This window comes from Gammaproteobacteria bacterium, from assembly GCA_035501935.1.
Lineage (GTDB): Bacteria > Pseudomonadota > Gammaproteobacteria > JAJPIJ01 > JAJPIJ01 > JAJPIJ01.
On sequence record DATJVC010000024.1, the window covers coordinates 55,928 to 113,598 of the forward strand.

Consider the following 57,671-nt stretch of genomic DNA (forward strand, 5'->3'; position numbering starts at 1 on the left):
GTCATAGATGCTCATCGGAAATGGGGTCGGTTTTTGAAACACCATGCCGACTTTGGATCGCAACATATTGAGATCGTAATCCTTGTTCAACACGTTCATTCCATCAATCAGCACTTCACCGATGGCGGTATGTTTGGGATACAACTCGTAGATACGGTTGAAGGTGCGCAGCAGCGTCGATTTGCCGCAACCCGACGGACCGATGAAGGCGGTCACCCGTTTTTCCGGGATCTCCAGGCTGATGGATTTCAGGGAGTGTTGTTTGCCGTAGTAAAAATTGAGATTGCGCACCACCACTTTGCTCGCCAGCGCGCTTTCGACGCCTCGCAATGGCCCAGCTTTACCCTCGCCGACGGGGGTGAGTAGGGGCGCAGCATGAGTCGGAACAGGGGGTTGTTCGTCGGCAACCATCGGTGGACGCAAGGCTGGGATTTCGGTTTCGCGCATAAGTTTAGAGTCCCGGTAGGCGTTCGCGCAAAGCGAAGCGCGCAAAGATGTTGAGTAACAATATACTGAACGTGATGAACAGAGCCCCCGCCCAGGCCAGGTGGTGCCAATCTTCGTAGGGGCTCATGGCAAACTGGAAGATGACCACCGGCAGATTGGCGATGGGTTTGCCAAGATTGGTGTTCCAGAACTGATTATTGAGCGCGGTGAACAAAAGCGGTGCGGTCTCGCCGCTGATGCGGGCGATGGCCAGCAGCACGCCCGTCATAATGCCGGCGCGTGCCGCCCGGTAAACGACACTCATCACCACCTTCCACTTCGGCGCCCCCAGCGCTGCTGCCGCCTCACGCATGGCATCCGGCACCAGACGCAGCATGTCCTCGGTGGTACGCACCACTACCGGAAGCACGATCAAGGCCAGAGCGAGAATGCCGGCCCAGCCGGAAAAGTGCCCGGTAGTCAGAACCACCAGTTCATAAACGAATACGCCCATGATGATAGACGGCGCACTCAGCAGAATGCTGTTGATGAAGCGTACTATGGCGGCGATAACCCGGCCGCGCCCAAACTCGGCCAGATAGGTGCCGGCCAGAATGCCGATCGGTGCGCCGATCGTGATACCTCCCAATGTCAGCATAATACTGCCGACGATGGCGTTCGACAGTCCCCCGGCGCTGCCGGGCGGCGGGGTGATCTGGGTAAAGATGGTGGGTGTGATCCAACCGATCCCCTGCCCGACCAAGGTGATGAGCAACCAAGCCAGCCAGAATAATCCGAAGACAGTGGCCAGCGTCGCCAAGCTGAGCAGTGTGGCGTTATACAGTCGTCTTCGCTGGTAAAGCGTCATCATGGATGCTGGTTCACGTCCGGTGTAGCCTTGGCTGAGCGGTGCGCAGTATCAGCAGCTGGGCCAGGGCCAATACAACAAAGGTGATGACGAAAAGGATGAGACCCAGGGCTATCAGCGAGGAGGTATAGATCGGCGTCACCGCCTCGGTAAATTCATTGGCCAGCGTGGCAGAGATGGTGGTGCCTGGCATGAATAGCGAAGAACTCAAATGGTATGCGTTGCCGATCACAAACGTCACCGCCATGGTCTCACCCAGTGCGCGACCCAAGCCCAGCATGAGCCCGCCGATCACACCGATCTTGGTGTAGGGCAGGACAACTTTAAGCACCACCTCGGTGGTGGTGGCGCCCAGACCGTAGGCCGACTCCTTGAGCACCGGCGGCACGAGTTCAAAGACATCGCGGGTGACCGCGGTGATGAAAGGCGTGATCATGATAGCGAGGATCAAGCCCGCCGTGAACATGCCGATGCCCATGGATGGACCGTCGAACAGGAAGCCGAGCAACGGAACGCCAGCCAAATGATCGGTCACCCAAGGCTGCACATGATCGGCAAACAGAGGGGCGAAGATGAATAAGCCCCACATACCATAGATGATGCTGGGTATGGCGGCCAGCAACTCAATGGCGGTGCCGACCGGGCGTTTCAGCCAGCGCGGCGCCAGCTCGGTGATGAAGAGAGCAATGCCGAAACTAAGCGGAACGGCAATCAACATGGCCACCAGGGTACTGACCAAGGTGCCATAAATAGCAACAAAGGCCCCGAATTCCGAGGTGACGGGATTCCAAGCGGTACTGCCAAGAAACCCGATTCCGAATTTGTGCAGGGCCGGCCAAGCCCCCATCCACAGCGCCACCAGGATGGCGATGACGGATCCAAACACGAGCAAAGCCGCAAAAGCGGTACAAGCCCGGAACAAGCGGTCCGGTAGTGGCGTTCTGGACGGCCGTATGTCTAGTAGCGGCGGTTTGATTGCTAGTGTCATAAAGTTATAAATGGAGCCACGCGGTCGGGCCGGGACAGGGGGAGGGGGGATTACCCCCCATCCCCAGCCTTTTACCACAAACAGCCCAATTATTGCACGCGGTCGGGGTGGTTCGTTTATTGATAACTACTTCGCTGCGGCCCAGACCGCACTATCATTACTACCCTTGATGGATTGCCAGTTCCCCTCGATTAATTTGACGACGTTGTCTGGGAGGGGCACGTAGTCGAGTTTGGCGGCCATGTCATCACCGTTCTGATAGGCCCAGGCAAAAAAGTCCAGCACGGCCTTGGCCACTTCTGGCTTGGCCTGCTGTTTATGCATCAGAATGAAGGTGGCCCCTGCAATTGGCCAACTGTCCTTGCCCGGTGCATCAGTCAGGATCAAATACATTGCCGGTGCGGTCTGCCAGTCGGCCCCAGCGGCCGCGGCTTGGAACGCTGCACTGCTCGGAGAAACAAAAACGCCCTCTCGGTTCTGAACCAAGGCGTAGGTCATCTTATTTTGCAAGACGTATGCGTACTCGACATAGCCTATCGTGCCGTTGATGTGCTGCACATAAGAAGCTACACCCTCATTGCCTTTCCCGCCGACTCCGGTAGGCCAAGCCACGGAAGTACCGTCTCCGACCGTCTGTTTCCATTCCGGACTAACCTTGGAGAGGTAATTGGTCCAGATGAATGTGGTGCCGGATCCATCCGAACGGTGCACTACAATGATGCCCGAATCTGGCAGTGAGGCTCCCGGATTCAGTGCCGCAATTTTGGGATCGTTCCATCTCTTGATTTTGCCGAGATAAATGTCCGCAAGCACCGCGCCAGAGAATTTCAACTGCCCGGGACTCACGCCTTTCAGATTCACCACTGGGACATCGCCGCCGACGACGGTGGGAAATTGCATCAGACCCGCTTTGTCCAGATCTTCGGGCTTCAGTGGCATATCGGAGGCACCGAAATCCACCGTCTTCTCAGTGATCTGCTTGATGCCGCCGCCGGAACCGATGGATTGATAATTCATCTTGACGCCGGTGCTTTGTGAGTAGGCTTCGGCCCACTTGGCATAGATCGGATATGGGAAAGTGGCGCCAGCGCCTGAGATTTCCGTCACGGCTGCGGCAGCCGTTATCGCCACGCCTGCGCCAAGTAATCCGGCCAGCCCAGTTATTACAATGCCTCGTATCTTGTGCAACATATCCCCCTCCTCATGGTTATAGTTCGGCAATTCATCAGGAATACCACGAGCGGGAAAGTATCTAGACCATAAATGATCTCTTGGTTACATATTTATGACGGTTTTATTACAACTCGTTATTGATAAAATATTTTTTAGATGACTATGGCCAAGAATCTGCTGATCTCTCTCCTCTCGACCTGCGGGCAAAATGAGGTGATCCTCTAGGATGCTGTTTTCGTACGCTATATGCAGAAGCTTAACAGCCATATTTATGGTCTGCGTGTTAACATTCGGATTGAGCCGCAGATAAGGCCCCCTATCATCCCATTGCGGCCAAGATTTATTTTGTTTCCATATAATCTCAGGATACATAGACGTGCCACTGACTCGATCTGAATTGTATATCAACCGTGAGTTGAGTCAGTTGGAGTTCAATCGCCGCGTTCTGGAACAGGCGAAGGACGATTCCGTGCCGTTGCTCGAACGCCTGCGCTTTCTATGCATCGCCAGCACCAACCTTGATGAATTTTTTGAAATCCGTGTCGCCGGACTCAAGCAGCAGGTGGTTCACGGCGCTGCCCAAAGCGGGCCGGATAATCTCTCTCCTCTTGAGCAGTTGAAGCGCATCAGTGAAACCGCACATGCCCTCGTCGGTGATCAATACCGCGTGCTCAACGAAATTCTTCTCCCCCGGCTGGCCGAGCAGCAGATACACCTGCGGCCACATGGGGAATGGGACGAAAAATTAAATGATTGGGTGGGCCGCTATTTCAACCGTGAGTTGTTACCGGTTTTAAGCCCGTTTTCGCTGGATCCAGCGCATCCATTCCCCAGAATCCTGAACAAGAGTCTCAACTTCATGGTGGCGCTGGAGGGCATGGATGCCTTCGGCCGCCACAGCGGGACTGCCATAGTGCAGGCGCCGCGGTCTCTGCCCCGTATCATCGAGGCCCCTCCGGCCGACGCGGGAACGGGGCAGGTGTTCGTCCTGTTGTCTTCCATCATCCAGGCGCGGGTGGGCGATTTGTTCCCCGGCATGAAGGTCATCGGTTGTTACGCCTTCCGCGTCACCCGCGACAGTGAATTGTTCGTCGACGAGGAAGAAGTGGATGATCTGCTGCGGGCGCTGGAGGGTGAATTGCCCGCGCGCCGTTTCGGCGACGCCGTGCGCATCGAGGTGGCCGACGATTGTCCTTCCGAAATGATCAGCTTTCTCTCCGCGCAATTCAACCTGAGCACTGATGACATTTATCAGGTTCACGGGCCGGTGAATCTTTCCCGTTTGCAGACATTGCACGAGCTCATCGAGCGACCCGACCTCAAGTACGCCGGTTTTACGCCCGCCCTGCCCCGCCACCTCAGCAGCGAGGCGGACGTTTTCGAGGCCATACGCAACGGCGACATTCTATTGCACCATCCATTTCAATCTTTCGCCCCGGTCGTGGATTTTATCCGGCAGGCCGCGCGTGACCCCCGCGTACTGGCCATCCGCCAGACGCTGTACCGCACCGGCGCCGACTCCACGATCGTGCAGTCGCTCGTTGACGCGGCGCGTCAGGGGAAGGAGGTCACCGTCGTCATCGAACTGCGCGCGCGTTTCGACGAGGAGGCCAATATCGAACTCGCCAGCCAGTTGCAGGAGGCGGGCGCACACGTGGTCTATGGTGTGGTGGGTTACAAGACGCATACCAAACTGGCGTTGGTCGTGCGCCGGGAGGATCGCGCCTTGCGGCGGTATGTGCATGTGGGCACAGGCAACTATCACCCGCGCACCGCCCGCATCTATACGGACTTCGGCTTGCTGTCGTGCAATCCGGTTTTGGCCGAGGATGTACAACGCGTGTTTCAACAACTCACCTCGCTGGGCCGCGCCAGCAAATTAAAGCTGCTGCTGCAATCACCTTTCACCCTGCACAAAACCATTCTGGAATTGATCCAGCAGGAAGCCGCACTGGCGCAACAGGGCAAACCCGCCCACATCATGGCCAAGATGAACGCGCTGACCGAACCCAATGTGATTCGCGCCCTCTACGAAGCATCACAGGCCGGCGTGAAAATCGATCTCATCGTGCGCGGCATCTGCATGTTGCGTCCGGGCATGGCCGGCGTATCGGAAAACATCCAGGTGCGTTCCGTGGTGGGGCGCTTTCTGGAACATGCGCGTATTTTCTATTTCCACAACAACGGCCAACCGCGCGTTTATCTGTCCAGCGCCGATTGGATGGAACGGAATTTCTTCCGCCGCGTGGAAGTGGCCCTTCCCGTTGAGGACGCCTCACTGCGCGACCGCGTTGTGAATGAAGGTTTGCGCAGTTATTTGAACGACAATACGCAAGCCTGGCTGCTGCAAAGCGATGGTAGTTACAAGCACCTCACTCCCGGGTCGCACAAACCCAAAAGTGCCCAGCAGCATCTCCTCGAAACCCTCAGTTCTTCATGATTTTTTTGCGTCAACATACTCGACCAATGCCGCGATAAGCCCGTCATCACTGGCGCCGGGGGCAACGTTTGCCGTGCCGGTGAATCCGCAACACTGACATTCGGCGGCAATGCGTTTGCTCATGACCACGAGTGGCACGGCCAACAGCCATTCCTGTCCTTGCGCGTGAATGAGGCGCGCAAGATTTTCCATGCCTTCGACACTGGTGACGACGGTCACATCGGGGCGCCCGCCTCCTGCGGTCTGGATGGCGTCGACGATATTGCTCTCCGCCGGATCGCGGCGATAGATCTCAAGTCGTTCCACCCGCGCGCCGCGCGCATGCAATTTTTCCGTTAGCAATGCGCGGCCGCCGACACCGCAGATCAGGAGTACGCGACGGCCCCGCACCTGTCCGGCCCGCAAGCAGGACATAGCAAGCAGACCCTCGCTGCTGGCCAGGTTTCCGGATGGCGTCTCCGCGCCACTGATGCCAGCATCACGCAATACCCGCGCCGTTGCCTGGCCAACGGCAAGTATCATTGCGTGATTCACCGTAATCTCGTGTGAGCGCAGAAATGGAAGGCCGTATTCGACCGCGTCTGGACTTAAAAAAATGTAAATGTCCGCGGCCGCCGGCACCGCCGGTGGCTGTAGTGGCGTGATGACAATGGTCGGCAGCACGATGGGTCGGCCTCCGGCTTCGCGAATTCGCTCGCATAACGGTGCGGCGCGCGAGGCTGGCCGGGTAACCAACACCGCTGTATCCTCCAGTGACAAACGGGCGCACGACATGACGCGAAAGTAACCGAGCGCACCGCCGCATTCAAGCCGGAGGGAGCAATCATGATACCAATCACGCCTGCGCTGGCCTTGCGCGATGAGGAGATCGAGCTGCACTTCATCCGCGCCGCCGGACCGGGTGGCCAGAACGTCAACAAGGTGGCGAGCGCGGTACTGCTGCGCTTCGATGTGCGGCATTCGTCCACGCTTACCGCAGACGTGAAGGCGCGATTAGTCGCGTTGGCGGGCCAACGAATGAACGCCGCGGGCATTTTGGTGATACGGGCGCAACGACATCGCACCCAAGATACCAATAAAAAAGACGCCGTTCGCCGCCTCGCGACACTCATCCGTGCAGCACTCATCCCGCCCAAGCAACGGCATAAAACCATTGTGCCGGCACGAGCACGGCGGCGGCGGCTGGAAAACAAGCGCCGACATGGCCAGCTTAAAACCAGCCGGCGAAGTGATTTATTCGATTAATCAACGCAAAATCATGAAAAATGTGAGGCTGCTCACAAACTTCGCCTTTATTTCTGCGATACGGCTCACAAAACGCCGTTTTGCCTCTGCATGAGGGGTTTGGAGCGTCTTTAATTAATCTTGCCCGGCGGGGGAGTGCCCCCGCGAGGGAGCTGTACATAAGCTGTACACAATTATAACTACACCACGAGAGTGAACACGATGACTATGGCGGCCTCTTTTCTCCCGCTGGAGCAGGCCATCGGAAATTTGGTGCCTTTGCGCAATATGCCCGCTACACAGCGGGCGCAGGTACTGAAATCCGCGCAGGTCGTAGAGTATCCCAAGGGCGTATTCATCTTCCGTCAGGGCGAGCGCGACGGTTATGCTTATTTCCTGCTCGCGGGTACTCTCGAGATGTATCGGGATAATCAATTGGTGCAGGAAGTAACGGGCGGCACGGCAGCGGCGGCTCATGCGTTGGCCCAGCTGCAACCGCGCCAGTTTTCCGCGCGCGCCACCACCCCAGTTTCCCTGCTGCGCGCCGACCGCGCCCTCATGGACCAGACCAGCCACTGCCTCACCGATCAAGGCGGTTTGCTTGAGGTCCGGGAAATCGACCAAGCCAGTCAGGACAGCGACTGGATGACCCGTCTGCTGCGTTCTGAGCTTTTTGCCCGCATCCCGGCAGCCAACATTCAGCGCATCTTCAGGCAACTTGAAGGCATCCCTGCGCACGCCGGAGACGTCATCCTTCGCCAGGGCGAGCCCGGAAATCACTATTACATCCTGCGCGAAGGCCGGTGCATGGTCAGCCGCACGCCCGGTCAGAAAGGTCCGGCGGTGCAACTGGCCGAACTGCATCCCGGCGATTCCTTTGGCGAAGAGGCGTTGGTCGCCAATGCCAAACGCAATGCGACCGTGACCATGCTTACGGACGGCGAATTGATGCGGTTGACCAAGGAAGACTTCATCGAACTGATCCGCACCCCATTGCTGCGCCAGATTGATTTCGCCGAGGCCCAGCGTAAGTCGGCCCAAGGTGCGCAATGGCTCGATGTCCGCAATGCTGCTGAATTTGCGAAGGCCTCGCTACCTCAAAGTTTCAATATCCCGTTGAGCATGCTTCGCCTCCAGCATCAGAAACTGGCACGTAATGCGACATACATTGTGGTCTGCGATGATGGTGCGCGTAGCGCGGCAGCCGCTTTTCTGCTGGCGGAGCGGGGCTACGATGTCATGCATTTGCGCGGCGGATTGAATGCGTCCGGGGCATTGAAATCAGCCCCCCAGACCGCCGAGACAGCCGCCGCCAACCAAGGTGCGAATGTCCTGTCGTTTCCACCGCCCATCAACAAACCACCGGTCCCGGCTTCTCAACGCACCGAGTCCGAACTCGACTCCATCATGCCAGCGGCCGCAAAAGAAACAGCCGCTGCGCAATTGGATGCGGATGTTCGTGTTTCGACGCTCCATGCCGAATTGATGGAGGTTAATCTGCGGCTGCAGGAGGCTCTGCGGTTGAAGGATGACGCGGAACTGGCGCGCCTAGAGTTTGAAAAACGCATCGCCATGGAATTGCAGGCCGAGCGCGATCGGTTGCACACCGAGGAAGAACGTGCCCGACAGGCGTTGGCCGAAACGGCGCGGCTGAAAGAGGAGCTCGAGGCCGCCAAACACAAGGCCGAGGCGGAAGCCCTGAGGCTGCGGCAGGAGGAGGACCAGCGGCTGGAGCAATTGCGCGCCGAGGCCGACCGCCGTTTGCAAGAGGAAAAACAGAAACTTGAAACGGCCTATGCCTGGAAGGAAGAGGAACTGACGCGGGTTCTGCGGGAAAAACAGGAAGCGGAAACCCAGCTGGCAGAGGAGCGCAGACAGTTGGCGGATGAAAAGTTGAAGGCCCGCCAGCGATTGCAGGAAGCGCGGCATTTGCAGGAACAGCTGGAAGAATTGCAAAAAATCAACGCCGAGGAAATCGCCACACGCCTCCAGCAGCAGGAAGAACTCGAATCAAAGCTGCGGGATGAAATAAAAATGAAGATCAACGCCGAGCGCCATCAGCTCGAAACAGAATTTGCGCGTAACGCCCGGCTGCTGGAACAGGCGCAACTCGAACGCGAGGCGGCGGAGGCCGCGCGTCAGGCTGCTGCCGAGGAAGCTGAACGCATAGTCGCCGAATACCGCGTTGCCCATGAACGCTGGAAAACAGAGGAGCAGGCGCGGTTGGCGGCAGAGCGTCAACACTTGGAAAGCGAAGCGCTGCAGCTCGAAGAAAACCTTGCCGCTGCAGTCAATGCGCGCGCCGAAGCGGAGGCCGCGCGTCTAGCCGCCGAGACTCATTTGCAGGCCCTCAGGGCGATTTCGCCCAATGGCGCGGATGTCACGGCTGCCACCTCCGCGCAATGGCAAAGCGAAGTCCGGAAGGCGGAGCACAGCATCAGCGAGGCCAGCAAACACGTTCAAGTCGCGCTGCAAGCGGAGGAAGCGGCGGCGGCGGCAATCGAAGAGAATCAGGTTGAATTGACGCGCCAGGAAGAGGCGGAAAGCGCATTGCATCTCGAAATCCAGCAGGACATTGACGGCTGGCTCAGGGAACAGGAGGATCTGGAAAACTCCGACATTCAGCGCATGATTCTGGCCAATCAGCGCGAAAATATGGAACGGATCAAACGCAGCGCCGAGGCAGCGCGCAAGGCTGTTCAAGAGCATGATCAGCAATTGCTTGACGATCTGGCCAAGCGTTTGTGCCCTGTCGGTCGTACTCCTTCCTAAGCTCGCGCGCTTCTTTCCATTTGCCCGTTTGGCCCCCGATCCGGGGGATTCCACGCTTGGTTGTTCTTTTGCCGATGCGATAGCGCTATAGTTAACGCATCGAACAGCGGGCGGGGGCTGCCGTTGATTAGTGTTTTCCTAGGCCTTTCTGTCCCGGCCCTAGGGCGCGACGTCGGCCGCCGGTGGGGGCGGCCATGGCCAATGAAGATATAAAATCGATACAAAAACAACTCATGGAACTGCAGATCGAACATCGCGACCTGGATGACGTGGTGCGCCGCCTGTCACAGGATCCCATGGTCGATCAACTCCACCTGACCCGCCTCAAAAAACGCAAGCTGTACCTCAAGGACATGATCCAGCGCCTCAAGAGCCGGCTCATTCCCGATCTGGACGCCTGAATCATTCAACCCGGAACACACTCTCGTGGCCGATCCCCAGCAAAATTTCATAGACTCTCTGCGGATGCTGGTGCCCATCAATGGACTGCCATCACAGTATCAGGATCAACTGTTCAAAGAAGCGCAGGTCATCAAGCTGAAAAAGAAGGAGATCGTTTTTGCACAAGGTAGCCGTGATGATTTTTCTTATTATTTGCTTGAGGGCACCATTGAGATGTACGCCAACGATCAGTTCATCAAACAAGTTGAGGGCGGTACCGGCGCGGCCTTTCATCCTCTGGCGCAATTGCAACCCCGGCAGATGACCGCCAAGGCCAAGACGCCAGTAACGGTATTGCGCGTCAATCGAATGCTGATGGATCGACTGCTCAGCCTGGGTCATGACACACCGGCCGCGTCAGGAGGGATCGAGGCCGCCGAGATCAGCGGGGAGAGCGGCAGCGACGATTGGATGACCATCCTCCTGCAGTCCGAACTGTTTATGCGCATTCCACCGTCCAATATCCAAAGGCTGCTTGCCACCATGCAGCCGGTTGAATTCAAGGCTGGCGATATCGTCGTCAAGCAGGACGACCCGGGCGATTATTACTACGTCATCAAGTCGGGACGCTGCGAGGTCTGCCGCAAAACCAGCAAGGGTACCTCTGAAATCCGTCTGGCCGAACTCGGCACGGGCGTTAGTTTTGGCGAGGAGGCCCTGGTCTCGGGCTCCAAACGCAATGCGACGGTGCGCATGCTGACGGACGGTGAACTGGGAAGGTTGACCAAGGACGACTTCATCGAACTCATCAAGAAGCCGCTGCTCAAAACGATGACCTTCGAGCAGGCCCGGGCCCAAGTCAAGGAAGGCGGCGGCATATGGCTGGACGTGCGCTTCCCCGAAGAATATCAGCAGGGTCATCTCGCCGACAGCATGAACATCCCGCTGAACGTCCTGCGCACTCAAGCCGACAAACTCGACAGCAGCAAATCCTACGTTGCCTATTGCGATACCGGCAGCCGCAGTTGTGTGGCGGCCTTTTTGCTCACGCAACGCGGCCTAGATGCCTCATATTTGGAAAGCGGCTGCCTGCGCCATATAAACCCCTTGCCGGTCAAACCTACGGCCGCCGCTTCAAACAAACCCGCGCCTGCAGCCGTGCCGGGAAAACCTGCGACAACCGCCTCAGTCAAATCCGCCACATCACCAGCCAAGGCCACACCGAAAGTAGAGCCGCCAGCAGTGCCCGTGACACCAGCAGTCGTGCGCCAAGCAGCGGCTTCCGTGGATGCCGAGGTACGCGCCTCCGCGCTGCGCACGGAGGTGGCCAAGGCCGATCTGCAGCTGGAAGAGGCGGAACGATTGAAAGCCGAGGCGAATCGCCAGGCGGCGGAACCCGCCGCGCAAGCGAAGCTCCGCGCCGAGCGGGATCGTATCGAAGCCGAGGCGAAGCGGGCGGCGGAAATCATGGCGGAGGCGAAGCGCCTCAAGGAGCAACTGGAAAATGAGAAGCGACAGGCCGAGGCCGAGGCCGAGCGGCTGCGCCAGGAGCATGAATCCAAGCTGCAGAAATTGAAGGCGGCCGCCGAAGATCGCCTCAAGGCCGAAGAGGCCAGGCTGCAGGAGATGTACCGGGCCAAGGCCGAGGAAATTGAGGCCCTGCAAAAACAAAAAAACCAGGCCGAGTCTCAGTTGGACGCCGACCGCAAAAAACTCGCGGAGGAAACCACCGAAGCACGCAAGACACTCGCGGCGGTAAAAAAGCAACTGGAGGCACAGCAAGAACAGGAGCGCAAGCTGCGCGAGACATCGCAGTCCCAACTGGCCGAGGAACGGCGCAAATTGGAGGCGGAATTTGCGCGCAATAATGCCATGCTGGAATTGATCAAGCAGGAAAAGAAGGCGGCCGAGGCGGCACGCCATGCGGCGTCCGAAGAGGCCGAGGCCATCATTGCCGAACACAAGTCAAAGTTCGAACAGATGCGTGCACAAGAGGAGGCCCGCATGGCTGCCGAACGCCGCGCCCTGGAAGCTGAGCGCGAACGGCTGCTGCGGGCCGCCGAGGCAACCGCCCAGGCGCGCACGGAGGCGGAAAAATCGCAGCACGAGGCCGAGAAACGCGTTGCGCAATTGAGAGAACAGCGCGCCCATACCGATGAGCCGATGACCGTCGCGGCGGCGAAACACTTGCGCGCGGAGATTGAGAAACATGAGGCCAGGGCAGCGGCGGCCGGCGAACGGCTGCGCGTGGCCATCATCAACGAAGAAACCCTGCAGGCCGAGAAGTTGGAAAATGAGAGAAATTTTTTGCTCCACTCGACAATGAACAAGGCGGTTCTCGAACAGCTCGAACGCGAACTTCAGGAGTGGTCCGACGAACAGGATCGACAGGAGTCCTCCACCGTCGGCCGCGACACGCTCGCCCGCATGCAACAGCAGGTCGCCCGCATCAATGAAAAGGCGCAGAAAGCCAAGAAAGAATCCGAGTCACATGACGAGAATTTGTTAAATGAGCTTGCTTCGGTCATTGGCGACAACGACGACTGAACCGTCTGGACGGCGGCACAAGCGGCTCAACTTTCGAACGGAATCCGTGCACTTTGCATGCCCGAGTTGCGAGAAGCCGCGCCTTTTGCTCGCGGCCCGCTCGGAACGTCAGGCGGAGGGCTGGCAGGGATAGGATTTGTTCAGGGCCTCGCTGGCCAATATATATGCCGCCTCGTGCAGGCGCGGCTGATTTCTTTTCAGCCACTGCACGATCTTGTCCCGCACGTCTTCAGGCGCCACGCGTTGCGGATCAATGCAAAACAGTTTCTCACCTGGATTCTGTTCCTGCATACCATCCACTGTCGCGACCAAACCGACGACAAAGGTCATGCAAAGTTGATTTTCATCGTGGGTATTTTCGCAGGCCTCTAGCAATTCCTGGCCGCTCAGCACGTCCTCCTCTTTCGGTGGCTCCTGGGCCAACACGGAAGACCACCCGCAGCTCCAGCCGAACAACATCAGCCACGATTTTATTGCGTTCACCTGAAAATTATGTTTCCCGCGAGACCAGTGTCTTTATATTATTTATATTATTTGCTCGTTCCAGCAGCGGTCGAATGATCGTGTGAAATAAAAATGCCTTGGCCGCCATGAATGTCGCCTGAATCACGTCATGGCTTGGAGCCGCCGGCCACATTCATGGTAAGGAGGTCGGCCTTGGCGTCCGCGTAGCCCTGCGCGGCGGCTTGCTGGTACCAGCGAATTGCCTCGGCGTCATCGCGCGGCACGCCCTTGCCGGTGCGGTAGAGATAGCCCAGATTATATTGTGCGGCGGCATGTCCCTGTTCGGCGGCTTTGCGATACCATTTTACCGCCTCGGCGTCATCACGCGGCACGCCCTTGCCGGTGCGGTAGAGATAGCCCATGTTGTACTGCGCGTCGGCGTACCCTCCTTCCGCCGCACGTCGGTACCATTCCGCCGATTTCTCGTCGTTCAATTCCACCCCTTCGCCGGTGGAATAGGACAACCCCAAACTGAACTGCGCCAGTGTATGTCCCTGCACGGCGGCGCGTTCGTACCACGCGGCGGCTTCCTTCTCATCCTGGGGCACACCCTCACCAAAGGCATATGCCACGGCCAGATCATACTGCGCATCGGCGTTACCCTGCGCTGCCGCTTTTTTGTACCACTCCACCGCCTCCACACGATCCTTGGTCACACCCTCGCCAGCGTAGTAGAGATAGCCCAAATGCGCTTGCGCCTCGGCGTTGCCCGCCTCCGCCAGCGGTTTGAGCATGCGAAATGCCGCACCGTAGTCATGGCCGGCGATGGCCGACTTGGCGGCCGCCAGGGGATCCGGTGCCACCGGGGCTGCCATTGCGACCGCATTTTCTGCAGGTGCAGAAGCGACTGATACCGATCCAGTAGCTATGGCGCCGGCAGTGGCGGTGGGGGAACTCTCAGCCGCAGTGGGCGCGGTGGTTGGTGATGGTTCATTGCCGGCGACGGCCGCCGGCGCGGCGTTGGCAGGCGATGTCCGGGAGACCGTTGATTCGGGATTTGTGTTCGCTGGTGTGGTGGGCGGGGACTCCGCCATGGCCGCATGGTCTTCTTTTTTGCCGAAGAGACGCTTGAAAAACCCGCCGATGCCGCTGTTTTCCTTGGCGGGCTGACCCGTTTCCGCCATAGCGGGCTTGGCAGCGTCCGCCGCCACACTTGAACTGCTGACGATCTCAGGCGATACGGTCGTCGAAGCCGCTCCACTACCCGTTGCCTCCGGACTTGCAGTGCTGACCGTCGGTGCGGCCGCGGTGCCGCTGGAATCAGTGGCTCCAGAATTTGCAACAGGCGACGCAGCATTCGCATTGCTGGCGGTATTCACCGCAACGACCGGTTCGGTCGGTGGCGGTGCGGCTTCAGCGGCCGCGGGCGGTCTGGACGCGTTCGAATCAGGCGTAGGGGTATTCGCAGCAGGTGCCGAGACATCGGCGCTGGCCGTGCTGGAATCGACGGGCGGAGCATTCGCCGCCATGATGGGACTGCTCGCGTTCGTTGAAGTATTCTGATCAGTGGTCGTCGTCGCTTGAGAGACGGCAGGATTGGCCATCTGCTCAGCCACCTGTGCCGCCGCACTGGCATTTTTATCGTCAGTTTTGGCGGCGGCTTGAACCTTGCCTTCCCCCCCGCCGTTACGTTTGAAAAGTTTGCCAAAAAAACTAAACAACCCTCCTTCGCTCTTGTCCGCTGGCGCGGCGGCCGCCGCTACATTACCGGGCGCTTCCGTGGCAGCAGCGACAGCCGGCGCAGCCGTTGACGCGGCGGTCGCAGTAGCGCCCGCCGCTGCCATGGTTTCCGCTGCCACTGCCGGGACATTCTCTGTCGCCGGGGATGATGTCGACGCAACGGGCTGGGGGGGGGGCTGTGATTGCGAATCTGTGCTCCCGACCGGCGAGGATCTCGTGTTGTTCTGATCGTTGCCTGCAACGGAACCCTGGCGCGGGACATATTCAATCTTGGGTGGTGGAACCTTCGATTCGGTTTCCGCCAGGTTGATTGATTTTTCCAGATTCTCGACATTGGCCCTGGCCCCGGCATGGCCCTGATCCGCGGCGCGCCGCAGCCACCTCAAAGCCTCGCGATCATCCTGCGAGACTCCCTCGCCGAGCAGGTACATGTTGCCCAAGTTGTACTCGGCCTCGGCGTTGCCCTGCTCCGCCGCGCGCCGGTACCACACCGCCGCACTGGCCGAATCCATCGGCATGCCCTGGCCGGTTTGCTGCATGATGCCCAATTGTAACTGGGCGTCGGAATTGCCTTGCGCGGCAAGTTGTTGAAAGACGTCAGCCGCAGCAGGGTAGTCACCTGTGGACAGCGCCTGTTTCGCCTGTTCCATACTTGGCGTTGCCTTTGCGGCTGCGGCGGCACTGTTATTCTGCGAGGCCGCTTCAGCAGTTTGCGCGGAGACGGAAGTCGTTGACGCCGCGGCGGCGGGCTCCGCGGCCGGCGCGGGCGGTGCGGACTTCGTTCCAGCCGCGGCTGTTGCAGAATCCTCCAGGCCGGGGGCGGATTCGGATTTTCCAAAAAGACGCTTGAAAAAACCACTGACGCCGCCCGAAGTCTGCGCAGTAGCGGCGGGTGTGGTGGGGTTCGCCGTCGCGGCGACAGACTGGCTGGCGTCTGTTGATGCCGCGGTGTGATCTGCCGGCGGGGAGGCCGGCGTTTCAACCGTGGGCGGTATGCTGCCGGGCTCTGGCGCGGCGTGCGCTACCGCTGCATCTTCCGCGGACTTATTTGAAACAGGAGGTGCCGTGTGGTCCTGGCGATCACCAGAAGCTTGCGTCGACGTTTCCTGCTTCGCCGTCTCCGGTATTACTGCCGATGAACCGCTGGTGGCATCCGTGGCTGGCTTGGAGTCCGCCGTTTTTAAGTCGGCCGCATGTTCGGGGACCGCATCGCGCGCCGCTGGAAGGACTGCGGAACCGGTAAGCGACTCCAGACGCGCGTTGGCCTGGGCGTGCCCCTGCTCGGCGGCACGGCGCAACCAAGTCAGGGCCCAAGTCGCGTCCTGCGGCACGCCTGTTCCGGTACGGTACATCTCGCCCAGATGATATTGGGCCTCGGCATTGCCTTGGGTGGCGGCCTGGCTGTACCACGCGAAAGCCTGCTGCGGGTCGGGATTGACGCCCCGGCCTTCTTCGTACATCGCTGCCAGTTTCAGCTGGGCCTCAACGTTCCCGCTGTTGGCGAGGATCTGATACTCGTGCAAGGCGGTGGCGTAGTCTTCGTGCCGGTAGGCCACCTCGGCCGCGGTCATGTCCGCCAGCACCATCGCCGGCCATAACGTCAACATGCACCACAATACCCGCCCGCCTTGTCCGCGTGTCATGTCAGGTCCACACCCCGCCGATAAACAGCCCAGAGCGACATTCGCCCGCGTCCTGATAGCACTAAACAACCGATCAGGTCAAGCGGAAGACTTGGTCGTTCGGGGTGATTGATATTCTAACCTGCCGCTTCGCATTGCCGTCCGCACGCGTCTACAATGGAGACACTGATTACAAGCTGCCCGACCGTTCGAGGAATTATGCATGATCGAATCCACCACTCCGGCCGCTTCAACGGCGGTTGATCAAACCACCGTCCGCAAACTGGTCACCGCCGTGCAACGGCGCGCGCCCCTGGATGCCGTTGATCTGCTAGCCCGCGAAAGCGATGAAATGATTGCCGAGGTGTTGGGATATCTGCACCCGCCCCTGGCGCTGAAGATTCTAATGCGTTTCCCGGATGTGCGCCGCGCAGCCATTGTTCCGGAGGTTAATACTCAATTCGGGACTCAGCTGTCGCTGAATCAGAAATATCCCGAGGAAAGCGTGGGCCGGCTGATGGAACCGGCAGGAGCGGTTTTCGGCATGGGCGTGAGCGTGCGCAAGGCCATCGAGAAGATCCGCGAAGTGGCCAAGGAATCACTGCTGACCTATGCCTATGTCATTGATGATGAGCGACGGTTGCAAGGCGTCATTGTCATGCGCGACCTGCTGCTGGCTGAGGAAGATACGTTGCTCATTGACATCATGGTGGAAAATCCATTTTTCTTTCATCCGGAGACCACGATTAGCGAGGCCATGCGCGCGGTGGTGCACCGGCATTACCCGGTCTATCCGGTGTGTGATGCCAACAGGTGTTTGCTGGGCCTGGTGCAGGGCTACATGCTGTTCGAGGAGCAGGCCTTCGAGATGAGTGCCCAGGCCGGTCGTATGGTCGGCGTCGATAAAGAAGAACATCTCTCCACCGCCTGGCCTATATCGCTCAAGTTCCGCCAGCCGTGGTTGCAAATTAATTTGTTAACCGCGTTCATCGCCGCGGCGGTCGTTGGCCAGTTCGAAGACACTATTTCGCAGGTGGTGGTCCTGGCGGTATTTCTGCCGGTGCTCGCGGGGCAGTCCGGCAACACCGGCTGCCAGGCTCTGGCGATCACCTTGCGTGGCCTGACATTGGGTGAGTTCGAGAACATCCTGCAACGTCAAATTATAGTGAAAGAGGCGCTGCTTGGATTATTGAACGGTCTGTTGGTCGGCGTGGTGGCCGCGGCGGCAATGTATTTCTACGCCAACCACAGCCACGCACAAAGCCCGCTTATGCTGGCGCTGGTGGTGCTGCTGGCAATGATCGGCGCCTGCGTCGCCGCCTGCGTCACCGGGGTGCTGATTCCGTTGACGTTGAAACGTCTCGGTGCCGATCCGGTGACCTCCTCCAGTATTTTTCTTACCACTGCGACTGACGTCACCAGCATGGGCCTGTTTCTGTGGCTGGCCAAGTCATTGGTTCTCTAAATTCCCAAAACGCACCATGTCTGGATCGCCGCTGTTTCGCATCGGTTTCTGGCGGGAGGTGCTCGTCGATTTTTTGCATCACAAGGGTCTGTTGCTCGCCGGCGCCATCGCCTATAACACCCTGCTGTCTCTGGTGCCGCTGGTGGCCGTGCTGCTTGTGGTGGCCTCGCGTTTTTTCGATCGCGGACTGTTGACGTCAATCATCACCACCGAACTTGAATTCATCCTGCCCGGACAGTCTGGAACCTTCGCCAGCGATTTCAACCGCGTGATCGAAGATCGTTATCTGGTTGGCGGGATCGGTACCGTGGCGGTGATTTTCTTCAGTTCGATGACTTTCCGCACGCTTGAGGATGCGCTCGCCATCATCTTTGCGCGCACTCCGGGGCACCGGCGCGCGTGGGTTTCGGCATTCCTGCCTTTTGTCTTCATCTTCATCCTGACCGCCGGTCTGCTAGCGATTACCGGCCTGTCTGTCACGCTAATGTCTTACTCAGCACACAGCACATCGGCCCTGGCCGAGCATCTCGCCTCGGCCCAGGCCAATGCCCTGCTACTCTACTTGGGTGGATTATTGGGACTGGCGACCACCATGGCGGCTATCTACTGGCTCATGCCGGCCGTGCCGGTGCGGGCGCACCGGGCCCTGGTTGGTGGAATAATCGCCACTGCATTGTGGGAGGCCACGCGCCGCATGCTGGTGTACTATTTCAGCAATATTTCCATGGTGAATTCGCTGTACGGTTCGGCTGCGGCCATCATCATCATTCTGTTGTGCATGGAGATCGGCGCCATCATTCTGCTGTTGGGCGCCCAGACCATCGCCAACCTTGAACGCCATGATCGCGGTTCAATAGTGTTTTCAGGGAGCGGATGATGCTTAATCTGCTGCTGTTGTGTGTCCCAATCGCATTTTATCTCCAGCACACTCATGCCGATCCGGCCTGGATATTCGCCACCTCGGCCGCAGCCATCCTGCCACTGGCCGGATGGCTGGGCAGGGCCACTGAACATCTCGCCGAGGATCTGGGCGAGGGGCTGGGCGGCCTCCTGAACGCCACCTTCGGCAACGCCGCCGAACTCATCATCGCTGTCATCGCGCTCAAGGCCGGCCTGCACGATGTGGTCAAGGCCTCCATTACCGGCTCCATCATCGGAAATATTCTTCTGGTATTGGGCCTGAGCATGCTATGTGGGGGAATGCGCCACACACGTCAAGTGTTCAATCGTGGCGCCGCAGCCATGGGGGCTTCTTTGCTTACACTGAGTGCCATCGGTCTCATCGTTCCGGCGCTGTTCCACTACTTGGCTGCCGGGAGCGCGGCGGCACATGAGGCGGGATTAAGCCTTGAAATAGCCCTGATATTGTTCGTCACCTATCTGCTGAGCCTTCTCTTCACGCTGAAAACCCACCGTCATCTGTATGTCGGGGAGGCCAGCCTCGAACACGATCAGGCCCTGGGCGTGGCGGGCTGGAGCCGCGGACAATCCTTGGCCGTTTTGATCGTGGCCACCGTTTTTGTCGCCCTGATGGCGGAATTGCTGGTGGGGGCCGTGGAACCGGCGGCCAAGACGTTGGGCATGACCGAGGTTTTTGTCGGCGTCATTCTGGTCGCCATCATCGGCAACGCCGCCGAACACAGTACGGCGGTGCTAATGGCGCTGAAAAACAAGATGGACCTCGCCTTTGGTATCGCCATCGGTTCCAGCCTTCAGATCGCCTTGTTCGTCGCCCCCTTGCTGGTATTCATTAGTTATACCCTCGGGCCCTCTCCGCTAAGCCTCGTGTTCACACCCTTTGAGGTCTTCGCCGCCGTGCTCGCAGTGGTGGCAGTCAACGTCATCATCCTCGACGGAGAAAGCAACTGGATGGAAGGCGTACAATTACTGGCTGTTTACCTCATCGTCGCACTGGCATTTTATTTTCTGCCCTGACTTCCCGGTCGACATTTCATCGCCATACGGGATTTGAACAAATTCACATTTTTCTCCGAACTGCGCAATTTTTCCGCGGGCATTTTTACCAAGCCGGTCACAAAATGGACAATCCTTTCTAACTTTTGCCGTATTGTCTGCCATAGTTTTCATTGGCGGGTTTTTGACAGCGTTGCAGTATGCTGAGCATGGCCCGCTGCCCGTTGTTTCGACGGGCACCAAAACCAGATTAAGGCGGTACCAACGAGAGTTGTCATATGAACGTGATCAACACGGGCAACCGTGAGGGTGCGCGTCGTGAATCCCATCGGGATTCCCCCGTTGGTCAAACGCCTGCCCAAACGTCAGCACAGAAACATCATGGGTTGCTTGAAGCCGTTCGCGCGCAGTGTGCCAATCATGTGCAGTCGTCGCTCAGAACCCTGTTCGACAAGGCTGATGACCTGCTTTTTGATCTGGCGCGGAGATCAGAAGATTATCATGTAAAACGCGAGTATTTCGAGGCGATGCAGGCGATTCACCGGCAGCGCGGGCAAATGGAGGACCACTGCAAAAGTGAATTTCTCTCCGCCTTTGATCAATGCCGCCTGCACCCGTCGCCGGCAGCCGTTTCACCCACCCAGGTGAAGTCTGATTCGATCGATGACGACATCACCAGAGGGCAATTGGCCATCGCCTTTCTGATTGAAAACGCGGAGCGGGGCGCCCGGGAAGAACTTCATGCCCTGAATCAGCGGGTGGGCATATTGCTTGGAAGGCCCGGACTTCCAGCCAGGGACAATCCTGCCGGACCCGCAACTGTTGGCGTTACCGTCAAAACCGTAATGTCCCAAGTTTGTGCGAGCGGCTTTATCCGTCTGCTGTTATTCGCCCTCTTTGATCGCCACGTGATGGGGCGCCTGCAGACGCTCTACCGTATCTTGAATGAATTTCTCATTGACCATCAGATCCTGCCGGAAATCCCGATGCCGGTTCAAAAGCCGGAGGCCGCTGCAAACGCTGCGGCGGGTGATTTACCCTCAGCCGTTTTCGATCTCTCTGTGATTGCGGCTGGAAGTTCTCGTATCGAATCGTCCTGGCTGTTGACGGGAGCAAGCACGCCACTTCCACCCGCCGCCGTCAACACGAAGTTGGTGGAAGCGCTGACATCACTTCAGCGCGGCGTGTACCCGACTCCTGAGGCGAAGGTAGGACGCGTTGCCTTCAACGTGGTGCGCGATATAAAAATCCGGGGCTTCCTGCCCCGAATGGATCAGGCCGATGACGCAAAGTTCGATCTGGTGGCCATGTTGTTTGATTATTTCTTGAACGATGAACAATTGCCGGTCGCCCTGCGCGAACGTATCGCTTGTTTGCAAATTCCTTTTTTGAAAACTGCCTTCATCGACAGCAATTTTTTCATCCTCAAAACCCATCCGGCGCGCCAGTTGCTTAATACGATCACCCGGGCAGGCCTAGAAAGCATGGGGACTCCCGCGTTGCTGGAGGCCCTGTTGGGTTTGATCGATCGCACCGTGCAGCGGGTTCGGGATGAGTTCGCGGAAGACATCGCCCTCTTTGCCACTTTACGGATGCAGTTGGAGCAAGACATTGCCGCGGTCCGGCGTGAAAGCTCTGCGGCCGGCCCATGCACAATCCATGCGCCACCGGACCAGCCCCGGCATGAGGACGCCAAGCGAAAAATTCGCGCTTTGATAGACAGCCGCCTGGATCACCCATCACAGTCCACACCGGCCATTCATGAGTCCGTACGCAGCTTTATCCTGACCCACTGGCAACACCTGCTGATCCAGCATTTTCTCCTGGGGGGGGAAAATGGCGCTTTGTTGAACGATGCCATTCATACAATGGATGATCTGATCTGGAGTACGGCACTCAAACACGATGCCACTGAACGCGCGCGGCTGCGACAGTTGCAGCCCGATTTGATCCGGCGCTTGGAAACAGGCATGGGGGAGATCGCCCTGCCGCCCTTCGCGCGCAGTAGATTTCTGGAAAAGCTGGCCAAGTGCCATGCCAAGGCCGTGGGTCTCGAGGCCGGTGAAAATAGGAGTTCAGGAACGATCAGCGAAGACGTCTCATTGGCGATTGCCGCGGCCATGCTTGAAGATTCCCCCCAGTCAGCCGGTAAAAAACCAGACCCGGAGGAGATCACCACCCCTAGGGAGGTTTATCTCAAAACTGTAAGGGCTGTCGTGTCCGCCGATGCCGCCGTTTTCGGCGCGGTGGAATCCGATCCTAAAGACAGACGCGTATAATAGGGTGGCTGCTGTAACCGGCGGTCCGTGTCCGGCATCTAGGTGGTGGGTGGGTTATTCACAACCCCGAATTAAGTTCTCTTTGGATGAACTCGCCGGGCGGTCACCGGGTCACATTACGGTCACTTCCGGATGATATTTGTTTAAAGAGGGTTAGGCTCTGAGTTGTTGGCGGTGGTATAAGCCAGCCGCCCGCAACAAGAGCAAATATAGTACTGCTTAAGCATCAACCAACATTAACCGTCAAAGGAGAGCAATCCATGATTACCACGAAAAAACTGACCGGCGCCGTTCTGGCTACTGCGGCTGCAATGTTATTTGCGGCTGCGCCCATCACCAGCGTGTCAGCGGCGGATAGCGGCGTGCATTGTATGGGTGTCAACGCCTGCAAGGGACAGGGTGCCTGCAAGTCAGCGAGCAACGCCTGCAAAGGCCAGAACGCTTGCAAGGGCAAGGGCATGACCATGATGGGTAGCGAGAAGGAATGCACCGATAAAGGCGGCAGTGTCGCCAAATAGGTTCCTGAGTACTTCTCCAAGTACAGAGGGGCGGGGTGTATCCACCGCCCCTTTTTTATTCCATTGATTAATTATAGTAATTTCATGGCGTTACATTCTGCTCTGGACTATTTGCTTGACCTACTTGACAGTTCATAATACAAAGCATATGCTGCATCGCAATATGTTGCAGTGCACCATTAACCTGACACGAATAGCAAATGGAGTCATTACACATGAAAAACCCCGTCATTAGTTACCTGGCCGAGACCGTTGACCTTTATGGCAGTGCAGTCGAACTCAGTTTGCGGGCGAGCAAGATATTACAGAATGCGGGCGAACGCGCCCTCCGCGAGCAACTCGCCCTGATGCAATCAAGCCTGACTCACTTTGAGCCTGCATCTCAAGCCGAATCTCAGGACATGTTTGCGGCGCAAACCTCTATGATCAAGGGCATCCGCGAACAATGGACGGCGACCACCCAGAATCTGCTCAAAATTCAGCAGGAGACGGGTGCTGAGATCAAGGCGTTGTTCAACGAAGGCACCGCGAAGTTCTCTCCTGAAGCCGTCGGCAAGCGATTTGCCCAGGCCGCCTAGCCGCTCAATGGGTTGTCCTGGTTGTCCTGCCGGATGCGGATGCATCCGGCAGGGTGCAGCCTAGCCTCCGGGTCGGCGCAAGGCTGCGCCGAATACCAGAATAGTCTTGCCCTGTACGCTGATCAGGTGGCGAGCCTCCATTTCCTTCAACACCCGCCCGACCATCTCGCGGGAACATCCGACGATGCGCCCCAGTTCCTGTCGCGTTATACGCACCTGCATGCCTTGCGGGTGAACTATGGCATCGGGCTCATGACAGAGATCGATCAGCGTGCGGGCGATCCGCCCCGAGACATCCATGAACACCAGATTGCTCAATTTGAGGTTCGCGGAGCGCAGCCGGTTTGCCAGCTGCCCGCTCATCGCGATCAACAAATCCACAAAAATATCCGGCAATGCGCGCAAACGGCTGTAGCTAATCTGGGCCACCTCGCAGCGGCTGCGCGCACGCACCACCGCCGTACGACCCAATTCCTGATTGAACAATCCGATTTCACCAAAGAATTCGCCGGGGTAAAGATAGGCCAGCACGAATTCATGGCCCTGCTCGTCTTCAATGAGCACGGTGACGGATCCGCTCAAAAGGTAAAACAAATCGCCGCCGGGCCCGCCCTGGCGAATGATCGTGGATTTGGCAGGAAATGTATGCCGGTGACAATGCTCCAGTAAACGCTGCAGCAGCTGGTTATTGACGGCGTTTTTTTCCATGGTCATCTTGATCCTTGGCGTCAAAGAGACAATCGCCGCAGTATATTCTCTACTCGAACAAGGCACGCGTCCATATGGGCGCGGCCGGTCGCGCCGGCCTTCTGAATTTTTGGATCACGTTGGCGTTGCCGGCTCCGTTTTACCGGTCACCGGGATGTCGATGCCCTGCGCTGCCATGGTGCGCAGGATGGCCTTTCTTACTTCGCTCCCGACACGGCCTTTATCGTTGATATCCGCCAGTTGGAAACCCAGCAGCAGTTCCACGCCATGATCGCTGAAGTTGTTCACCATCACTGTCGGTTCCGGGTAGCGAGATACGCGGGGATGCCGCTTGGCGCAGTCGAGCAACAACAATTCCACCGTGTCGATATCCGTGCGGTAGCTCACCGTCAGGCGGATTTCGACTCGGCTGGCGCGGCTGTGGTGCGTCCAGTTGACCACGGCGCTTTGCAGCAAATCAGCATTGGGAATGATTACGGAGGCCTGCTGGCCGGTTTCGATCTCAGTGGAACGCATCCGAATGCGACGGATGACGCCTTCGTGCTCCTTGACGGCGACGGTGTCACCAACCTTCACCGGCCTTTCGAGGATCAGGATGATGCCGGAGATGAAATTATTGACGATGTTCTGCAAGCCAAAGCCGATGCCGACCGATAACGCACCGGCCACCACGGCCAGGCCGGTCAAGTTGATGCCCAACGTTGAGACAGCTGCGAGCAACGCCACGCCCACGCCAAGGTAACCCAGACTGGAGGTGATCGCCGCGCGTACGCCGATATCCAGTCCCGTGTTTGGAAGCAGGCGGAACTCCAGGAAACGCTGCACTGTTCGCGTGACCATCAGAAGCACGGCAAAAACGAGGATCGCCAGCAGTATGTCCGCCAGCGAAAAATGGTAGGAACCCACGGTGACGCCCCTGAAGGTGCCGAGCAGCCACTCAAAGAGGTCGGCGGGAGGAATGCCCCAGAGAATCAACCCGGCCAGCACCCCGATGAGCGCCAACAACAGGTCGATGCCGGCCAGTCTCCAGACGTTCATCAACCGGCTGGTCCGCTCATTCCGAGTCAAAACATGACTGGCGGCGTGCATGACGCCCTCCGGGGACGCGGCCAGATGTGCGGAAAACTCCCGCAGCAACGCGCGCAACACCATCATGCTTCCGACCATCAGCAGCGTGTAGAGGGTGTTATGTAAAAGATAATCTGCCAGTGCCGCATAACCCAGCACATTGGCAAACAAGGCGATGACAGCAATGATCCCTAGCAACGCGCGCAAATATGTTGACAGCGCCGAGGTCGGCGGCGGGCGGGCGCCTTCCTTGAACCTTTCCGGCACGGATTGCGCCGTCTGCAAAAGTTTCGCCGGCAGCGACGAAAGTAAGACTAGGGCAAGAAACAAATTCAGGATGAATGAGTGCAATGAGAGGAATTCGCCCGGTTCGTTGATTTGATCGAAGAACGTGACCACCGCCATGTTTATTGCAAATAACAGCGCCAGCGCATTGAGACGCCAGCCGATCTTGGCCGAAGCCTGCTCGCTGATGGGCGACACCCGCCAGTTTGGCACATCCGGAGAGAACGCAGCCTGCACCAGCGCCGAGGCTATGAGATAGAACACAATGGCGGTGAGCAGCCCCCATGGCTGGGGCACATCGACGAACCGGTCCACGACCAGCCACCATGACGCCGAAAACGGCAAAACGACCGATACCACCGGGATCAGTCCGCCACCGATGCCTTCGGCAGCGGCGGCAATCCAACGCCGCCCATAGCCGGGATGCGCGATGGTTGGATCGCGTCCATAGCGCCGCAGGATACGTCGCCGCAACGTGCGCCCCAGCATGACGGCGATTATGATCCCCGGGATGACCAGCGGCAGTACGATAAGGTTGTTTTTGCCCTCTTTGATCACATCGCGTCGATGCAATTGCCTCGCGAAGGACGCCACCTGTGAACCGGCATTAAGCCAGGTATCCAATTCATAAGGTGGCGGCAATCGCACCTGAAGATCACTGGTCCGGCGCTCGAATTGCCGCGCGGAGATGTGGCGCAGCACGCTTTCACTGCGGGTGATGACGAGATCGCACTGTTTGATCTGGCCCTCCAGATCGGCGAGCGCCCGATTTAACTGGATTCGGCGCGATTTGATCTCCGGTGTTTCGTCAGGCACGCCGCCCCCCGGTGCTGGCCCCAGAGCCTCGAGCTGGTCCCGCAGTTCCCCCACGCCGCGGGTGATTTCACGCCGGCGATTTTCGGTCTGGGTGCGCACCTCGCCGATTTGCGCCCGTAGTTTTTCAGCAATTGCCGGCGTCAGTGGCTGATCGACATGTGTCTCAACCTCTCGCAGGACGCGGTCCCACTCCACCGCCTGTTGCGGAAATTTTTGTTCCTGCGGTTGGGCATGGTCCATGCCCACTGCGAGAATGAAAACAGAGCAAATCACGAGAAAGCGAGCCCGGCGCATGAGGAAATTATAGGCTGGCGGCCTCCACATAACCTAGGAGGGTAGTTTCAAACAAAAATCCTGCTACACTGCCGCTCCCTTTGCGCCCACGCAACCTCATCGAGACACATGGCTTACGGCCCCGAACAGCGCGGCACCTTGGTCATTGAGGACGGCGTTGTACAGCGGCAGGATGCCTACTCCGGACTTCAGCACGTCGTGCGTTTGCAGGCCCCGCAAATCGCCGCGCACGCTCGGCCGGGTTGCTTTGTCCATCTGCAATGCGATCCCGCGCTGCCCATGCGCAGGCCTATGTCGTTGATGAGGGTGAATGCCTTCGAAGGTTGGATCGATATCCTTTACAAGCGGCACGGTCTCGGCACCGAGCGGCTGGCGGGTCGCAAACCCGGAGAATACGTGAGCATGATCGGCCCCATCGGCGTGCCATTCAAACTCAAGGAGTACCGCGCCAAACCACTGCTGATCGGCGGCGGTGTCGGCATCCCGCCGATGCTATTTCTGGCCGAGCACATGCGGCAGCAAGGCGCGCCAGTACCACTGGTGCTCATGGGTTCGGAAGTGCCATTTCCGTTTACGCTGCGGCCCTCGACAATTCTGGTTCCGGGGATGCCGGGGGACGTCATTGCCGCCATGCCGCTGCTGGAAGACTGGCGTATCCCCTGCCGTCTGGCAAGTCGCCAGGGTTTTGCGGGCAGCTTTGACGGCACGGTGACCGAACTCGCGCGTCGCTGGTTGAAGGCGCTGCCGGCCTCCGAAAGGAATGAGGTGGAAATCTTTTCCTGCGGGCCAACGTCCATGTTGAAGGCGGTGAAAAAACTCTCGGCGCAATATGAATTGCCCTGCCAGCTTTCGCTGGAGGAATATATGGCCTGCGCCGTCGGTGGCTGCGCCGGTTGCACGGTGCTTGTACAAACCGATGAGGGCCCGGCGATGAAACGTGTTTGTGTCGACGGTCCGGTGTTCGACGCGAAATCCGTCATCTTTCAATAGCCGCAATGCGACCGCGGAAATTCACGGTGTCTAAATACCGTCATCGATGGTTGCCGCGGCGGCGTGTCGCGCGCTGATCTCCTCGCATTTTTGCTGCCACCGCTCACGTGCGCGCTCATAGTAAATCCACACACAGTTGATGCAGCCGCGCCCGCAGCATTCCCCCGCCAGCGGCTCTTCGGGCTTCGGTGGCAATTCCAAATGTGCTTCGATGATGGCGGTGGTCATATCAGAGGATCGTTAAAAACACCGCTTCAAAACCGCCATACTTGAAAGCGGTGTCTAACCGAAGTTGATCTTGGCTTCGAGGTTGGTCCTTGAATCGGCGTTATTCAGCGCCTCTTCCAGCGTGATGCGTTCCTCCTTGTAGAGATTGTAGAGCGCCGTATCGAAGGTCTGCATGCCCTTGGCGCCGCTGCCGTCCATCGCCGCCTTGATCTCGCTGATCTGGCCCTTGAGGATGAGATCGGCGACGTGCGGTGTGTTGATCATGATTTCGATGGCCGCCACCCGCCGTCCGTCCACGCCCTGCACCAGTCGCTGCGAGATCACCGAGCGCACGTTGAGGGCGAGGTCCAGAAACAACTGCTTGTGCAAATCCTGCGGGAACAGGTTGATGACGCGTTCCATGGCCTGATTGGCGTTGTTGGCGTGCAGGGTGGAAAGCGCAAGGTGGCCGGTATTGCACAGCTCCAGCGCTGCCTCCATGGTTTCGCGGTCACGAATTTCGCCGATCAGGATCACATCCGGCGCCTCGCGCAACGACGCCTTGAGCGCGTTGTGATACGACAGCGTATCGACGCCCACCTCGCGTTGATTGACGACGGATTTCTGGTTCGGATGGGAGAATTCCACCGGGTCCTCAATGGTCAGAATATGGCCGGCCATGTTGCGGTTGCGGTGATCGATCATGGCGGCGAGCGTGGTGGATTTCCCCGAACCGGTGGCCCCCACCATGAGGATCAGACCGCGCTTGTGCATCACGAGCGTCTTCAAAATCTCCGGCAGGCCCAGTTCATCGATGGTCGGGATCTTGCTTGGAACCAGGCGGATGACAATGGAGACCTCGCCGCGCTGGCGGAAGACATTGACGCGGAAGCGTGCTGACTTGTCTGGGAGCGAAATGGCGAAATCCGATTCCATCTTTTCCTCGAACCCCTTCATCTGGCGTTCGGTCATGATGGCGTAGGCAGCGGCCTTGACCAGTTCGCCACTCAAAACGGTCTTGCCCACGGAATTGATCTGGCCTTCAATTTTGATCTTGACCGGCGCTCCGGCGCTGAAAAAAAGATCGGAACCCTTTTTTTCGACCAGCAGCTTCAGATACGGCATGATGTCCATGCGTGCGTCCCTACGTTGTTGAGTGGATGTCGGCGCAACGGCTACCGCATCAAGCCCTTCTTTTCCTCTTCCGCCAGCGTCAGGTGTTTGACGTCATCGCGCAGGTCCTTGCCCTTCGCCGCCTTGCCCTCCAGCTTGATGCGCAGGCGCAATTCGTTCATGGAATCGGCGTTGCGCAGGGCGTCTTCAAAGGTGATCAGATCCGCCTCGTAGAGATCGAACAACGCCTGGTCGAAGGTCTTCATGCCGAGCTCATTGGACTTGGCCATGATCTCCTTGATCATGTGGATCTCGCCCTTCAGGATCAAATCGGCGATCAACGGTGAATTCAACAGCACTTCGATGGCGGCCACGCGGCCCTTGCCGTCCACTTTCTTCAGCAGGCGCTGCGAGATCACCGCCTTCAGGTTCAACGACAGGTCCATGAACAACTGCTGGTGGCGCTCTTGCGGGAAAAAGTTGATGATGCGATCAAGCGCCTGGTTGGCGCTGTTGGCGTGCAGGGTGGCCATGGCCAGGTGCCCCGTTTCGGCGAAGGCGATGCCGAATTCCATCGTCTTGCGATCGCGGATTTCGCCGAGCAGGATGACATCCGGCGCCTGCCGCAGGGTGTTTTTGAGCGCGATCTCCCAGTCGTCGGTATCCACGCCCACTTCGCGTTGCATGATGATGCAATTCTTGTGCGGGTGGACATATTCGATGGGGTCTTCAATGGTAATGATGTGACCGAAGGAGTTTTCATTGCGGTGATTGATCATCGCCGCCAGCGAGGTGGATTTGCCCGAACCGGTGCCACCCACCATGATGACGAGCCCGCGTTTGGTCAGGCAAGCCTCCTTCATCACCGCGGGCAGACCCAAACCGTCCAATGTCGGCACCTTGGTTTCGATGGTGCGCAGCACCAGACCGGTGTAGCCTTGCTGCACGAAGGCATTGCAGCGGAAGCGGCCAATGCCGGCCGGCGCGATGGCGAAATTGCATTCCTTGGTGGCCTCGAACTCCTTCAACTGACGGTCATTCATGATGGCGTAGGCCAGTGACTTGGTGTTCTCGGGCGTCAATTTGGTCTTGGACACCGGCGCCACCTTGCCGTCCACCTTGATGGCGGGCGGGAATTCAACCGTGATGAACAGATCAGAGCCCTTTTTGTCCACCATCAACTTGAGCAAATCACGCATGTATTTTATGGCTTGTTCGCGTTCCATTTTTCAACCCCCTCCAGCCGGCAATCCGGTTTCTATGCGTAGCCTGGAATTATTTAAAGGAATCCTTGTTGGCGGCCTTGGATTGGGCCTCTTGGCGACTGATCAGGTTCTTGCTTACCAACTCCTGCAGATTCTGATCCAGCGTCTGCATGCCGAAAGATTGACCGGTCTGGATTGCCGAGTACATCTGCGCGATCTTGTTTTCGCGGATCAGGTTGCGGATGGCGGGCGTGCCAATCATGATCTCGTGTGCGGCCACACGACCGCCACCCGTCTTCTTGCAGAGGGTTTGCGAAATTACCGCCCGCAAAGACTCCGACAACATGGCGCGCACCATGTCCTTTTCCGCCGCCGGGAAAACGTCGACGATGCGGTCGATGGTCTTGGCGGCGGAGCTCGTGTGCAATGTGCCGAACACCAGATGGCCGGTCTCGGCGGCGGAGAGCGCCAGACGGATGGTTTCCAAATCGCGCATTTCTCCGACCAGGATTGAATCGGGGTCCTCGCGCAGCGCCGAGCGCAGGGCTTCGTTGAATCCGAGCGTGTCACGGTGGACTTCGCGTTGATTGATGAGGCATTTTTTGCTGGTGTGGACGAATTCAATCGGGTCTTCGATGGTCAGTATGTGACCGTATTCGTTTTCGTTGATGTGATTGACCATCGCCGCCAGTGTGGTGGACTTGCCCGAGCCCGTGGGGCCGGTCACCAGCACCACGCCACGGGGATATTCGGAGATTTCCTTGAAGATCTTGGGGCATTTCAACTCCTCCAGCGTCTTGATGATGGAGGGGATGGTGCGGAACACGGCAAAGGAGCCCCGGTTCTGGTTGGCGGCATTGACGCGGAAACGCGCCAGGTTGGGGATTTCAAACGAGAAATCGCATTCGAGGAATTCCTCATAGTCCTTGCGTTGCTTGTCGTTCATGATGTCGTAAACGAGGTCATGCACCTCGCGGTGGTCCATCGGCGGCACATTGATCCGGCGCACGTCGCCATCGACGCGGATCATCGGCGGCAGACCCGCCGACAGGTGCAAATCCGAGGCGCCGTTCTTGACGCTGAACGCCAGTAATTCACCGATATCCATCTGTAATCTCCTGGTTTAGCGTAATATTCTCATCTTTTCCGGGTCGGCAGCGTTGCGCCAGGCCGCTCCCTTTGCTCAAGTATATCGCCAGCATTGGAAATATGAACCCTTTTACCGCGTCTTTTCAAGCGGTACTGCAACAAATCGATCAAGCCGTCCGCGCGGCCGGCCGGCCGGCCGGATCGGTGCGGTTGCTGGCCGTCAGCAAGACCCAACCGGTGGAACGGATCCAACAGCTGGCGGAGTTGGGACAGCGCGATTTTGGGGAAAATTATGTGCAGGAGGCACTTCCCAAGATCAAAATGCTGCTCGACCTTGACCTGATCTGGCATTACATCGGCCGGATACAATCCAACAAGACCGCCGAGATCGCCCGGGTCTTTGATTGGGTGCACACCGTCGACCGCGACAAGACCGCCCACCGGCTGCACGAACAGCGGCCGACCGGGCGCATGCCGCTCAACGTCTGTGTGCAGGTCAACATCAGCGGCGAGACCAGCAAGTCCGGCGCGCCGCCGGATGCTGTTGAATCATTGCTGGGAACCGTCTCCCACTTGTCCAACCTGCGCCTGCGCGGGCTCATGGCACTACCCGCCCCGGAAACCGACACGCAGCGGCAACGTGTTGCCTGCGGTGTGCTGGCGAAAATTTACACCCGTTATCAGGATCACTATGGTCTGGACACGCTTTCCATGGGCACCTCCGCCGATATGCAGGCCGCCATACTGGAAGGCGCCACCTGCGTGCGCATAGGCACCGCACTCTTTGGCCCGCGCCGGCGGTAAGTCTGGCATTGTTATATACAGAATCCTGCGGGCCTGAGAAAATCCACGGCTTATGACCATCGCACCACCCCTCCTGGCATTCATCGGCGCCGGCAATATGGGCCGTTGCCTGATCGGCGGCCTGCTTGCCAATGGCTACCCGGCAACACGGATCCGCGCTGCCGATGCCGATGCGACGCAATTGGCCGCACTCAATCAAAGTTTTCCGGTCGCCACCACCACTGACAATGTCCAAGCCGCGAGCGGGGCGGACATCGTGGTGCTGGCTGTCAAACCACAACAAATGCGGGCGGTCGCCACCGCATTGGCGCCCGTGTTGGCCGCGCGTCCATCATTGGTGGTTTCCATTGCCGCCGGCATCGCCACGCGTGACCTCGCGCGCTGGCTGGGAACGTCATCCATTGTCCGTGCCATGCCTAACACGCCGGCGCTGATGCGCAGCGGCATCAGCGGCCTGTATGCCGCCCCAGGTGTCGGTGCTGCCCAGCGCGCGCAGGCGGAGAACATTCTGCGCGCGGTTGGGCTCGTGGTCTGGGTGGCCGATGAGGATTTGATCGACGCGATCACTGCCGTTTCCGGCGGCGGCCCGGCGTATTTCTTTTTAATCATGGAACTGATGCAGTCCGTGGCGCAGAAGCTTGGCCTGACCGCAGATCAGGCACGCACATTGGTGATCCAGACTGCGTCGGGTGCCGCGCGCATGGCGCGGGAAGGCGGCGCTGACGTCACCGTCCTCAGGGGGCGGGTTACATCCGCAGGCGGGACCACCGAGCGTGCCCTGCGTGTCATGCAGGAGGCCGGACTGGCGGAGATCTTTGATCGCGCGCTCACCGCTGCCAAGGCACGGAGCGCCGAGATGGCACGGCAATACGGGGAGGAGTAATGGCTGGCAATTATCTGGTCACGGCGCTGAGTTATGTCATTCAGACCCTGATGAGTCTGTACATCGGCGCGGTCATGGTGAGGTTTCTGCTGCATGTCGTCGGCGCCGACTGTTTCTATTACAACCCGCTGGCACGCGCGCTGGTCTCGTTCACCAATCCGGGATTGCGTCCGCTGCGGCGCATGGTGCCGGGCTACAAGGGCATAGATTGGGCGGCGGTGTTGTTGATGCTGGGTTTGCAGGCCATCGAAAGCCTGATCATCAGCGCCTTGTACGGGGTGATACCCTCGCCGTTGCCCCTGGCGTTGATTACCGCGGCGGAATTGTTTCGCATTTCGGTGTACGTGTTCATGACGGCCGTGTTGCTGCAGTGGGCCTTCAGCTGGCTCATGCCGCAGCAATACAATCCAGTGGCGGAGCTTGCTGAATTGCTGGCCGAGCCGATTTTAAAGCCCGCGCGGCGGTTGCTGCCCGCAATGGGCGGGTTCGACCTTTCCCCGATGCTGGCGTTTATTTTTCTGAATCTCACCCTGATCCTGCTCGTTAACCCGCTGTTCGACCTGGCCCGACAGATAGGCTGAGGAAGGTCATGCGCGAAGGGCGCGCGGCGGCGCTTATTTTGAACGTGCATGTCCAGCCCCGCGCCGGCAACACTGCATACGCAGGCCACTACGGTGAACGCATTAAGATCCGGCTGCAGGCGCCACCCGTGTCCGGTGCCGCCAATCGGGCCTTGATCCAATGGCTGGCGTCGGAATTCGACGTGCCCGCCTCGGCCATCCAACTTCTCAGCGGCAAAACGGGACGTGACAAGCGCTTGGCCGTCGTTCATCCCCGGCGATTCCCCCCATGGTTTTGCGATCCCCGCGACTGAGGCAAAAGAATTCTTTTGCTTTTGTGCGGAGCAACATCAAGGACGATGCGAAATCTTTTCCATGTGCATCGGTCTGCTATAGTTAACGGAACGGCGCGTCATGGAGGGAATATGCGTGCATTGATACGCAACTGGTGTGGTGTCAATTTGCTGGCCTTGCTGCTGGCTTTGCCCGGCGGTGCGACGGCCGAACAGTCCATGACCTTTGGCAATTACACCGTGCACTACAATGCCTTCGCCAGCGATTTGTTGCAGGCCGAAGTCGCCAAGCGTTACGGCATCAGCCGCAGCAAAGGCAAGGGCGTGCTCAACATCTCCGTGCTCAAAAAGACCGACACGGGCACGGTGCCGGTGAAGGCGGCCGTCAGTGCCACGGCGGCCAACCTGAGTGCCCAGCTGCGCACCATTAATTTGCGAGAAATCACGGAAAGGGATTCCGTGTATTACATCGGTGAGTTTGCGGTGAACAACGAGGAAACGCTCAAGTTCACACTGCAGGTAACGCCGGAGGGCGGCAAGGAGCCCTATACCGCCACCTTCGACCAGCAGTTTTTTACAGAGTAGCCTTGTCTCAAATTTTTAGGTCGTAGTCCATCGTCAGCGGGGCGTGATCGGAGAAGCGTTCGTCCTTGTAGATCAACGCGCCTTCAATGGCCTGACGCAGATCGGGCGTGACAATCTGGTAGTCAATGCGCCAGCCCACGTTCTTGGCCCAAGCCTGCCCGCGATTTGACCACCATGTATATTGCTCCTCTTTCTGATTGACCACGCGGAAGGCGTCGACATATCCCTCCTCGTCGAACACCTGGGTCAGCCAGGCGCGTTCTTCCGGCAGAAAACCGGAATTTCTCTGGTTACCGCGCCAGTTTTTTAGATCGATGTTGTGATGGGCGATATTCCAGTCGCCACAAAGGATGTAACTGCGCCCGTTGCGGCGCATCTTTTTCAGCACCGGCAGGAAGTGATCCATGAATGCAAATTTGATCCGCTGGCGCTCCTCGCCCGATGAGCCGGACGGCAGGTAAATCGATACGACGCTCAAATTGCCATAGCGCGCCTCGATATAACGGCCTTCCCGGTCCAGATCGTCCCTGCCCACACCTTCAATGATTCTATCCGGTGGCTTGCGGCTGTAAAGCGCCACACCGGAATAGCCTCTTTGCTCCGCCAGATGAAAATAACCGCTGAACCCTCGAGGATTCAGCACCTCCGGCGCCAGTTGATCGGCCTGCGCCTTGATCTCCTGCAAACACACGACATCGGCCCGTTGTTTCGGAAGCCAGGAAAAGAATCCCTTGCGCGCAGCTGAACGTATGCCGTTGACGTTAAGAGTAATGACCCGCACGGTTTGCTCCTTTAAGATGGGCGTACCACCGTACGGATACAGCCTACACCATGCACGACTACCAAAAGGAATTTATCGAGTTTTCGTTCAAGCATAACGTATTGTGCTTCGGTGAATTTGTGCTGAAATCGGGTCGCAAAAGTCCTTTTTTCTTCAATACCGGGCTGTTTAACACTGGCGCGGCGCTCGATCATATCGGCCGCTGCTACGCCAGGGTCATTCAAGATTCGAAACTGGAGTTCGACATGCTTTATGGCCCGGCCTACAAGGGCATTGCCCTGGCTTCGGCGACCGCCATGGCGCTTTGCCGCGATTACGAGCGCAGCGTGCCATACTGCTTCAACCGTAAGGAAAACAAAGATCACGGCGAAGGCGGTGCGATCGTGGGCGCGCCGCTCAAGGGGCGGGTGTTGATCATCGACGACGTCATTTCCGCCGGTACTTCAGTCAACGAGTCCGTAGGATTGATCACGGCGGCGGGTGCCACACCTGTGGGCATCGTGATCGCCTTGGATCGACAAGAGCGCGGCAGCGGGCATTTATCCGCCGTTCAGGAAATCGAGGAACGCCTGGCCTTGCGTGTCATCAGTGTCATCACCCTGGGCGTGCTGTTGGAGTACTTGGGCGGCAACCCGGCCATGCAGAAGGAGCTGCAAAGGGTGCGGGCCTACCGTACTCAATATGGGGTGGCGGGCTGAGGTTGACTGTTTTTGTACGGGAACTGAACAGGTATACTTTTCCGGCCTGAACTGAACCATGGCCCGGCGTTCTAAACTTTCTGTGCCGTTGACACATCGGGAGAAATATTCATGAATTTCCATCGCAATCGGCTGACCCTTTTGTTCCTCGCCGTGGGTTGTCTTGCGTCCTTTCCGGCCGCCGCCATAAAGTGCTGGACCAACAAGGAGGGCGTCAAGGAATGCGGCAACGTGGTGCCACCGGAATATTCGCAGCAGGAGACCACGCAAATCAACAAGGCCGGCATTGTGACTGGCAAAACCGAGCGTGCCAAAACTCCGGAGGAGATCGCCCAGGAAAAGGCCCAGGCCGATCAGAAGGCGGCGGAGGAGAGGGTCACGGCAGAACAGACGGCCAAGGATCGCGTGTTGCTGGAAACCTATAATTCCGAGGATGACATGGTCTTGGCGCGCGACGGCAAAATTGCGGACATCGGATCACAGATCAAGATCACTCAGAACTATATTGAAAAACTCAAGGGGGATTTGGACGCCCGCATTGCCCAGGCGGCGGATCTGGAGCGGCGCGGTGAAAAACCAAATGAAAAACTGCAGGCCGATATTGAGAGCGTGCGTGGACAGATCAAGAAAAATGAAGATTTTATCGTCAGCAAGAAAGAGGAACAGGATTCGGTCCGCAAACAGTTTGACGCCGATATCGCCCGCTATCGCGAACTGAAACAGAATGCCGGCAAGGTCCCCGCCCCGGCGGCCGCCGCGGACAAGACGAAACCATAATCTCTCACGCCGCGGTCACTCGAATAAGGCCGCGGTCAGCGCCGGCCAGATCTCCGGCCAGTAGGCGGTGGGACTGGAACGGAAGCCACTGCGCACGAATTCCGCCATTTTTCCCGCAGCATAGCCCATCAACAGACTGGCGGCGACAGGTGTCCCCACACGCAGTCGCGGTGCTCCGGTCAGCACCACGGTTCGCAGCCATTGGCGCAGTTCCGCCTCCAGCCGATCAAAGAACTGCGCCGCGCGATCACGCAGCCGTTCGTTTTCACCGGTCAACGCATCGCCAATCAGGATCCGGGTAATGCCCGGATTGCGTTCACTGAAACTGAGCAGCGCCAGAATCATCTGTTCGCAACGATCGATCACGCGGGGTTGTTCCGTCACCATGCGGTGGATGAAGCCGAAAATGGTTTCCTCGGCGAAGGCGATCAGTTCCTCAAACATCCGTGCCTTGCTGGGAAAGTGACGGTACAGCGCCGCCTCTGACACGCCCACGGCGCGGGCGAGCGCGGCCGTGGTGACATGATCGCCGGGACGGGCCTCCAGCTCCCGCGCCAGTGCCTCCAGGATCTCCCGCCGCCGCCCACCTCCTCGCCCGCCGTGGGCTTTGCCCACCCTTTTCCTGGAACCCTCCTCGGTTCGGTTACCGCCAGGGGTTTGTTGCGCATCCGGCGAAATCGAGATGGTGTTCGCCCCATTCCTGCGACCCGCCTCTTCCAAGCCGCCATCGATGTCCTGTTTCGTTCCCGCCGAAATGATCACGAGCGTCGTCCACGGATCAAGGTGCCTACGCCCTTGTCCGTAAAGATTTCCAGCAAAGCGGCGTGCTCTACGCGCCCGTCGATGATGTGCGCGCTTCCGACACCGGCCTGCACCGCCTCCAGCGCGGCACGCACCTTGGGCAGCATGCCGCCACTGATGGTGCCGTTGTCGATCAGCGTCTTCACCTGCCGGGCTCCCAGACCGGTCAGCAACTTGTCATTTTTGTCCCGCACGCCGACCGTGTTGGTCAGTAATATGAGCTTCTCCGCCTGCATCACCTGGGCAAGCTTGCAGGCCACCAGATCGGCATTGATGTTGTAGGACTGGCCGTTTTCACCCACGCCAATGGGCGCAATGACGGGAATAAAGTTGCCCTTGATCAGCAGATCAATGACGCCGGTGTCGATGCTGGCCACTTCGCCGACATGTCCGATGTCGATGATTTCAGGCGCGTTGAGCGCGGGGTTGTCCCTGGTGTATACCATTTTTCGGGCATGGATCAACGCGCCGTCCTTGCCGGTGAGCCCGACCGCCGTGCCACCGTGATGGTTGATGAGGTTGACCAGCCACTTGTTGACCAAACCACCCAGCACCATTTCGACCACGTCCATGGTTTCGTCGTCGGTCACCCGCATCCCGTCCACGAATTGTGACTCCTTGCCCATGCGTTTCAGGAGATCGTTGATCTGCGGCCCGCCGCCGTGCACCACCACCGGGTTCATGCCCACCAGTTTCATCAACACCACATCGCGGGCGAAACTTTTCTCCAGGACATCATCGACCATGGCATTGCCGCCGTATTTGATCACCAGCGTCTTGCCGTTGTAGCGTTTGATATATGGCAACGCCTCGGCCAGCACATGCGCCGTGGTCATGGCGTCTGAAGTCGTATTCATGCGCGTTATTTCAAAACGGCAGCTTGAGATCGGGATTGAGTTTCTGCAGCAGGGCGCGGAACCGGTTTTGGATGCCGGAGAGCGCCTTGGGATCGTCGCCCTCGAAACGCAGTATCAGACAAGGCGTGGTGTTGGACGGGCGGATGAGTCCCCATGCTTTTGGATAATCCACGCGCAAACCGTCAATGGTGCTGATCTCCGCCCCGTCAAACTTGGCTGTGGCGATAAGCTCCTTCATAAAAGCGGCATGTCTGTCCTCTGGCATGTCCAGACGCAATTCGGGCGTGGCCACCCCGCCCGGCAGCGCTGCAAAAACCTCCCGCGGCGGCCGGCCGGCCTTGATCAGGATTTCCAGCAGTCTGGCGGCTGAATATAGCGCATCATCGAAACCGTACCAGCGTTCGCGGAAAAAGATGTGCCCGCTCATTTCCCCTGCCAATGGCGCGCCGCTTTCCTTCAGTTTCGCCTTGATCAACGAATGCCCGGTCTTCCACATCACCGGTTTGCCCCCGCTCTCCTCAATGACTTGCTTGAGCGCACGGCTGCATTTCACGTCGTAAATGATTTCGGCACCGGGATTGCGCGACAAGACATCACGGGCAAACAGCATCATCTGCCGGTCGGGCCAGAGTATGTTGCCGTCGCCATCCACGACGCCCAGCCGATCGCCGTCGCCATCGAAGGCCAGTCCCAGATCGGCCTGCTGCTCGCGCACGACCGCGATCAGCGTCTTCAGATTTTCCGGTTGGCTGGGATCGGGATGATGATTGGGGAAATTGCCGTCAACATCGCAGAATAGTTCAAGCACGTCATGCCCCAGCGCCCGCAACAGTCGCGGCGCAACCCCGCCGGCAACGCCATTGCCGCAATCGACCACGATGCGCAAGGAAGCACCCAGCGCCACCGGTATGTCTTCGCTGATACGCTGGATGTATTCGGCGACAATCTCCGTATTTTGCAATTCACCATGACCCTCCGTGAGGTCATCATTGATCAACCGGCGGCGCAACGATTGAATGGCGTCACCAGCCAGCGTTTCATCATCCAGAATGATTTTGAACCCATTGTAGGAGGGAGGATTGTGGCTGCCCGTAATCATGACGCCATTGGAAGTTTCAAGATATTGGGTGGCGTAATACAGCACCGGCGTGGGCACCATGCCGATATCGATCACGTCGCGCCCCGAATCGCGCAAACCGCGGATCACCGCCTCCGTGAGTTCCGGGCTGGACAACCGGCCGTCGCGACCGATGATTACGCTTTGCTGGCCGCGTTCCTCGGCGGCGCTGCCAATGGCCTTCGCGATCTGATAGGCATGCTCCGTGGTCAATGTTTCGCCGACGACACCCCGTATATCATAGGCACGAAAAATCGACGGCGGCGGAATATGCTCAGGCGGCTCCTCCGATGCCTTGGTTGAAGCTTCGGGTTTGGGTGATTCATTTACCTCTATTTCAGCGGCCGGCGCAGGCTTTTCCTGCGCCGACTTCAACTTGCGTTCCAGCGACGCGGCCAGTTCTACCGACGCTGGCTTGACGACAACAGTGATGTCCTCACCCTCCGCGCCCTCCGAAATGGTCATTGGGGTGGCGTGGGTTCCCGGCGCAGCCTTGGGCAAATGGGGAATCAAGCGTTCCAGGCCTGGATGAACGCCCTGCATAATCGCCACGACCGCACCTCGTAATATCGCCGTCTCTCCATTTGCAATTCCCCCCACGGTTCGACGCCGCATAAAAACCACGATTACTGCGACCAGCGTCAGCGTAGCCAATACGCCCCCCGCCAAGAGCGGCCATTGAACGACGGAGATACTGGCAGGGGCCTGTTTGACCAAGGGGGCAAATCCAGTTGGGGCCCGCCAGTAAACGATTTCCCATTGACTGTTTTTCACCGGCGCGGTCACGGGGATCACGCCGGTCGGCGGGCCGTTGGCGCCACTTTGGGCCAAGGTTAAGGACTTGGGATTGGGCTGACGTAACTCGATATAGGCGTTGCTTGGCTTTACATCCGTCAAGGCTTGGGTCAATACGTCAGTACTGAAAGCCGCATGCACCACGCCCAGCATCTCGCCCCGTGTGCCGCGAACCCTTGCCATCATCACCATGTGCTGCGCCGGGGTGCCGAATAAATGCACTTCCGCGGGCACGGGGATGGTTGTTGTCTCCGCCACCCGCAACATGGACAGGGAGGCGTACGTCAGTGGTGGCGTGCTGGTATTGTCAGTATCGGTCAACCCCTTGGGTAATATGCGCACCTTGAGGGCGCCGGGGATCCTGGCGGTCAACTCGTTACTCTTCCCGTCCAATGCCGCACGATCATTTTGAGTCAGAGCAGCGACCACGGCTGGATCAGAAGCCGCCTTTTTGAGGGCTTCCGTATATGTCTGGAGTGCCGCCGCGAATTGATCCGCCAACGCGGCAGCGGCCTCTTTGTCCGCTGCCGTCTGTTCGTTCTGTGCCGAGGCGTGATACCGTCCGTAGACATAGACCCCGCTGCCAAGCATCAGCAACAGCACGATGGCCGCGAGAACGGCGATAATCAACGCACGCGGATCCCGTTCCGTCAGTTGCTCTTTAAACTTATCCAGCATGAATTGTCCCCGCGCCCGCCGGATTCACAGCCGGCCGGTGTGACCGAAACCGCCCTGCCCCCGCTCACTGGCGGTGAATTCCTCCACGACGGTGAACTCTGCCCGCACCACCGGCATAAAGACCAGTTGCGCGATGCGGTCCCCCGGTCGAATGTTAAAAGACTCGCGTCCGCGATTCCAGCAAGAAACGAAAAGCTGCCCCTGATAATCCGAATCGATGAGGCCCACCAGATTGCCGAGCACGATGCCGTGTTTATGACCCAAGCCGGAGCGCGGCAGTATGACCGCGGCCAGCTTTTCATCGGCGATATGAATCGCCATGCCGGTCGGGATCAACTGTGCCTCGCCCGGCTCCAGCATAATCGGGGCCTCCATGCAGGCGCGCAGATCGATGCCGGCGGCGCCGGCCGTTGAGTACGATGGCAGGGGGTAGTCGCGCCCCAAACGCACGTCGAGGATCTTAAGCTGGATACCGCGCATGATAGCGTTCCGCAATCAACGCCACCAATTGGCGCGCGAGCTTTTCCTTGGGGGCTGATGGCAATCGTCGTTCACCTTGACGCCAATAGACCGACAGGCTGTTGTCATCGCTTTCGAATCCCAAATCAGGCCGGCTTACGTCATTGGCGGCAATCATGTCCACCCCCTTTCTTTCCAATTTGGCGCGGGCGTTGACGGCAAGTTGTTCCGTCTCGGCGGCAAACCCCACGGTAAAAGGCGGCGCGGGCAGGCCCGCGACCGATGCCAAAATATCCGGATTGGGCACCAAGGTCAGCGTCAGCGGTTTGTTCCCGCGTTTCAACTTCCGTTCTCCTGTCGTGGCGCTGCGGTAGTCGGCGACGGCGGCGGCGGCAATGAAGATATTCGTGCCGGTCAGTTCCTCGGTAACCGCTCGCGCCATTTCCTTCGCCGTTGTCACGGCTACGCACCTCACCGTCTCCGGCGCCGCTAGGGCCGACGGGCCACTGATCAGGGTGACCGCCGCACCAGCTTCGGCACTGGCCCGTGCCACGGCGTAGCCCATTTTTCCCGAACTCCGGTTGCTCAGATAGCGTACGGGATCGATGGCCTCGCGCGTCGGCCCTGCGGTGACCAATACTTTTAACCCAGCCAGCGCATCGTTCATGAAGAGGGCATTCAGTGCTTCAATCAGTGGGCGGACTTCCAGCATCCGCCCCGGCCCGATTTCGCCGCACGCCTGTTCACCGTCTGCGGGCCCTAGTATTCCCGCACTGCGTTTCTTCAACATGTCCATGTTGGCTTGCGTGGCTGCCGCGAGCCACATCTGCTGGTTCATCGCCGGAGCCACCAGCAGTGGCGCGGCCGTCGCGAGACATACCGTGCTCAGTAGATCGTCGGCCAGCCCATGCGCGAGCTTGGCCACTATATCCGCACTTGCCGGCGCGATGATGACAGCATCCGCCCAACGTGCGATTTCGATATGTCCCATCGCCGCTTCGGCATTGACATCAAGTAAATCGGTACATACCGGCCGCCCTGACAACGCCTGCAAAGTCAGTGGTCCGATAAACTCACATGCGGCACGCGTCATTACCACACGAACCTGTGCACCGCTTTCCCGCAGACGGCGGGTCAGTTCAGCGCCTTTGTATGCCGCAATACCACCACTAATTCCGAGGACAATGCGCTTTCCCAGCAAGGCATTTATCATGATTTCCCGTGCCCCCATGTGCTGCTGTTTTTTGCGATTTTACCCAAAGCCGCATCATTCTTATACTTTCCCACGCAGTGATCATTTACACTCCTGCCACCGACTACTGAAGGCGTCCCCATGGCCATCACTGATTGGCCGAAAGAAGACCGGCCACGCGAGAAGCTTTTGCAGCGCGGTAGGCGGGCGTTATCTGACGTTGAATTGCTCGCCATCTTCCTCCGTACCGGAGTGCGCGGCCTTACCGCGATCGATCTCGCACGCGAACTTATACACGAGTTCGGCGGCCTGCGTGCGCTATTGGACACCGAGCCGGCGCGTCTGTGCCAGTATAAAGGTGTGGGGCATGCCAAGTATGTGCAACTGGCCGCGGCGTTGGAGCTCGGCTGTCGTTATTTGGAAGCGGGTCTGCAACGTGCGCAGGCGTTGTCGGATCCACGCGAGGCCCGCAATTATCTGCACGCGCGGCTCACGGGCTATGATCGTGAGGTTTTCGCCTGTCTGTTCCTGGATAACCGGCACCGTGTCATAGCCTTCGAGGAACTCTTCTTCGGCAGCATTGACACCGCCTCCGTCCATGCCCGGGAGGTGGTCAAAATGGCATTGCGCCACAATGCTGCAGCCGTCATTTTCGCGCATAATCACCCTTCCGGCGTCGCCGAACCCAGCCAGTCCGATCTGCACATTACCCGGCAGTTGCAATCCGCGCTGGCTCTAGTGGAGGTGCGTGTGTTGGATCACATCGTCGTCGGGGACACCGCGACCGTTTCGTTGGCGGAACGCGGACAGCTGTAACTGTCGCCGCAACTCATCAAGTATCGAGATTGGTCACTGCCAATGCATGTTTCTCTATGAATTCGCGGCGGGGCTCCACCTGATCACCCATGAGTGTTGAAAAGATTTCATCCGCGGCAACCGCATCTTCAATACGCACATGCAGCAGATTGCGGGCCGCGGGGTCCATTGTGGTTTCCCACAATTGCCCGGGATTCATTTCTCCCAAACCCTTATAGCGCTGTATGTGAGTGTTTTTCTGGGCGAGAGCAAGCAAGGTTTCCAGTGCCTGGCGGAGGGTATGCAGCGGCGTACTTTGTCCCCCGGCGCGTAAACGTGCCGTCGCCGGAAGCGGTTTTTCCAGTTTGTTGCCGAGCTGCGCGAGTTTCTTGTATTCGCCAGAGGCAAAGAAATCAGTATCAAACTCATTGACAGTATCGACGCCATGCATGGTGATCGCGACAGCAGCCTGCCATTCATGATTGCGGCGTCCTTGAACGATTTCCGTACGTACGCCGATTTGACTATCCACTCTCTGGAGCAGGCGCTCACGCAGTGTTTTTGACCAGACTTCCAGTTCGTCCTTCGTCGGCGTGCCTCCGCTGTCTGTCACCAAGGGCACTGTGCGCATGGTCTCTAGCAGCAGGGGGTCGTATCGTCGCGACAGACGCCGTAATATGGTTTGCAGCAGAAGATGTTCGTGGCCAAGTTCACGCAGCGCCTCGGTAGAAAGCGGTGGCGCCGTATCTGCCAGGCGCAGTTCGGCTTCTGCCAGCGCCATTTCCATGAAATAAGCGTCGAGTTCCTGCTCATCCTTGATGTACTTTTCCTGCTTGTTGTGTTTCATCTTGTACAGCGGCGGCTGGGCGATATACACGTGCCCGCGTTCGATTAATTCCGGCATCTGCCGGTAGAAAAACGTCAGCAGCAGTGTGCGAATATGCGAACCGTCAACATCCGCATCCGTCATGATGATGATTCGATGGTAACGAAGCTTGGCGGGGTCGTATTCCTCGCGGCCCACGCCACAGCCCAGTGCTGTGATGAGCGTGCCTACTTCCGCGGAAGATAACATTTTGTCAAAACGCGCCTTTTCCACGTTTAAGATCTTGCCTTTCAACGGCAAAATAGCTTGAAATTTCCGGTCTCGCGCTTGTTTCGCAGATCCTCCCGCGGAATCTCCTTCCACAAGATACAGCTCACATTGCGCAGGATCTTTCTCCTGGCAGTCCGCCAACTTGCCAGGAAGGCCAGCTATATCCAGGGCAGATTTGCGGCGTGTGAGCTCGCGTGCTTTACGCGCCGCATCTCTGGCGCAAGCGGCCTCTATCACTTTTTCAGTGATTATGCGGGCTTCTGCGGGCTTCTCCAGCAAAAATGCTTCCATCTTGTCGCCTACTATGGTTTCGACAATGCCCTTAACTTCACTGGATACCAGCTTATCCTTGGTCTGTGAAGAAAATTTTGGATCCGGCACCTTTACAGATAAAACTGCAGTAAGACCTTCACGAATATCCTCACCGGTCACCTCGATCTTGGCGCGACTCAATATTCCTCGTTTTTCCATGTACTGGTTCATCGTCCGCGTGAGCGCCCGGCGAAGTCCTTCCAGATGTGTGCCACCGTCACGTTGTGGAATATTGTTAGTAAAACAAAAAATATTTTCCTGGTATGCATCATTCCATTGCATGGCCAGTTCCATGGTGATCCCGTCTTTTGCTGAAGTTAAATAAATCACGCTCTCATGGATGGGCGTTTTTTTCTTATTGAGTAGTTCGACAAACGAGGCTATTCCACCAACGTATTGAAATCGGTCGTCTTTTCCTGTCCGTTCATCAATGAGCCTTATTAACAATCCGGAATTCAAAAAGGAAAGTTCACGCAACCGCTTGGCAAGAATGTCATAATGGAACTCAACATTTTTAAAAATCGCTTTGCTGGGTAGGAACCGTACTTCTGTTCCGCGCTTATCCGTATCTCCAGTAAACGTAAGCGGCGCTATAGGAACACCAAGATGAAACTCTTGATAATACTTTTTGCCATTCCGGTAAATAGTTAACCAAAGCGTTTCCGATAAGGCGTTTACTACTGAAACTCCGACGCCATGTAACCCGCCTGAAATCTTGTAGGAGTTATCATCGAATTTCCCCCCGGCATGAAGCTCTGTAAGGGCTATTTCCGCAGCGGAGCGTTTTCGTTCATCGTCTTCCTTGATTTCAGTGGGAATGCCGCGCCCATCGTCTATAACAGATATAGATTCATCACCATGAATAGTAACCGTGATTTCTTTACAAAATCCCGCCAAGGCTTCATCTACACTATTATCAACAACTTCAAAAACCATATGGTGCAGGCCGGTTCCATCATCGGTATCACCGATATACATCCCGGGGCGTTTGCGTACTGCATCCAACCCCTTCAATACCTTAATACTGGAAGAGTCGTACGATGTGCCATTTGATTTGGCCGGGCCGCCCCCATTGCTGTTTTCTGGTTCCACCATTAACTTCCTTTTCCTATTTGTTCCACGTGAAACATCGATGATTTTATAACCGCATGGGCATAATTACATATCTGCTGGTCTCATCGCCTTTTGCATATATTAGGCAGCTCTTTTCCGGGGAGGAAAATTCTATTTGCGCTTTTTCGCTTTTAATTGCCGATAGCGCGTCCAGCAAATACACCACATTGAATCCTATCTCCATTTCCTGGCCTTCATATTCGACTTCGATATCTTCTTCGGCTTCTTCTTGATCCGGATTATGAGCCAAGGCCTGTATCACCCCCTTCTTCAAGGTAAGACGAACCCCGCGAAACTTCTCATTAGATAAAATCGATGTCCTGGCTAGTCCCTGTCGCAATGCTTCACGGTCGGCAACTACCACCTTATCTCCCTTGGCTGGTATAACTCTCATGTAATCCGGGAATTTCCCATCCACTAATTTCGTAGTTATTTCTTGCTGTTGGATAATTACACGAATATGATTTTGACTTACTTGAATTTCTGCATCTTCTTCCTGCTCCGATAACATGTGCCACAATTCTATTATTCCTTTTCTGGGCACAATAATCTGCACCGTCTCTTTTGCTCCCGTCATATGGACTGCCTCACTTAGAGCAAGGCGATGACCATCCGTAGCTACCGTACGGATCCGTTGTTCGCTGAACTCCATAAGCATGCCGTTGAGATAATAGCGTACATCCTGATGGGCCATTGCAAATTGAGTGTCCCCAATCAGCCCCCGCAGGGTTACCGCAGGCAACTTAAATTTTAAGTAGGGCTGTATTCCACCTAACGTTGGATAATCTGTCGCTGATAATACCGAAAGTGCAAAGCGGCTGCGCCCGCTTCGAACTTGTGCGCGGTTATCCTTCACCTCTAAATGAATCTCCGTTTCCATCGGTAGTGCTTTACAAATATCAATGAATTTTCGCGCAGGTATTGTTATTGCTCCTTGTATTTGCACTGGATTTTTAATGTGCGAAACCACCTCTACTTCCATGTCCGTGGCACTTAGTGTGACTCTGTCCTTATCCGCTACCATTAGAAAATTGTTAAGTATTGGCAATGCCTGGCGTCGCTCTATAACACTATTAACAACCTGCAGTGGATTTAACAATAGTTCACGGTTAATGGTTATCTTCATAACTTATTCCTTAAGTTCAATCATAATTTATTATTATTGGTCTTAAACAAATGGGGGATAGTTAATATTATTAAATAAAATCAATGCCTTGGTTAGATAATTGCATCTTTACGATTGTTAATAACCTGTGGTCTATCTTTGTCGAAATACTCTCATTATGAAAAATACACGTGATATATACATCAAGATGATAGAGTTCTCCCCAGATTGGTGTGATCTTCACAAATACGGGGCTCGGATTTAATTAAATCACTAATTTTTCTACAGGCGTGCAGTACAGTTGTATGATCGCGCCCCCCAAAGGCATCACCGATCTCCGGGAGACTATGGCTGGTTAATTCCTTGCATAAAGACATGGCCATTTGCCGGGGTCTTGCAATAGAACGGCTGCGCCGTTTTGATAGTAAATCAGACACTCTGATCTTGTAATATTCGGCCACCGTTTTTTGGATGTATTCAATAGTGACCATCTTCTCTTGGAGGGCCAAGAGGTCTTTTAAAGCTTCTCGGGCGAATTCTAAGCTGATGGGTTTGCCTTTGAATCTTGCATTGGCGACGATTCTGTGTAGTGCGCCTTCAAGTTCACGTATATTGGAACGAAAGCGCTTGGCAACGAAGAATGCCACTTCGTTGGGAAGTTCAATCTGAGCATGCGCAGCCTTGCTCATGAGGATGGCGACACGAGTTTCAAGCTCCGGAGGTTCGATGGCAACGGTAAGACCCCAGCTAAACCGTGACTTGAGACGTTCCTCGACACCGGTAACTTCCTTGGGGTAACGATCGCAGGTGAGAACTATTTGCTGCTGGCCCTCCAGTAACGTATTGAAAGTATGAAAAAATTCTTCCTGCGAGCGTTCCTTGCCGGCGAAGAACTGAATGTCATCGATTAATAACGCATCAACTGACCTGTAGTATCGTTTAAAATCGTTGATGGCGTTGTGCTGCAACGCTTTCACCATGTCTGCGACGAATCGTTCAGAACGGAGATATACCACTTTTGCCTGTGGGCGAGCCCCGATAATGGCGTTGCCTATGGCATGCATTAAGTGAGTCTTCCCCAGGCCCACACCACCGCAGATGAACAGGGGATTGTAGGCAGCACCGGGGTTCTGGGCCACCTGTATGGATGCCGCGCGGGCAAGTTGGTTGGATTTGCCCTCGACGAAGGTGTCAAAGGAATATTGGGTATTGATGCTTGATGTAAATCCCCCGGAATCTTTGGTGATTTTCGATTCGCTGGCCTTTGTATTGGCCGGGCTGACGGAATGGGGGGGGGCGGAATTATTGTCAGGCTGCGTGGTGCTGCCGACGCCAATTTCTACTGAGAAATGTTGTCCCCGCTCTAGGTCGTTTACGATCTGCGCGATGGAGTTTATATATTTGTTTTTAATCCAGTCCACCACAAACCGATTGGGCGCCAATAATCTCAGTATATTGCCGTCCACTGCCGCCTGCAGGGGTCGTATCCAAGTGTTGAATTGTTGTGGTGGAAGTTCGCCCTCCAGATGTTCAATGCACTGTTTCCAAACATCGTTTTTCATTTTTAGATCTGACCTGCCGGAAGGAAAACGTTAAACCTTAACCTACGTCTTCAGATTATACTTATTTAGCGGACTTATCCACATATTCACACCGCTTTAATCTTCATTGACGGATGGTATGTCGGGATTGACAGTGCCCCCCCCAAACCTTAGGATGCGCCGCCTCAAACTTGCCGGGAAAATAACAGGACACTATGAAGCGCACCTACCAGCCGAGTAAACTTAAGCGCAAGCGCCTTCATGGATTTCGTACGCGCATGAAAACCCGTGGTGGCCGGGCCGTGCTTAAATCCCGCCGAGCCAAGGGCCGTGCCAAGCTCAGCGCGTAGTTTTTGGCGCGACCGTGCATTATCAGCCGCAGCTTACGCGGAAAGATTTCGAGAAAATTCACACCCAGGCCGACTGGAGGTATAAAGCCGCAGGTTGCGCTGCCAGTGCCTGCCGCAATCAGTTCGAGAAAGCCCGTTTGGGGTTGATTGCCGGTAAAAAGCCGCTGCCGTTGGCGGTCTCGAGAAACCGGTTCAAACGCATTGCCCGGGAAGTTTTCAGGGCATATCAGCAGAAACTGCGCGGGCTCGATGTAATCATCACGGCGCGCGCGCCAGTGCAGGATTTGCGAGCGAGCGAACTCAAGACCTCCTTGGAACAACTACTTTCCAAACTAACCGCGTGCGCAAGCTCCTCATAGTCTTGATTGATGTGTGGCGGGGTCTGATCGGGCCGCACTACGGCCCGTGTTGCCGCTACCTGCCTACCTGCTCGGCATATGCACGGGAGGCCTTGGTCCGCCATGGCCTCTGGCGCGGCACTTGGCTCACAATCCGAAGGCTGGCCCGCTGTCACCCATGGGGTGGTGCCGGCGTCGACGCCGTGCCTAGGTAATAGCATGGATCAAGTGCGTTTGTTCCTGATTGTAGCGCTGGGTTTGGTGTTACTGCTGATCTGGCAGGCGTGGCAGAAGGATTACGGCCCATTACGGCTCCAATCCTCGGTGCAGTCGTCGCGGACGGATACTGCCGCCGCCTCGGTTTCTACAGCACAACACCAAATGGAAACAGAGGACAAAAAAACAGCGACCACACCACCAGTCTCCGGGCAAAAGATACACGTGCAAACGGATACATTGGATCTGGTGATTGATACTGCAGGCGGCAACATTGTACATGCCAGTTTGAGAGACTATCCGATATCCCTCGAACAACCCCGAGATCCATTCGTATTACTGGATGATTCCGAGCAATTGTTTTATGTGGCGCAGAGCGGCTTGTTAAGTACATCAGATGCGCCGGATCATCACGCCCTTTTTACCAGCGAACGTGATGATTATGAATTGACTGCTGGCGCCGAAACGCTGGAAGTGCCGATGTCTTGGCATTCCGCCAGTGGCGTGGAGGTCGTAAAGATTTTCCGTTTTACGCGCAGAAGCCACCTCGTCACGGTCGAGTACAAGATCCGCAATCGTTCCGGCCAGCCATGGACCGGCGAGCTGTACGCCCAATTGCAGCGCGCAGCGGGCAAGGAGGCTAGGAGCGTGGTGAATACTTATACGGGTGCGGCCTTGTCGAGCCCGGAGAGGCGTTACGAAAAATTGCCATTCAGGGATTTTGCCGACAAACCCATATCGCGCAATATTCAAAACGGCTGGGCGGCGATTCTGCAACATTATTTTATCGCCGCCTTGATCCCCAATGTCGGTGAGGCCTATCACTATCACACCAAGGCACTGGATAATCAGCATTACGTCATCGGAGCGGTGGGTCCGGAACATACCGTGCCGGCGGGCGGGGAGGGCACGGTCAGTATACGTTTCTATCTCGGTCCCAAGACTCAGGATACCCTCGAACGAATTGCACCTGGCCTCGATCTGACGGTGGATTACGGCGCACTCTGGTTTATCGCCAAACCTCTTTTCTGGTTTCTGAAAAGATTCCATGCGCTGACGGGCAACTGGGGCTGGGCCATCATTATCCTGACGGTGCTGGTCAAGGGATTGTTCTACCCGCTCTCCGCGGCGAGTTACCGTTCCATGGCCAAGATGCGCGCCGTCCAGCCACGGATACTGGCCTTGCGTGAACGCTATGCGGATGACAAGACCCGCCTGAATCAGGCGATGATGGATTTGTACAAGGAGAAAAAAATCAATCCGCTGGGGGGATGCCTGCCCGTGTTGATTCAAATCCCCGTGTTCCTGTCTCTCTACTGGGTGTTGCTGGAAAGCGTGGAATTGAGGCAGGCGCCATTCGTGCTCTGGATACACGATATGTCTGCAGCCGACCCGTACTTCGTGTTGCCGCTGTTCATGGGCGCCACCATGTTCTTCCAGCAACGCCTGAATCCGCCGGCCATGGATCCCACCCAGCAAAGGGTGATGCAACTGATGCCGGTGGTATTCACCATGTTTTTCGCCTTTTTTCCTTCCGGGCTGGTATTGTACTGGTGTGTCAATAACCTGCTCTCCATACTTCAGCAGGCGGTGATCACGCGCAGCATGGAACGCGGCAAAACCGCGACATGAACCGCAAGACAGGTGGATCGGCGGAAACCATTGTCGCCGCCGCCACCGCGCCCGGGCATGGGGCGATAGGAATTATTCGTTTCAGCGGGCCGCAGGCCGCCGCTATCGGCCGGAAAATCACCGGCATCGACCTTCTTCCGCGCCATGCGCACTATGCGCGCTTTCGTGATGCGGCAGGCGATGTAATCGACGAAGGTCTGGCGCTGCATTTCCCCGCACCGCATTCGTACACTGGCGAAGACATGCTGGAACTGCAAACCCACGGCAACCCCGTTATTTTGGGCCGAATCGCCACCGCCGCAGTATGTCTGGGAGCGCGGCCTGCGCGTCCGGGGGAATTCACCGAGCGAGCCTTTCTCAACGGCAGGCTCGATCTCACGCAAGCCGAGGCGGTTGCCGATCTTATCGGCAGCCAGTCGGCGGCCGGCGTGCGTTCGGCGCTGGCGTCACTGCAAGGCGAATTCTCCGCGCACGTACGCAGCCTGTCGGAACGCCTGCGACGACAGCGCGTGGAGATGGAAGCCATGCTCGATTTCTCCGAGGACGATGTCAATCCCGGCACATGGACGGGGCAGCGCGAAGCAACCAGAAACCTCGTGCACGGCATGGATGAAATCCTGGCTAATTGCCGCCGGGGCGTGTTGTTTACTGAAGGCTTGAAGGTCGCCATCCTGGGACGCCCCAACGCAGGCAAGTCCAGTCTGTTCAACCGCCTGCTGAGTGAGTCGCGCGCCATCGTCAACGAAACGCCGGGCACCACACGCGACATCTTGCGCGCGGAAATGCAAATCGGGGGCGTGCCCATGACTCTCGTAGACACCGCCGGTCTGCGCGGACCGGCCCAGGGGGTGGACGCCATCGAACAGGAAGGCATGCGGCGAGCCCGTGAGGCACTGGCCTGGGCGGATCATGTGCTTCTGGTGATCCCATGGGGCGAGAGTCTCAACGAGGAGGATCAGGAAGTGTTGGTCCATCGACCCGCGGGCGCGCAAGTCACCTTCGTGCGCAGCAAGATAGATCGCGTGGAAGTCGCAGCGGCTGAGTGCGATGCTGAACAGGGCCGGGAGGTATGGTTAAGTGCGGTAACCGGCGCAGGAATGGACCTGCTGGAGCGGCGGTTGCTGCCCGTGCAGGAACAGAACAGCGGCACCTACACCGCACGCCGCCGGCATGTAATCGGCCTGGAAACGGCCCGTGCGCATGTGTCGGAAGCGGAACGTTTACTGGCGGAAAATGCGCCTACGGAGCTGGCTGCGGAACAGCTGCGTCTGGCCGGTCGGCAGTTGGATCAGATCACCGGGGAATACACCACTGAGGAATTGCTCGGCGATATCTTCCGCCGCTTCTGTGTCGGTAAATGAACGCGCCTACAATTTCACCATGACGTGGCGCACGGTAGTGTAGTCCTCCAGCGCATACATCGACAGATCCTTGCCGTAACCTGACATCTTAAACCCCCCGTGCGGCATCTCAGAGCACAGCATGAAATGCGTGTTGATCCAGGTGCACCCGTATTGAAGACGCGCTGCGACCTGCATTGCCTTGGTGATATCCCTGGTCCAGACTGAGGAGGCGAGGCCGTAATCAGAATCGTTGGCCCACGCAATGGCCTGTTCCTCGTCGCTGAAACGCGTGACCGACACCACGGGCCCGAATACCTCCTTGCGCACGATCTCATCGTCCTGTCGGGCGCCGGCAACGACCGTGGGTTCGTAAAAAAAGCCGCTGCCAGAAACAACCTTGCCGCCGGTCGCGATCTTGATGTGTCTGGCGTGGCGCGCGCGATCCACGAAACCGGCGACGCGCTCACGCTGGCGGGCGCTGATGAGCGGGCCGATCTCCGAGTCTTCGTTTTCCGGCCTTCCGAACTTTATGCCGGCAACCGCGCTGCTCAAGTCCGCGACCAGTTTGTCATAGATATTCCCCCCGGCGTAGACGCGGCAGGCGGCGGTGCAGTCCTGGCCCGCGTTGTAGTACCCGAAGACACGAAGGCCCTGTACGACCCCGGCGAGATCGGCGTCGTCGAATACGATCACCGGCGCCTTGCCCCCCAGTTCCAGGTGCGTGCGTTTCATGCTCTTGGAGGCCGCCTGCAGGACGCGCGCTCCGGTGGCGATGCTGCCGGTGAGCGAGATCATCTTCACGCCCGGGTGGTTGATGAGCGCGGATCCAACCGGATCGCCGACGCCGGCGACGACATTGAGCACACCGGCCGGCAGGATGTCAGCGGTCAGCTCTGCGAGCTTGAGAGTGGTAAGCGGTGTCTGTTCGGAGGGTTTCAGCACCAGAGTATTGCCGGCACCGACGGCGGGTGCCATCTTCCAGGCCGCCATCATCAGCGGGTAGTTCCACGGCGCGATGGAGCCGACCACCCCCACTGGGTCGCGGCGGATCATGCTGGTGAAGCCGGGCAGGTATTCGTCCGCCGCCATGCCGTTCATGCAGCGCACGGCGCCGGCAAAGTAACGGAACACATCAATGATCGCCGGCAGCTCGTCGTTCAACACCCGCACATAAGGCTTGCCGCAATTGAGCGATTCAATGTGCGCGAACTCTGCTGCGTTCGACTCGATGCGATCGGCGATTTTGAGCAGCAGCAATGAGCGTTCCATCGGCGTGGTGCGGGACCAGTTCTGAAACGCCTTGGTCGCGGCGGACACGGCGGTGTCGATCTGCGCGATACTCGCCTGCGGCACCTTCACCAGCGATTGGCCGGTGGCGGGATTCAGCACGTCGTAATCCGGTCCGCCGCCCTTGATCTGCCTGCCGTTGATAAAGATTTGCGTCGTCAAGGTCTCGGTTTTCTTTTCGCCACTCTTCTTTTTCGCGCCTGCGCCCATAAGCCCTCCTTTGTGAAAGCTTATTTTCCCGCGCCGTGTACTGTCTCGGTGCCGCGGGTGAAATAATACGCCAGCAATATCGGCATAAAGGTGACGGCCATCACGAAGATCGCCACCACATTGGTCACCGGGCGCTGCCGCGGCTTCACCAGCTCGGTCAGCATCCAGATGGGCAGGGTCGACTGCTGGCCCGCGGTGAAGGTGGTGACGATGACCTCATCGAACGAAAGCGCAAACGCCAGCATGCCGCCGGCCAGCAGCGCCGTGGCGACGTTCGGCAGTACCACGTGGCGGAACGTTTGAAAACCATCGGCACCCAGATCCATGGAAGCCTCGATCATCGATGTCGAGGTGCGGCGGAAGCGGGCAATGACGTTGTTGTAGACCACCACCACGCAGAAGGTGGCGTGCCCCAGCACAATGGTCCAAAAACTGAACGGGATCTCCATCAAGTTGAAGGCCGAGCGCAGCGAGATACCGGTGATGATGCCGGGCAGGGCGATAGGCAGCACCAATAGCAGAGACACCGCCTCGCGCCCGAAGAAGCGGCCGCGATGGACGGCGGCCGCGGCCAGTGTGCCCAGGATCAGGGCAATCACGGTCGCCGTCGCGGCGACGTGCAGCGAAAGGGAAATGGCCTGCCAGATGTCTGCGCGTTCCCACGCCACCGTGAACCATTTGAACGTCAGGCCGGGCGGCGGGAATTGATAGGACTTGTCTTCGGTGCTGAACGCGTACAACAGCACGAAGAACAGCGGTACATGCAGGAACAGCAACCCACCGGTAGCGGCAAATCCCAGACCCAACCCGGCGCGCGGTTCAGAGCGCATCGAAGGCCCCGAGCCGTTTGGCGATGGAAAGATAAATACCCATGATAACGATGGGCACTACCGAAAGCGCGGCCGCGAGCGGAATATTACCGGCCGTGCCCTGGTGCTGGTAAACCGCCTGGCCGATGAACAGGCGCGAGGAGCCGATGATGCCGGGGATGATGTAGTCACCCAGCGTCAGTGAGAAGGTAAAGATCGACCCGGCCACCACCCCGGGAAATGCCAGCGGCAGGATGATGTGCCAAAAAGTCTGTCCCGGCCGGGCGCCGAGATCGTCGGAGGCCTCGATGCAGGATCTCGGCACGCGCTCAAGAGCCGCCTGTACCGGCAGGATCATGAACGGCAGCCAGATATAGCAGAACACGATATAGGTGCCGAGATAGGAGGTGGACAACGAATTGCCACCGATGATCGGCAGTCCCAGTACACCGTCCAGCAGCCAGCTTAGGTGCAGCTGCGCCAGAAACCAGCTGATGATGCCTTCCTTGGCGAGGATCAATTTCCAAGCGTAGACCTTGACCAGATAACTGGACCACAACGGCAGCATGACCCCCAGATAGAAAAAGGCGCGCAGGCGCGGGCCCGCGTAACGAGCGACGAAATAGGCAATCGGAAAAGCGATGACGGCATCAGTCACGGTGACAGAAGCGGCCATTGTCGAAGTACGCAGGATGATGTCCAGATTCGACGAAGTGAACAGTTCGCCGTAGGTGCGCAGCGAAAACTGGTGCATGACGCGCCCGGAGAAGTTGTCGATGTAGAAAAAGCTTTGTGCCAGCAGCGAAAACAACGATCCCAGGTAGATGATTCCCAGCCACAGCAGCGGCGGCGCCAGCAGCAGGGCGAGCAGCAACGCCGGGCGACGGTAGAGCGCGATCGACAGCCGCCGCGACCAGCCGGCGCTGTCCGTCCGCACCGCCGTAGTCATTGCGCTCACCGCCGTCCTCCTGTGACCAGCGTCTGCATGTCGGCGCGGTGCCAGGCCAGACGCACCCGGCAGCCGCTGGTGATTGCGGATCGGTCCGCGCGCCGCAGATTCTGGCTCTCCACCGTCAGTACGCCACCCTGATCGAGCACAACTTCATACTTCGTGGTTGCGCCGAGATATTCCACATCATTAACCCTCCCCACGGCGACGCACTGATCCTTCTCGGTAATTTCCCCATCGGACAGTAAACGGATCTTTTCAGGACGTATGGACAGGGCCGCGTTTGCACCGGTGAGCGCAGCAGCCGCCTCGCCTGTCAGCAGATTGGAGACACCGACAAAGCCCGCGACGAACGCTGTCGAAGGATGCTCATAGACTTCCAGAGGTGTGCCCAGTTGCTCGATGCGGCCGTTGTTGAAGACGGCGAGGCGGTCGCTCATGCTCAGCGCCTCCTCCTGATCATGGGTGACGAATATGAAAGTAATGCCGATGCGCCGCTGCAGCGCCTTCAATTCCATCCGCATCTCGTCGCGCAGTTTCAGATCCAGCGCGCCCAGAGGTTCGTCAAGCAGCAACACGCGCGGATGATTGATGAGTGCACGGGCCAGCGCCACGCGCTGGCGCTGGCCACCGGAAAGCTGTGCGGGCCTGCGCGCATCGAAGCCGGACAACCGCACCAGCTCCAGCATTTCCTGTGCGCGCCTGCGGCGCTCGGCTACAGGCACCTTGCGCACCATGAGCGCATAAGCGACGTTATCAATCACACTCATATGCGGAAACAGGGCGTAGTCCTGGAACACGGTGTTGACGTCGCGTTCATAGGGCGGCACGCCGGCGGCGTCGCGGCCGTGGAGGAGTATGCGCCCGCTGTCAGGCTGCTCGAAGCCGGCGATGAGCCGCAGGCAGGTGGTCTTGCCTGATCCGGAGGGACCCAGCATGGCGAAGAACTCGCCGTCGCTGATTTCCAAATCCAGGTTGTCGGCGGCGAGTACCTCCCCGAAACGGCGCGTGACGCCGAGAAATTGAACCGCCGCAGCGCTTTTCGAATTTGTTGTCACGGTCGGAATGGCCGCGGGAAATGGTGATCGGGGATTTTCTTCGTTCCCCGATCGCCTTTCCCTAGATTTCCGCCTAACGTCCGCCGATGACGGCGATGTAATCGGTCACCCAGCGGTAATACGGTACGCACTCCTTCTGGCTCTTGCATTTCGAAGTCGGCGTGCGCCAGAACCAGATTTTGTCGAAGTTATCCATGCCGTTGGTCTTGCAGCCGTCCTCGCCCAAGAGGGCGTTGCCCTTGCAGGCCTCCGGCACCACGGGTACCGATCCAAACCAGGAAGCGAGATCGCCCTGCAGCTTCTTGTCAAGGGAGTGCTCGAGCCAGAGATAGGCGCACTGTGGATGCGCGGCATTGACGTGCATCATGGTGGTATCGGCCCAACCCGTCGCGCCCTCGGACGGGATAACGCTGGCGATCGGCGCATTCTTGGATTTGAGCAGATTGACCTGGTACGGCCAGCTCGAGGAGGCCACCACGCCTTCGTTGGTGAAGTCGTCGGTCTGGATCGTGGCGTCGTGCCAGTAGCGCGACACCAACTTGCGCTGGCCGCGCAGCAGGTCCAGCGCCGCCTTGTACTGATCCTCGTTGAGTTCGTAGGGATCCTTGATGCCCAGATTGGGCTTGGTGTGCATCAGGTACAGCGCCGCGTCGGCGATGTAGATGGGGCCATCGTAGGCCTGCACGCGGCCCTTGTTGGATTTTCCGTCCGCCAGCTGCATCTCCTCAAACACGGGTTTCCAGCTTGTCGGTGCGTCCTTGAACGCCTTGGTGTTGTACATCAACACATTGGGCCCCCACTGGTAGGGCACGCCGTAGTGCTTGCCCTCGACGGTGTGCCACGGTGCGTTCTGCAGGCGTGGATCGACGGTCTTCCAGCTCGGGATCTTGGAGACATCGACCGGTTGCACGCGCCCACCCGCGACCAGCCGCAGGCTGGCGTCGCCGGAGGCGGTCACCAGATCAAAACCACCCTCATTCATGAGCGCCACCATCTCATCGGAGGTGTTGGCGGTCTTGACGCGCACCTTGCAACCAGTCTCCTTCTCGAAACCGGTCACCCAGTCGTAGTTTTTATCCGACT

At 57.8% G+C, this 57,671-nt stretch carries 52 protein-coding genes (2 of these 52 running past the window's edge); 25 read left to right on the top strand and 27 right to left on the bottom strand.

Going from position 1 to position 57,671, the window contains the following annotated elements:
• The 4 genes from pstB to pstS form a co-directional block, all read right to left on the bottom strand.
• Positions 1 to 330: the 5' end (the start) of a phosphate ABC transporter ATP-binding protein PstB gene (gene pstB, locus VMH34_06210; GenBank protein HTT08366.1), read on the bottom strand. 447 nt of this gene lie to the left of the window's left edge; only the first 330 of its 777 coding nucleotides appear in the window; its start codon is at positions 328 to 330; its stop codon lies beyond the left edge, outside the window.
• 121 nt (positions 331 to 451) lie between these two features.
• Positions 452 to 1,297, bottom strand: a complete 846-nt coding sequence (pstA, locus tag VMH34_06215; GenBank protein ID HTT08367.1) for a phosphate ABC transporter permease PstA — start codon at positions 1,295 to 1,297, stop codon at positions 452 to 454.
• Positions 1,298 to 1,307: 10 nt separating this feature from the next.
• Positions 1,308 to 2,282 (bottom strand): phosphate ABC transporter permease subunit PstC, encoded by a 975-nt coding sequence (gene pstC, locus VMH34_06220; GenBank protein ID HTT08368.1) that lies wholly within the window; start codon positions 2,280 to 2,282, stop codon positions 1,308 to 1,310.
• Between the two features lie 126 nt (positions 2,283 to 2,408).
• The gene (pstS, locus tag VMH34_06225) at positions 2,409 to 3,473 is read right to left on the bottom strand and encodes a phosphate ABC transporter substrate-binding protein PstS (GenBank protein HTT08369.1); all 1,065 of its coding nucleotides are present in this window, start codon (positions 3,471 to 3,473) and stop codon (positions 2,409 to 2,411) included.
• A gap of 358 nt (positions 3,474 to 3,831) precedes the next feature.
• On the opposite strand from pstS, the gene ppk1 reads away from it, so the two are divergent.
• Complete coding sequence (gene ppk1, locus VMH34_06230) at positions 3,832 to 5,895, top strand: polyphosphate kinase 1 (GenBank protein HTT08370.1); 2,064 nt, start codon at positions 3,832 to 3,834, stop codon at positions 5,893 to 5,895.
• Here the strand turns inward: ppk1 and VMH34_06235 are convergent.
• The gene (locus VMH34_06235; protein HTT08371.1) at positions 5,890 to 6,669 is read right to left on the bottom strand and encodes a uroporphyrinogen-III synthase; all 780 of its coding nucleotides are present in this window, start codon (positions 6,667 to 6,669) and stop codon (positions 5,890 to 5,892) included. The two genes, ppk1 and VMH34_06235, sit on opposite strands and share 6 nt — an antisense overlap.
• 51 nt (positions 6,670 to 6,720) lie before the next feature.
• Here VMH34_06235 and arfB point away from each other — a divergent pair, with 51 nt between their 5' ends.
• From arfB to VMH34_06255, 4 genes are all read left to right on the top strand, one after another.
• Positions 6,721 to 7,140, top strand: a complete 420-nt coding sequence (gene arfB, locus VMH34_06240) for an alternative ribosome rescue aminoacyl-tRNA hydrolase ArfB (protein ID HTT08372.1) — start codon at positions 6,721 to 6,723, stop codon at positions 7,138 to 7,140.
• Positions 7,141 to 7,341: 201 nt separating this feature from the next.
• A complete protein-coding gene (locus VMH34_06245; GenBank protein ID HTT08373.1) occupies positions 7,342 to 9,891 on the top strand; it encodes a cyclic nucleotide-binding domain-containing protein in 2,550 nt (849 codons plus the stop codon).
• 194 nt (positions 9,892 to 10,085) lie between these two features.
• Positions 10,086 to 10,292 (top strand): YdcH family protein, encoded by a 207-nt coding sequence (locus tag VMH34_06250; GenBank protein ID HTT08374.1) that lies wholly within the window; start codon positions 10,086 to 10,088, stop codon positions 10,290 to 10,292.
• Between the two features lie 25 nt (positions 10,293 to 10,317).
• Positions 10,318 to 12,819 (top strand): cyclic nucleotide-binding domain-containing protein, encoded by a 2,502-nt coding sequence (locus tag VMH34_06255; GenBank protein HTT08375.1) that lies wholly within the window; start codon positions 10,318 to 10,320, stop codon positions 12,817 to 12,819.
• A 108-nt stretch (positions 12,820 to 12,927) separates the two neighbouring features.
• On the opposite strand, the gene VMH34_06260 is transcribed toward VMH34_06255, so the two are convergent.
• Positions 12,928 to 13,245: a Rap1a/Tai family immunity protein gene (locus VMH34_06260; GenBank protein ID HTT08376.1), complete on the bottom strand. Its 318-nt coding sequence runs from the start codon at positions 13,243 to 13,245 to the stop codon at positions 12,928 to 12,930.
• 185 nt (positions 13,246 to 13,430) lie between these two features.
• The gene (locus VMH34_06265) at positions 13,431 to 16,646 is read right to left on the bottom strand and encodes a hypothetical protein (protein ID HTT08377.1); all 3,216 of its coding nucleotides are present in this window, start codon (positions 16,644 to 16,646) and stop codon (positions 13,431 to 13,433) included.
• A 202-nt stretch (positions 16,647 to 16,848) separates the two neighbouring features.
• Between VMH34_06265 and VMH34_06270 the strand changes: the two genes are divergently transcribed.
• The 6 genes from VMH34_06270 (at position 16,849) to VMH34_06295 (ending at position 23,379) form a co-directional block, all read left to right on the top strand.
• Positions 16,849 to 18,090, top strand: coding sequence for a magnesium transporter (locus VMH34_06270; protein ID HTT08378.1), 1,242 nt, complete (start codon positions 16,849 to 16,851; stop codon positions 18,088 to 18,090).
• A 16-nt stretch (positions 18,091 to 18,106) separates the two neighbouring features.
• A complete protein-coding gene (locus tag VMH34_06275; GenBank protein ID HTT08379.1) occupies positions 18,107 to 18,967 on the top strand; it encodes a YihY/virulence factor BrkB family protein in 861 nt (286 codons plus the stop codon).
• Positions 18,967 to 20,025 carry a calcium/proton exchanger gene (gene cax, locus VMH34_06280; GenBank protein ID HTT08380.1) on the top strand — a complete coding sequence of 353 codons (1,059 nt, stop codon included), beginning with the start codon at positions 18,967 to 18,969 and terminating at the stop codon, positions 20,023 to 20,025. The genes VMH34_06275 and cax overlap by 1 nt, the downstream gene beginning before the upstream one ends.
• 257 nt (positions 20,026 to 20,282) lie before the next feature.
• Positions 20,283 to 22,283: a DUF1631 family protein gene (locus tag VMH34_06285; protein HTT08381.1), complete on the top strand. Its 2,001-nt coding sequence runs from the start codon at positions 20,283 to 20,285 to the stop codon at positions 22,281 to 22,283.
• A gap of 263 nt (positions 22,284 to 22,546) precedes the next feature.
• Entirely contained in the window at positions 22,547 to 22,801 is a 255-nt protein-coding gene (locus VMH34_06290; GenBank protein ID HTT08382.1) for a hypothetical protein, read from the top strand.
• 215 nt (positions 22,802 to 23,016) lie between these two features.
• Entirely contained in the window at positions 23,017 to 23,379 is a 363-nt protein-coding gene (locus VMH34_06295; protein HTT08383.1) for a hypothetical protein, read from the top strand.
• Between the two features lie 60 nt (positions 23,380 to 23,439).
• On the opposite strand, the gene crp is transcribed toward VMH34_06295, so the two are convergent.
• Both crp and VMH34_06305 read right to left on the bottom strand, forming a co-directional pair.
• Positions 23,440 to 24,093, bottom strand: coding sequence for a cAMP-activated global transcriptional regulator CRP (gene crp, locus VMH34_06300; protein HTT08384.1), 654 nt, complete (start codon positions 24,091 to 24,093; stop codon positions 23,440 to 23,442).
• 108 nt (positions 24,094 to 24,201) lie between these two features.
• On the bottom strand, positions 24,202 to 26,496 hold the full coding sequence (locus VMH34_06305; protein ID HTT08385.1) for a mechanosensitive ion channel domain-containing protein: 2,295 nt from the start codon (positions 26,494 to 26,496) through the stop codon (positions 24,202 to 24,204).
• Positions 26,497 to 26,658: 162 nt separating this feature from the next.
• Here VMH34_06305 and VMH34_06310 point away from each other — a divergent pair, with 162 nt between their 5' ends.
• Positions 26,659 to 27,540 (top strand): dihydroorotate dehydrogenase electron transfer subunit, encoded by an 882-nt coding sequence (locus tag VMH34_06310; protein ID HTT08386.1) that lies wholly within the window; start codon positions 26,659 to 26,661, stop codon positions 27,538 to 27,540.
• Between the two features lie 30 nt (positions 27,541 to 27,570).
• Here VMH34_06310 and VMH34_06315 read toward each other — a convergent pair whose 3' ends face one another.
• From VMH34_06315 to VMH34_06330, 4 genes are read right to left on the bottom strand one after another with little or no spacing between them, the layout of a single operon-like run.
• The gene (locus VMH34_06315) at positions 27,571 to 27,768 is read right to left on the bottom strand and encodes an oxidoreductase-like domain-containing protein (GenBank protein ID HTT08387.1); all 198 of its coding nucleotides are present in this window, start codon (positions 27,766 to 27,768) and stop codon (positions 27,571 to 27,573) included.
• A gap of 54 nt (positions 27,769 to 27,822) precedes the next feature.
• On the bottom strand, positions 27,823 to 28,881 hold the full coding sequence (locus tag VMH34_06320; protein ID HTT08388.1) for a PilT/PilU family type 4a pilus ATPase: 1,059 nt from the start codon (positions 28,879 to 28,881) through the stop codon (positions 27,823 to 27,825).
• Between the two features lie 41 nt (positions 28,882 to 28,922).
• Entirely contained in the window at positions 28,923 to 30,086 is a 1,164-nt protein-coding gene (locus VMH34_06325) for a PilT/PilU family type 4a pilus ATPase (GenBank protein ID HTT08389.1), read from the bottom strand.
• Positions 30,087 to 30,135: 49 nt separating this feature from the next.
• A complete protein-coding gene (locus VMH34_06330) occupies positions 30,136 to 31,173 on the bottom strand; it encodes a type IV pilus twitching motility protein PilT (protein ID HTT08390.1) in 1,038 nt (345 codons plus the stop codon).
• Positions 31,174 to 31,274: 101 nt separating this feature from the next.
• Between VMH34_06330 and VMH34_06335 the strand changes: the two genes are divergently transcribed.
• The 5 genes from VMH34_06335 to VMH34_06355 all read left to right on the top strand — a co-directional run bounded on the left by VMH34_06335 (position 31,275) and on the right by VMH34_06355 (position 34,279).
• A complete protein-coding gene (locus tag VMH34_06335) occupies positions 31,275 to 31,958 on the top strand; it encodes a YggS family pyridoxal phosphate-dependent enzyme (GenBank protein ID HTT08391.1) in 684 nt (227 codons plus the stop codon).
• Between the two features lie 58 nt (positions 31,959 to 32,016).
• Positions 32,017 to 32,841: a pyrroline-5-carboxylate reductase gene (gene proC, locus VMH34_06340; protein HTT08392.1), complete on the top strand. Its 825-nt coding sequence runs from the start codon at positions 32,017 to 32,019 to the stop codon at positions 32,839 to 32,841.
• Positions 32,841 to 33,422, top strand: coding sequence for a YggT family protein (locus VMH34_06345; GenBank protein ID HTT08393.1), 582 nt, complete (start codon positions 32,841 to 32,843; stop codon positions 33,420 to 33,422). The genes proC and VMH34_06345 overlap by 1 nt, the downstream gene beginning before the upstream one ends.
• Positions 33,423 to 33,430: 8 nt before the next feature.
• Positions 33,431 to 33,715, top strand: a complete 285-nt coding sequence (locus VMH34_06350) for a DUF167 domain-containing protein (protein HTT08394.1) — start codon at positions 33,431 to 33,433, stop codon at positions 33,713 to 33,715.
• A 111-nt stretch (positions 33,716 to 33,826) separates the two neighbouring features.
• On the top strand, positions 33,827 to 34,279 hold the full coding sequence (locus VMH34_06355; GenBank protein ID HTT08395.1) for a DUF4426 domain-containing protein: 453 nt from the start codon (positions 33,827 to 33,829) through the stop codon (positions 34,277 to 34,279).
• Between the two features lie 7 nt (positions 34,280 to 34,286).
• Here the strand turns inward: VMH34_06355 and VMH34_06360 are convergent, their stop codons facing one another.
• On the bottom strand, positions 34,287 to 35,060 hold the full coding sequence (locus VMH34_06360; GenBank protein ID HTT08396.1) for an exodeoxyribonuclease III: 774 nt from the start codon (positions 35,058 to 35,060) through the stop codon (positions 34,287 to 34,289).
• A gap of 50 nt (positions 35,061 to 35,110) precedes the next feature.
• Here VMH34_06360 and pyrE point away from each other — a divergent pair, with 50 nt between their 5' ends.
• Positions 35,111 to 35,758: an orotate phosphoribosyltransferase gene (gene pyrE, locus VMH34_06365; protein HTT08397.1), complete on the top strand. Its 648-nt coding sequence runs from the start codon at positions 35,111 to 35,113 to the stop codon at positions 35,756 to 35,758.
• Positions 35,759 to 35,869: 111 nt separating this feature from the next.
• Positions 35,870 to 36,535, top strand: coding sequence for a hypothetical protein (locus tag VMH34_06370; GenBank protein HTT08398.1), 666 nt, complete (start codon positions 35,870 to 35,872; stop codon positions 36,533 to 36,535).
• A gap of 15 nt (positions 36,536 to 36,550) precedes the next feature.
• Here the strand turns inward: VMH34_06370 and slmA are convergent, their stop codons facing one another.
• From slmA to coaBC, 5 genes are read right to left on the bottom strand one after another with little or no spacing between them, the layout of a single operon-like run.
• Complete coding sequence (gene slmA / locus VMH34_06375; protein HTT08399.1) at positions 36,551 to 37,297, bottom strand: nucleoid occlusion factor SlmA; 747 nt, start codon at positions 37,295 to 37,297, stop codon at positions 36,551 to 36,553.
• A complete protein-coding gene (gene argB, locus VMH34_06380; protein HTT08400.1) occupies positions 37,294 to 38,193 on the bottom strand; it encodes an acetylglutamate kinase in 900 nt (299 codons plus the stop codon). Before argB ends, slmA begins: the two co-directional genes overlap by 4 nt.
• A gap of 10 nt (positions 38,194 to 38,203) precedes the next feature.
• Positions 38,204 to 40,783 carry a phosphomannomutase/phosphoglucomutase gene (locus tag VMH34_06385; GenBank protein HTT08401.1) on the bottom strand — a complete coding sequence of 860 codons (2,580 nt, stop codon included), beginning with the start codon at positions 40,781 to 40,783 and terminating at the stop codon, positions 38,204 to 38,206.
• Between the two features lie 24 nt (positions 40,784 to 40,807).
• Positions 40,808 to 41,266, bottom strand: a complete 459-nt coding sequence (gene dut, locus VMH34_06390) for a dUTP diphosphatase (GenBank protein ID HTT08402.1) — start codon at positions 41,264 to 41,266, stop codon at positions 40,808 to 40,810.
• Entirely contained in the window at positions 41,244 to 42,455 is a 1,212-nt protein-coding gene (gene coaBC / locus VMH34_06395; protein ID HTT08403.1) for a bifunctional phosphopantothenoylcysteine decarboxylase/phosphopantothenate--cysteine ligase CoaBC, read from the bottom strand. Before coaBC ends, dut begins: the two co-directional genes overlap by 23 nt.
• Before the next feature lie 120 nt (positions 42,456 to 42,575).
• On the opposite strand from coaBC, the gene radC reads away from it, so the two are divergent.
• Positions 42,576 to 43,250 carry a DNA repair protein RadC gene (gene radC / locus VMH34_06400; GenBank protein ID HTT08404.1) on the top strand — a complete coding sequence of 225 codons (675 nt, stop codon included), beginning with the start codon at positions 42,576 to 42,578 and terminating at the stop codon, positions 43,248 to 43,250.
• Between the two features lie 16 nt (positions 43,251 to 43,266).
• Here radC and gyrB read toward each other — a convergent pair whose 3' ends face one another.
• The 3 genes from gyrB to dnaA form a co-directional block, all read right to left on the bottom strand.
• Positions 43,267 to 45,732 (bottom strand): DNA topoisomerase (ATP-hydrolyzing) subunit B, encoded by a 2,466-nt coding sequence (gene gyrB / locus VMH34_06405; protein HTT08405.1) that lies wholly within the window; start codon positions 45,730 to 45,732, stop codon positions 43,267 to 43,269.
• A gap of 43 nt (positions 45,733 to 45,775) precedes the next feature.
• A complete protein-coding gene (gene dnaN / locus VMH34_06410; protein ID HTT08406.1) occupies positions 45,776 to 46,876 on the bottom strand; it encodes a DNA polymerase III subunit beta in 1,101 nt (366 codons plus the stop codon).
• Positions 46,877 to 47,058: 182 nt separating this feature from the next.
• On the bottom strand, positions 47,059 to 48,417 hold the full coding sequence (gene dnaA, locus VMH34_06415; protein ID HTT08407.1) for a chromosomal replication initiator protein DnaA: 1,359 nt from the start codon (positions 48,415 to 48,417) through the stop codon (positions 47,059 to 47,061).
• 194 nt (positions 48,418 to 48,611) lie between these two features.
• Here dnaA and rpmH point away from each other — a divergent pair, with 194 nt between their 5' ends.
• Genes rpmH through mnmE form a run of 5 tightly spaced genes read left to right on the top strand, consistent with a single transcriptional unit; the run spans position 48,612 to position 52,293 of the window.
• Complete coding sequence (gene rpmH, locus VMH34_06420) at positions 48,612 to 48,746, top strand: 50S ribosomal protein L34 (GenBank protein HTT08408.1); 135 nt, start codon at positions 48,612 to 48,614, stop codon at positions 48,744 to 48,746.
• Between the two features lie 14 nt (positions 48,747 to 48,760).
• Positions 48,761 to 49,105, top strand: a complete 345-nt coding sequence (gene rnpA, locus VMH34_06425; GenBank protein HTT08409.1) for a ribonuclease P protein component — start codon at positions 48,761 to 48,763, stop codon at positions 49,103 to 49,105.
• 11 nt (positions 49,106 to 49,116) lie between these two features.
• Positions 49,117 to 49,299: a membrane protein insertion efficiency factor YidD gene (gene yidD / locus VMH34_06430; GenBank protein HTT08410.1), complete on the top strand. Its 183-nt coding sequence runs from the start codon at positions 49,117 to 49,119 to the stop codon at positions 49,297 to 49,299.
• Between the two features lie 4 nt (positions 49,300 to 49,303).
• On the top strand, positions 49,304 to 50,932 hold the full coding sequence (gene yidC, locus VMH34_06435; GenBank protein ID HTT08411.1) for a membrane protein insertase YidC: 1,629 nt from the start codon (positions 49,304 to 49,306) through the stop codon (positions 50,930 to 50,932).
• A complete protein-coding gene (gene mnmE, locus VMH34_06440; GenBank protein ID HTT08412.1) occupies positions 50,929 to 52,293 on the top strand; it encodes a tRNA uridine-5-carboxymethylaminomethyl(34) synthesis GTPase MnmE in 1,365 nt (454 codons plus the stop codon). Before yidC ends, mnmE begins: the two co-directional genes overlap by 4 nt.
• A gap of 6 nt (positions 52,294 to 52,299) precedes the next feature.
• Here mnmE and VMH34_06445 read toward each other — a convergent pair whose 3' ends face one another.
• The 5 genes from VMH34_06445 to VMH34_06465 form a co-directional block, all read right to left on the bottom strand.
• On the bottom strand, positions 52,300 to 53,772 hold the full coding sequence (locus VMH34_06445) for a gamma-aminobutyraldehyde dehydrogenase (GenBank protein ID HTT08413.1): 1,473 nt from the start codon (positions 53,770 to 53,772) through the stop codon (positions 52,300 to 52,302).
• A 20-nt stretch (positions 53,773 to 53,792) separates the two neighbouring features.
• Entirely contained in the window at positions 53,793 to 54,602 is an 810-nt protein-coding gene (locus VMH34_06450; GenBank protein HTT08414.1) for an ABC transporter permease, read from the bottom strand.
• Positions 54,592 to 55,530, bottom strand: a complete 939-nt coding sequence (locus VMH34_06455) for an ABC transporter permease (protein HTT08415.1) — start codon at positions 55,528 to 55,530, stop codon at positions 54,592 to 54,594. The genes VMH34_06450 and VMH34_06455 overlap by 11 nt, the downstream gene beginning before the upstream one ends.
• A 5-nt stretch (positions 55,531 to 55,535) precedes the next feature.
• Entirely contained in the window at positions 55,536 to 56,588 is a 1,053-nt protein-coding gene (locus VMH34_06460) for an ABC transporter ATP-binding protein (GenBank protein ID HTT08416.1), read from the bottom strand.
• A gap of 73 nt (positions 56,589 to 56,661) precedes the next feature.
• Positions 56,662 to 57,671, bottom strand: partial view of an ABC transporter substrate-binding protein gene (locus VMH34_06465; GenBank protein HTT08417.1) — the 3' portion only. 91 nt of this gene lie beyond the right edge of the window; only the last 1,010 of its 1,101 coding nucleotides appear in the window; the start codon falls outside the window, past its right edge — the gene reads right to left on this strand; it ends in the stop codon at positions 56,662 to 56,664.

What these genes read in the sequence shown, in the direction of transcription:
- crp (HTT08384.1), bottom strand. Translation starts at nt 24,093, where the DNA reads ATGACCATGGAAAAAAACGCCGTCAATAACCAGCTGCTGCAGCGTTTA.
- VMH34_06355 (HTT08395.1), top strand. Translation starts at nt 33,827, where the DNA reads ATGCGTGCATTGATACGCAACTGGTGTGGTGTCAATTTGCTGGCCTTG.
- VMH34_06285 (HTT08381.1), top strand. Translation starts at nt 20,283, where the DNA reads ATGAACGTGATCAACACGGGCAACCGTGAGGGTGCGCGTCGTGAATCC.
- pstC (HTT08368.1), bottom strand. Translation starts at nt 2,282, where the DNA reads ATGACACTAGCAATCAAACCGCCGCTACTAGACATACGGCCGTCCAGA.
- VMH34_06320 (HTT08388.1), bottom strand. Translation starts at nt 28,881, where the DNA reads ATGGACATCATGCCGTATCTGAAGCTGCTGGTCGAAAAAAAGGGTTCC.
- VMH34_06295 (HTT08383.1), top strand. Translation starts at nt 23,017, where the DNA reads ATGAAAAACCCCGTCATTAGTTACCTGGCCGAGACCGTTGACCTTTAT.
- mnmE (HTT08412.1), top strand. Translation starts at nt 50,929, where the DNA reads ATGAACCGCAAGACAGGTGGATCGGCGGAAACCATTGTCGCCGCCGCC.
- radC (HTT08404.1), top strand. Translation starts at nt 42,576, where the DNA reads ATGGCCATCACTGATTGGCCGAAAGAAGACCGGCCACGCGAGAAGCTT.
- coaBC (HTT08403.1), bottom strand. Translation starts at nt 42,455, where the DNA reads ATGATAAATGCCTTGCTGGGAAAGCGCATTGTCCTCGGAATTAGTGGT.
- VMH34_06455 (HTT08415.1), bottom strand. Translation starts at nt 55,530, where the DNA reads ATGACTACGGCGGTGCGGACGGACAGCGCCGGCTGGTCGCGGCGGCTG.
- VMH34_06335 (HTT08391.1), top strand. Translation starts at nt 31,275, where the DNA reads ATGAACCCTTTTACCGCGTCTTTTCAAGCGGTACTGCAACAAATCGAT.
- VMH34_06330 (HTT08390.1), bottom strand. Translation starts at nt 31,173, where the DNA reads ATGGATATCGGTGAATTACTGGCGTTCAGCGTCAAGAACGGCGCCTCG.
- VMH34_06245 (HTT08373.1), top strand. Translation starts at nt 7,342, where the DNA reads ATGACTATGGCGGCCTCTTTTCTCCCGCTGGAGCAGGCCATCGGAAAT.
- VMH34_06265 (HTT08377.1), bottom strand. Translation starts at nt 16,646, where the DNA reads ATGACACGCGGACAAGGCGGGCGGGTATTGTGGTGCATGTTGACGTTA.
- VMH34_06385 (HTT08401.1), bottom strand. Translation starts at nt 40,783, where the DNA reads ATGCTGGATAAGTTTAAAGAGCAACTGACGGAACGGGATCCGCGTGCG.
- VMH34_06450 (HTT08414.1), bottom strand. Translation starts at nt 54,602, where the DNA reads ATGCGCTCTGAACCGCGCGCCGGGTTGGGTCTGGGATTTGCCGCTACC.
- argB (HTT08400.1), bottom strand. Translation starts at nt 38,193, where the DNA reads ATGAATACGACTTCAGACGCCATGACCACGGCGCATGTGCTGGCCGAG.
- VMH34_06370 (HTT08398.1), top strand. Translation starts at nt 35,870, where the DNA reads ATGAATTTCCATCGCAATCGGCTGACCCTTTTGTTCCTCGCCGTGGGT.
- VMH34_06310 (HTT08386.1), top strand. Translation starts at nt 26,659, where the DNA reads ATGGCTTACGGCCCCGAACAGCGCGGCACCTTGGTCATTGAGGACGGC.
- VMH34_06345 (HTT08393.1), top strand. Translation starts at nt 32,841, where the DNA reads ATGGCTGGCAATTATCTGGTCACGGCGCTGAGTTATGTCATTCAGACC.
- VMH34_06315 (HTT08387.1), bottom strand. Translation starts at nt 27,768, where the DNA reads ATGACCACCGCCATCATCGAAGCACATTTGGAATTGCCACCGAAGCCC.
- cax (HTT08380.1), top strand. Translation starts at nt 18,967, where the DNA reads ATGCTTAATCTGCTGCTGTTGTGTGTCCCAATCGCATTTTATCTCCAG.
- arfB (HTT08372.1), top strand. Translation starts at nt 6,721, where the DNA reads ATGATACCAATCACGCCTGCGCTGGCCTTGCGCGATGAGGAGATCGAG.
- gyrB (HTT08405.1), bottom strand. Translation starts at nt 45,732, where the DNA reads ATGGTGGAACCAGAAAACAGCAATGGGGGCGGCCCGGCCAAATCAAAT.
- VMH34_06250 (HTT08374.1), top strand. Translation starts at nt 10,086, where the DNA reads ATGGCCAATGAAGATATAAAATCGATACAAAAACAACTCATGGAACTG.
- VMH34_06305 (HTT08385.1), bottom strand. Translation starts at nt 26,496, where the DNA reads ATGGACCATGCCCAACCGCAGGAACAAAAATTTCCGCAACAGGCGGTG.
- rpmH (HTT08408.1), top strand. Translation starts at nt 48,612, where the DNA reads ATGAAGCGCACCTACCAGCCGAGTAAACTTAAGCGCAAGCGCCTTCAT.
- VMH34_06350 (HTT08394.1), top strand. Translation starts at nt 33,431, where the DNA reads ATGCGCGAAGGGCGCGCGGCGGCGCTTATTTTGAACGTGCATGTCCAG.
- dnaN (HTT08406.1), bottom strand. Translation starts at nt 46,876, where the DNA reads ATGAAGATAACCATTAACCGTGAACTATTGTTAAATCCACTGCAGGTT.
- dnaA (HTT08407.1), bottom strand. Translation starts at nt 48,417, where the DNA reads ATGAAAAACGATGTTTGGAAACAGTGCATTGAACATCTGGAGGGCGAA.
- pstS (HTT08369.1), bottom strand. Translation starts at nt 3,473, where the DNA reads ATGTTGCACAAGATACGAGGCATTGTAATAACTGGGCTGGCCGGATTA.
- yidC (HTT08411.1), top strand. Translation starts at nt 49,304, where the DNA reads ATGGATCAAGTGCGTTTGTTCCTGATTGTAGCGCTGGGTTTGGTGTTA.
- VMH34_06270 (HTT08378.1), top strand. Translation starts at nt 16,849, where the DNA reads ATGATCGAATCCACCACTCCGGCCGCTTCAACGGCGGTTGATCAAACC.
- VMH34_06445 (HTT08413.1), bottom strand. Translation starts at nt 53,772, where the DNA reads ATGGGCGCAGGCGCGAAAAAGAAGAGTGGCGAAAAGAAAACCGAGACC.
- pstA (HTT08367.1), bottom strand. Translation starts at nt 1,297, where the DNA reads ATGATGACGCTTTACCAGCGAAGACGACTGTATAACGCCACACTGCTC.
- VMH34_06275 (HTT08379.1), top strand. Translation starts at nt 18,107, where the DNA reads ATGTCTGGATCGCCGCTGTTTCGCATCGGTTTCTGGCGGGAGGTGCTC.
- VMH34_06325 (HTT08389.1), bottom strand. Translation starts at nt 30,086, where the DNA reads ATGGAACGCGAACAAGCCATAAAATACATGCGTGATTTGCTCAAGTTG.
- pyrE (HTT08397.1), top strand. Translation starts at nt 35,111, where the DNA reads ATGCACGACTACCAAAAGGAATTTATCGAGTTTTCGTTCAAGCATAAC.
- VMH34_06235 (HTT08371.1), bottom strand. Translation starts at nt 6,669, where the DNA reads ATGTCGTGCGCCCGTTTGTCACTGGAGGATACAGCGGTGTTGGTTACC.